General features: G+C 59.7%; 52 protein-coding genes, 1 tRNA gene and 2 pseudogenes. 25 read left to right on the forward strand and 30 right to left on the reverse strand.

All coding sequences use genetic code 11. The annotated features are described in order from the left end of the window. The 4 genes and pseudogenes from H6B31_RS17220 to H6B31_RS08565 form a co-directional block, all read right to left on the reverse strand. A pseudogene (locus H6B31_RS17220) lies at nt 1-324 on the reverse strand (tyrosine-type recombinase/integrase); the annotation flags it as partial. A gap of 271 nt (nt 325-595) precedes the next feature. Continuing rightward, a complete protein-coding gene (locus tag H6B31_RS17800; RefSeq protein ID WP_430691883.1) occupies nt 596-805 on the reverse strand; it encodes a DUF6809 family protein in 210 nt (69 codons plus the stop codon). Beyond that, nucleotides 717-899, reverse strand: a complete 183-nt coding sequence (locus tag H6B31_RS17230; protein ID WP_243418931.1) for a DUF6809 family protein — start codon at nt 897-899, stop codon at nt 717-719. Before H6B31_RS17230 ends, H6B31_RS17800 begins: the two co-directional genes overlap by 89 nt. Before the next feature lie 88 nt (nt 900-987). After that, nucleotides 988-1,335, reverse strand: a complete 348-nt coding sequence (locus H6B31_RS08565) for an alanine racemase (protein WP_204898139.1) — start codon at nt 1,333-1,335, stop codon at nt 988-990. Nucleotides 1,336-1,518: 183 nt separating this feature from the next. Between H6B31_RS08565 and H6B31_RS08570 the strand changes: the two genes are divergently transcribed. Beyond that, complete coding sequence (locus H6B31_RS08570; protein ID WP_204898140.1) at nt 1,519-1,713, forward strand: hypothetical protein; 195 nt, start codon at nt 1,519-1,521, stop codon at nt 1,711-1,713. A 178-nt stretch (nt 1,714-1,891) separates the two neighbouring features. Continuing rightward, nucleotides 1,892-2,116: a tyrosine-type recombinase/integrase gene (locus tag H6B31_RS08575; protein WP_346014055.1), complete on the forward strand. Its 225-nt coding sequence runs from the start codon at nt 1,892-1,894 to the stop codon at nt 2,114-2,116. A gap of 200 nt (nt 2,117-2,316) precedes the next feature. On the opposite strand, the gene H6B31_RS08580 is transcribed toward H6B31_RS08575, so the two are convergent. The 3 genes from H6B31_RS08580 to H6B31_RS08590 all read right to left on the reverse strand — a co-directional run bounded on the left by H6B31_RS08580 (nt 2,317) and on the right by H6B31_RS08590 (nt 7,280). Further along, a complete protein-coding gene (locus tag H6B31_RS08580) occupies nt 2,317-3,960 on the reverse strand; it encodes an ABC transporter ATP-binding protein (protein ID WP_204898142.1) in 1,644 nt (547 codons plus the stop codon). A 3-nt stretch (nt 3,961-3,963) separates the two neighbouring features. Continuing rightward, a complete protein-coding gene (locus H6B31_RS08585) occupies nt 3,964-5,790 on the reverse strand; it encodes an ABC transporter permease (RefSeq protein WP_191346113.1) in 1,827 nt (608 codons plus the stop codon). Between the two features lie 107 nt (nt 5,791-5,897). Then, nucleotides 5,898-7,280 carry a hypothetical protein gene (locus H6B31_RS08590; RefSeq protein WP_087289466.1) on the reverse strand — a complete coding sequence of 461 codons (1,383 nt, stop codon included), beginning with the start codon at nt 7,278-7,280 and terminating at the stop codon, nt 5,898-5,900. Nucleotides 7,281-7,499: 219 nt separating this feature from the next. On the opposite strand from H6B31_RS08590, the gene H6B31_RS08595 reads away from it, so the two are divergent. Genes H6B31_RS08595 through H6B31_RS08615 form a run of 5 tightly spaced genes read left to right on the forward strand, consistent with a single transcriptional unit; the run spans nt 7,500 to nt 12,421 of the window. After that, entirely contained in the window at nt 7,500-8,528 is a 1,029-nt protein-coding gene (locus tag H6B31_RS08595; protein WP_204898143.1) for an ABC transporter substrate-binding protein, read from the forward strand. Beyond that, on the forward strand, nt 8,525-10,237 hold the full coding sequence (locus H6B31_RS17525; protein ID WP_204898144.1) for a sensor histidine kinase: 1,713 nt from the start codon (nt 8,525-8,527) through the stop codon (nt 10,235-10,237). Before H6B31_RS08595 ends, H6B31_RS17525 begins: the two co-directional genes overlap by 4 nt. Continuing rightward, the gene (locus tag H6B31_RS08605; protein ID WP_204898145.1) at nt 10,231-10,971 is read left to right on the forward strand and encodes a response regulator transcription factor; all 741 of its coding nucleotides are present in this window, start codon (nt 10,231-10,233) and stop codon (nt 10,969-10,971) included. Before H6B31_RS17525 ends, H6B31_RS08605 begins: the two co-directional genes overlap by 7 nt. 20 nt (nt 10,972-10,991) lie before the next feature. Then, the gene (pgmB, locus tag H6B31_RS08610; RefSeq protein ID WP_204898146.1) at nt 10,992-11,651 is read left to right on the forward strand and encodes a beta-phosphoglucomutase; all 660 of its coding nucleotides are present in this window, start codon (nt 10,992-10,994) and stop codon (nt 11,649-11,651) included. After that, complete coding sequence (locus H6B31_RS08615; RefSeq protein WP_204898147.1) at nt 11,648-12,421, forward strand: HAD hydrolase family protein; 774 nt, start codon at nt 11,648-11,650, stop codon at nt 12,419-12,421. The genes pgmB and H6B31_RS08615 overlap by 4 nt, the downstream gene beginning before the upstream one ends. A gap of 700 nt (nt 12,422-13,121) precedes the next feature. Here H6B31_RS08615 and H6B31_RS08620 read toward each other — a convergent pair. The 4 genes and pseudogenes from H6B31_RS08620 to H6B31_RS08635 all read right to left on the reverse strand — a co-directional run bounded on the left by H6B31_RS08620 (nt 13,122) and on the right by H6B31_RS08635 (nt 16,358). Further along, complete coding sequence (locus H6B31_RS08620; protein WP_204898148.1) at nt 13,122-13,373, reverse strand: hypothetical protein; 252 nt, start codon at nt 13,371-13,373, stop codon at nt 13,122-13,124. Between the two features lie 88 nt (nt 13,374-13,461). Then, nucleotides 13,462-14,886: a tyrosine-type recombinase/integrase gene (locus tag H6B31_RS08625; RefSeq protein WP_204898149.1), complete on the reverse strand. Its 1,425-nt coding sequence runs from the start codon at nt 14,884-14,886 to the stop codon at nt 13,462-13,464. Further along, a pseudogene (locus H6B31_RS08630) lies at nt 14,844-16,052 on the reverse strand (tyrosine-type recombinase/integrase). Before H6B31_RS08630 ends, H6B31_RS08625 begins: the two are co-directional and overlap by 43 nt. 3 nt (nt 16,053-16,055) lie before the next feature. Further along, entirely contained in the window at nt 16,056-16,358 is a 303-nt protein-coding gene (locus tag H6B31_RS08635; RefSeq protein ID WP_204898150.1) for a DUF6809 family protein, read from the reverse strand. Nucleotides 16,359-16,650: 292 nt separating this feature from the next. Here H6B31_RS08635 and H6B31_RS08640 point away from each other — a divergent pair, with 292 nt between their 5' ends. After that, complete coding sequence (locus H6B31_RS08640; RefSeq protein WP_162612543.1) at nt 16,651-16,818, forward strand: antitoxin VbhA family protein; 168 nt, start codon at nt 16,651-16,653, stop codon at nt 16,816-16,818. Between the two features lies 1 nt (nt 16,819). Further along, nucleotides 16,820-17,437, forward strand: coding sequence for a Fic/DOC family protein (locus H6B31_RS08645; RefSeq protein ID WP_204898151.1), 618 nt, complete (start codon nt 16,820-16,822; stop codon nt 17,435-17,437). Between the two features lie 42 nt (nt 17,438-17,479). Here the strand turns inward: H6B31_RS08645 and H6B31_RS17240 are convergent, their stop codons facing one another. The 3 genes from H6B31_RS17240 to H6B31_RS08655 are packed head-to-tail and all read right to left on the reverse strand — an operon-like array spanning nt 17,480 to nt 19,571. Further along, nucleotides 17,480-17,824 (reverse strand): SEL1-like repeat protein, encoded by a 345-nt coding sequence (locus H6B31_RS17240; protein ID WP_243418933.1) that lies wholly within the window; start codon nt 17,822-17,824, stop codon nt 17,480-17,482. Continuing rightward, nucleotides 17,803-19,437 carry a MobP3 family relaxase gene (gene mobP3, locus H6B31_RS08650; RefSeq protein WP_346014057.1) on the reverse strand — a complete coding sequence of 545 codons (1,635 nt, stop codon included), beginning with the start codon at nt 19,435-19,437 and terminating at the stop codon, nt 17,803-17,805. Before mobP3 ends, H6B31_RS17240 begins: the two co-directional genes overlap by 22 nt. Then, nucleotides 19,425-19,571: a hypothetical protein gene (locus H6B31_RS08655; RefSeq protein WP_243418935.1), complete on the reverse strand. Its 147-nt coding sequence runs from the start codon at nt 19,569-19,571 to the stop codon at nt 19,425-19,427. The genes mobP3 and H6B31_RS08655 overlap by 13 nt, the downstream gene beginning before the upstream one ends. 164 nt (nt 19,572-19,735) lie before the next feature. Here H6B31_RS08655 and H6B31_RS08660 point away from each other — a divergent pair, with 164 nt between their 5' ends. Next, complete coding sequence (locus H6B31_RS08660) at nt 19,736-20,026, forward strand: hypothetical protein (protein WP_243418937.1); 291 nt, start codon at nt 19,736-19,738, stop codon at nt 20,024-20,026. 135 nt (nt 20,027-20,161) lie between these two features. Further along, nucleotides 20,162-21,811, forward strand: a complete 1,650-nt coding sequence (locus tag H6B31_RS08665) for an RNA-binding domain-containing protein (protein WP_346014058.1) — start codon at nt 20,162-20,164, stop codon at nt 21,809-21,811. A gap of 420 nt (nt 21,812-22,231) precedes the next feature. Here H6B31_RS08665 and H6B31_RS08670 read toward each other — a convergent pair whose 3' ends face one another. The 5 genes from H6B31_RS08670 to H6B31_RS08690 all read right to left on the reverse strand — a co-directional run bounded on the left by H6B31_RS08670 (nt 22,232) and on the right by H6B31_RS08690 (nt 26,219). Then, nucleotides 22,232-23,440, reverse strand: a complete 1,209-nt coding sequence (locus H6B31_RS08670) for a tyrosine-type recombinase/integrase (RefSeq protein ID WP_204898152.1) — start codon at nt 23,438-23,440, stop codon at nt 22,232-22,234. An 80-nt stretch (nt 23,441-23,520) separates the two neighbouring features. Then, nucleotides 23,521-23,706: a helix-turn-helix domain-containing protein gene (locus tag H6B31_RS08675; protein WP_204898153.1), complete on the reverse strand. Its 186-nt coding sequence runs from the start codon at nt 23,704-23,706 to the stop codon at nt 23,521-23,523. Next, nucleotides 23,687-24,907, reverse strand: coding sequence for an FtsK/SpoIIIE domain-containing protein (locus H6B31_RS08680; RefSeq protein ID WP_204898154.1), 1,221 nt, complete (start codon nt 24,905-24,907; stop codon nt 23,687-23,689). The genes H6B31_RS08675 and H6B31_RS08680 overlap by 20 nt, the downstream gene beginning before the upstream one ends. Nucleotides 24,908-25,068: 161 nt before the next feature. Further along, on the reverse strand, nt 25,069-25,869 hold the full coding sequence (locus H6B31_RS08685) for a rolling circle replication-associated protein (protein ID WP_204898155.1): 801 nt from the start codon (nt 25,867-25,869) through the stop codon (nt 25,069-25,071). 101 nt (nt 25,870-25,970) lie between these two features. After that, nucleotides 25,971-26,219, reverse strand: coding sequence for a hypothetical protein (locus H6B31_RS08690; RefSeq protein WP_204898156.1), 249 nt, complete (start codon nt 26,217-26,219; stop codon nt 25,971-25,973). Nucleotides 26,220-26,899: 680 nt separating this feature from the next. Here H6B31_RS08690 and H6B31_RS08695 point away from each other — a divergent pair. The 10 genes from H6B31_RS08695 (at nt 26,900) to H6B31_RS08740 (ending at nt 38,105) form a co-directional block, all read left to right on the forward strand. Then, entirely contained in the window at nt 26,900-27,547 is a 648-nt protein-coding gene (locus tag H6B31_RS08695) for a SprT-like domain-containing protein (RefSeq protein ID WP_204898157.1), read from the forward strand. Nucleotides 27,548-27,983: 436 nt separating this feature from the next. Beyond that, nucleotides 27,984-29,414: an S-layer homology domain-containing protein gene (locus H6B31_RS08700; protein WP_204898158.1), complete on the forward strand. Its 1,431-nt coding sequence runs from the start codon at nt 27,984-27,986 to the stop codon at nt 29,412-29,414. Between the two features lie 825 nt (nt 29,415-30,239). Further along, a complete protein-coding gene (locus H6B31_RS08705) occupies nt 30,240-30,926 on the forward strand; it encodes a D-lyxose/D-mannose family sugar isomerase (protein WP_204898159.1) in 687 nt (228 codons plus the stop codon). A 95-nt stretch (nt 30,927-31,021) separates the two neighbouring features. Continuing rightward, nucleotides 31,022-32,101, forward strand: coding sequence for an ABC transporter substrate-binding protein (locus tag H6B31_RS08710; RefSeq protein ID WP_243418939.1), 1,080 nt, complete (start codon nt 31,022-31,024; stop codon nt 32,099-32,101). A 31-nt stretch (nt 32,102-32,132) separates the two neighbouring features. Further along, complete coding sequence (locus H6B31_RS08715; RefSeq protein WP_204898160.1) at nt 32,133-33,137, forward strand: FecCD family ABC transporter permease; 1,005 nt, start codon at nt 32,133-32,135, stop codon at nt 33,135-33,137. Further along, the gene (locus H6B31_RS08720) at nt 33,121-33,900 is read left to right on the forward strand and encodes an ABC transporter ATP-binding protein (RefSeq protein ID WP_204898161.1); all 780 of its coding nucleotides are present in this window, start codon (nt 33,121-33,123) and stop codon (nt 33,898-33,900) included. The genes H6B31_RS08715 and H6B31_RS08720 overlap by 17 nt, the downstream gene beginning before the upstream one ends. A gap of 53 nt (nt 33,901-33,953) precedes the next feature. After that, a complete protein-coding gene (locus H6B31_RS08725) occupies nt 33,954-34,742 on the forward strand; it encodes an FAD binding domain-containing protein (RefSeq protein WP_204898162.1) in 789 nt (262 codons plus the stop codon). Nucleotides 34,743-34,745: 3 nt separating this feature from the next. Continuing rightward, on the forward strand, nt 34,746-35,204 hold the full coding sequence (locus H6B31_RS08730) for a (2Fe-2S)-binding protein (protein WP_204898163.1): 459 nt from the start codon (nt 34,746-34,748) through the stop codon (nt 35,202-35,204). Between the two features lie 11 nt (nt 35,205-35,215). Beyond that, on the forward strand, nt 35,216-37,513 hold the full coding sequence (locus tag H6B31_RS08735) for a xanthine dehydrogenase family protein molybdopterin-binding subunit (RefSeq protein ID WP_204898164.1): 2,298 nt from the start codon (nt 35,216-35,218) through the stop codon (nt 37,511-37,513). After that, on the forward strand, nt 37,506-38,105 hold the full coding sequence (locus H6B31_RS08740; RefSeq protein WP_204898165.1) for an NTP transferase domain-containing protein: 600 nt from the start codon (nt 37,506-37,508) through the stop codon (nt 38,103-38,105). The genes H6B31_RS08735 and H6B31_RS08740 overlap by 8 nt, the downstream gene beginning before the upstream one ends. 440 nt (nt 38,106-38,545) lie before the next feature. Here the strand turns inward: H6B31_RS08740 and tsaA are convergent, their stop codons facing one another. Both tsaA and H6B31_RS08750 read right to left on the reverse strand, forming a co-directional pair. Then, entirely contained in the window at nt 38,546-39,244 is a 699-nt protein-coding gene (gene tsaA / locus H6B31_RS08745) for a tRNA (N6-threonylcarbamoyladenosine(37)-N6)-methyltransferase TrmO (RefSeq protein ID WP_204898166.1), read from the reverse strand. Nucleotides 39,245-39,322: 78 nt separating this feature from the next. Further along, nucleotides 39,323-39,664 carry a winged helix-turn-helix transcriptional regulator gene (locus H6B31_RS08750; protein WP_204898167.1) on the reverse strand — a complete coding sequence of 114 codons (342 nt, stop codon included), beginning with the start codon at nt 39,662-39,664 and terminating at the stop codon, nt 39,323-39,325. A 302-nt stretch (nt 39,665-39,966) separates the two neighbouring features. Here H6B31_RS08750 and H6B31_RS08760 point away from each other — a divergent pair, with 302 nt between their 5' ends. Continuing rightward, on the forward strand, nt 39,967-41,031 hold the full coding sequence (locus H6B31_RS08760) for a nuclear transport factor 2 family protein (protein WP_243418940.1): 1,065 nt from the start codon (nt 39,967-39,969) through the stop codon (nt 41,029-41,031). Nucleotides 41,032-41,161: 130 nt separating this feature from the next. Next, nucleotides 41,162-41,512 carry a pyridoxamine 5'-phosphate oxidase family protein gene (locus H6B31_RS08765; protein WP_204898168.1) on the forward strand — a complete coding sequence of 117 codons (351 nt, stop codon included), beginning with the start codon at nt 41,162-41,164 and terminating at the stop codon, nt 41,510-41,512. Here the strand turns inward: H6B31_RS08765 and H6B31_RS08770 are convergent. From H6B31_RS08770 to H6B31_RS08810, 9 genes are all read right to left on the reverse strand, one after another. Continuing rightward, a tRNA-Arg gene (locus H6B31_RS08770) sits at nt 41,490-41,566 on the reverse strand. The two genes, H6B31_RS08765 and H6B31_RS08770, sit on opposite strands and share 23 nt — an antisense overlap. A gap of 173 nt (nt 41,567-41,739) precedes the next feature. After that, nucleotides 41,740-42,051 (reverse strand): YbjQ family protein, encoded by a 312-nt coding sequence (locus H6B31_RS08775; RefSeq protein ID WP_204898169.1) that lies wholly within the window; start codon nt 42,049-42,051, stop codon nt 41,740-41,742. Then, nucleotides 42,032-42,295 (reverse strand): hypothetical protein, encoded by a 264-nt coding sequence (locus H6B31_RS08780; RefSeq protein WP_204898170.1) that lies wholly within the window; start codon nt 42,293-42,295, stop codon nt 42,032-42,034. The genes H6B31_RS08775 and H6B31_RS08780 overlap by 20 nt, the downstream gene beginning before the upstream one ends. After that, on the reverse strand, nt 42,279-42,542 hold the full coding sequence (locus H6B31_RS08785; RefSeq protein WP_204898171.1) for a hypothetical protein: 264 nt from the start codon (nt 42,540-42,542) through the stop codon (nt 42,279-42,281). The genes H6B31_RS08780 and H6B31_RS08785 overlap by 17 nt, the downstream gene beginning before the upstream one ends. Beyond that, the gene (locus H6B31_RS08790) at nt 42,526-43,176 is read right to left on the reverse strand and encodes a MerR family transcriptional regulator (protein WP_204898172.1); all 651 of its coding nucleotides are present in this window, start codon (nt 43,174-43,176) and stop codon (nt 42,526-42,528) included. Before H6B31_RS08790 ends, H6B31_RS08785 begins: the two co-directional genes overlap by 17 nt. Nucleotides 43,177-43,226: 50 nt before the next feature. Further along, nucleotides 43,227-44,048, reverse strand: coding sequence for a YhfC family intramembrane metalloprotease (locus tag H6B31_RS08795; protein ID WP_204898173.1), 822 nt, complete (start codon nt 44,046-44,048; stop codon nt 43,227-43,229). A 148-nt stretch (nt 44,049-44,196) separates the two neighbouring features. Beyond that, on the reverse strand, nt 44,197-45,225 hold the full coding sequence (locus H6B31_RS08800; protein ID WP_204898174.1) for a glycosyltransferase: 1,029 nt from the start codon (nt 45,223-45,225) through the stop codon (nt 44,197-44,199). Nucleotides 45,226-45,353: 128 nt separating this feature from the next. Next, nucleotides 45,354-46,526: a UDP-galactopyranose mutase gene (gene glf, locus H6B31_RS08805; protein ID WP_204898175.1), complete on the reverse strand. Its 1,173-nt coding sequence runs from the start codon at nt 46,524-46,526 to the stop codon at nt 45,354-45,356. A gap of 181 nt (nt 46,527-46,707) precedes the next feature. Next, nucleotides 46,708-48,486, reverse strand: coding sequence for a CvpA family protein (locus tag H6B31_RS08810; protein WP_243418942.1), 1,779 nt, complete (start codon nt 48,484-48,486; stop codon nt 46,708-46,710). A gap of 201 nt (nt 48,487-48,687) precedes the next feature. Here H6B31_RS08810 and H6B31_RS08815 point away from each other — a divergent pair, with 201 nt between their 5' ends. Then, entirely contained in the window at nt 48,688-49,116 is a 429-nt protein-coding gene (locus H6B31_RS08815; RefSeq protein ID WP_204898176.1) for a CBS domain-containing protein, read from the forward strand. Nucleotides 49,117-49,325: 209 nt separating this feature from the next. Further along, on the forward strand, nt 49,326-49,784 hold the full coding sequence (locus H6B31_RS08820) for a LytTR family transcriptional regulator DNA-binding domain-containing protein (RefSeq protein ID WP_204898177.1): 459 nt from the start codon (nt 49,326-49,328) through the stop codon (nt 49,782-49,784). The last annotated feature ends 83 nt before the right edge of the window (nt 49,785-49,867 follow it).

The following is a 49,867-nucleotide window of genomic DNA, read 5'->3' on the forward strand; positions in this document are numbered from 1 at the left end:
CTCCTCTCCCGTCAGCACCTGCATCTCTTTGGGGCGTGTGACCGGCGCTTTGCAGGAGAGGGCGGGATTTTTCAAAATCAGTCCCTGGGCCACCGCCTGATCCAGCGCCACCCGGCAGGTCACATGACAGCTCTTTACCATGCGGTCGGACAGCCCCGGACCGTACTGCTCCACCCGCAGGAGCCGGCCTCCCTCCTTCAGCCGGTTATAGAACTGCTGAAGGTCCGCCGCGGTCAATCTGGCCAGGGGGATGGCCCCCAGCTCCGGGATGATGTGCTGGTAGATGCGGTTTTCATAGTCCGCCTGGGTCTTGGGACGAATGTGCGGCTTGCACTCCCTCTAATACCAGCGGTCCAGCCAGGCCCCAAAGGTCATGTCTGCGTTCGGCTTTCTCTGTTTAGGTTCACTAGGCCCCTGAAGGCTGGCCTTCAATGCATTCAGCTTTGCGCTGCACTCTGATTTGGTCTTTGCCAGTACGTTTTTTGTTTTGGGGAGCCCTTTTTCATCGTGACCTACTACGATTCGGCCCTCCCAGCGGCCGTCTTCCCGTTTCCGCACCATGCCGTCATCGGATGGACGCCTCTTTCCCATGAGCTCATCTCTCCTCCCGATACATCGTCAGGCTACCGTCGTCCTCGTCCAGGGACTCCATAGCGGTTCTCATCCCCAGCCGGAAACCCAGGATGAAGTTCTCCAGAGCCATGGTGCTGCTGATTTCATTTTCCGCATTGAGGAGCCGGAGCAGCAGGGTTTTCTCCTCCCCCCTCCAGCCGGGCGGTGAGCTTCTCCTCGCACTGTTCCGCACGGTCCATAGCGTCTGCCAGAACCGAGCCAGGTGTGACGTCTTGTTCGTTGGGGGTGATCTTTCCAAGGTACAGATTTTCCGGAGTGTCTCGCATGTGTGTCGCCTCCTTTCTAACGACACAACATACCACAGAAAACAGAAATAGCCAGTAGTACGGCGCACAATTATCCAACTGTTATCATTTAGGCGGCCTGATCTGCTGCCATATTTATTGTTAACAGCATCGCATTTTCGGACGCGGGGGGCTTAATTTCAACACTAGCCTTGGGAAAGGCCAGCCCCACGATCAGGATGGGGCAGGTGATCCCAGCCACCCGCAGGGCGGCGGCCTCGTCCACACAGGCCACACCCAGCTGCTCTGCCCCGGCCTCCAGGACCGCCCGGGCCACGGCGGGGGCCCCGTGGCCATAGGCGTCCACTTTGACCACCAGCATCAGGGTGACCTCCGGCACGATGCGGCGGCGGATCTCCTTCACGTTATGCCGGACCTGGTTCAGATCCACTTCTATGTAGGCAGGCCAGTGGTTCATGGCTGATCCTTCCCGCTTACGCCTGCATATCAGCCCAGAGCTGATCTACCTCCTGGACGCATGTCCGGATGCGTGTCTCGTCCTCGGGAGTGGTGACGTCCTGGGGGGGCAATGACCCGCTTGACCGTGAAGCCCCGCAGGGGAATAGGCAGAGGCGAAAACGGCAGACAGATTTGCCGTACCATGACCTGGAAAGTTCCCGAAAACCTCTCTAAGGTACGTCCGGGAAAAGCGGTTCAGCGTGCGGCAGCGGACTGGGAGGAGGCCAGAGCGGCGTACGAGAAAAACCTATACGACCCGGAGCGCACTAAGGACCAGGAGGTTGACCGCACAAAAACAGACTTCGTCCGCTTCGTGCTGGGGAGTGTACCGGCCTAAAATGGGGACACCCAAGACCGCTGCATGCGTCCTGGTCATTTCCATTATGTAAAGTACCTTGTTATGCGCCTGATGTTAAAGGCCCGGCGAAAACGGGAAAATCCCGGCGCTGTCCTCGCAGACAGCTTCATTTTTTCCGGCGAGGCGGGGTATTTTCAAGGCCAGGGACCCCAACGCTGTGACCCGCCGTGTCAAGCAGTTTATGAAAACCCGTGATCTGCCCGACCTCTCTCCCCACGACCTGCGGCACAGCTGCGCCACCCTGCTTTTAGGCAACGGGGCCGATATTCAGAGTGTTCAACAGATTTTAGGCCACGTCAACACAAGTACGACTCTCAATTTCTACATCAAGACTGATTTGCGGCAAATGCAGGAGGCCGCCAGGAAACTGACAGAGCTATAAAATATACCGGCGGGGCAGTGCCCCGCCGGGTATTCTTTGTCAATACAATTGCAGAAACAAAGTGTACATAGAATATCCTAAAACTCGAAATTTGTGATATAGGTCTTTCCTCATGATTTCATCCTGTTTCGAAGAGAATAGGCGGACTGTGCCATTCGCCCGGAGGGTCAGGCTTTATCTGAGTGGTTCCCATCCGGTCCTCACACTTGGAGGAATTCCAGGCTGCCCTGGGTGATGCACCGGCCGCTCTGCCGGTCAAAGAGCATGATATTGTCGCTGGAGATGTTCAGGCGCACCTTGGCCCCCAGGGAAAACAGGGTGCTCCCGAACACCACGCCGGTGAGGAGGAAGTCATCCACCCGCACCTTGATGGTGGACTCCATGCCGGTAGGCATGGCGCCGTAGATCTCCCCGTCCAGGCTGCCGGAGTCCTCGATGTCCAAAAACTCCGGCCGCACCCCCAGCACCAGGTCCTGATTGGTGAGCACGGGCTCCTCCTGAAGAGAGTCGTCCTCCTCCACCACCTTGGCGATGTGGTAGCGGAACACCTCGTCCTTGTTGCCCTTCTCCACGTAGTTTTTGTCGGCGGCCTGCTTCCGGCGAAGCTCCGCCCGCTCCTGGGCCTCCCGGTCCCGCGCCTGGAACCAGCTCTTCAGGTCCAGCGGCCGGGCCGGGCGGAATCTGGCCCGGCGGTTCCGGAAGAGGGTGAGGGCCACAGACCCGTCCTCCTGCTGCTCCCCACTGGCCTCCACGAAGTTGATGGAGGGGTTGCCAACAAAGTCGGCCACAAACAAGTTGCTGGGCTGGTGGTATATGGTGAGGGGGGCGTCGTACTGTTGGAGCACCCCGTTGTCAATGAGGCAGATCTGGGTGGCCAGGGTCATGGCCTCCATCTGGTCGTGGGTGACGTAGACGAAGGTGGAACCGGTCTCCAGGTGGAGGCGCTGCAGCTCATAGCGCATCTCCAGGCGCAGCTTGGCGTCCAGGTTGCTTAAGGGTTCGTCCATAAAGAGCACCGAGGGCTCGGGGGCTAGGGTGCGGGCAATGGCCACCCGCTGCTGCTGGCCGCCGGACAGTTCTGCGGGGTAGCGGTCCATAAACATGCCAATCTTTACGATGCGGGATACCCGGCGCACCGTCAGGTCGATCTCCTCCTTGGTCATCTTCCGGACCTCGGTGACCACCTGGCCGTTTTTCACCAGCTCAAAGTTCTCGTTCAGCTCCCCGCCGCCGGCCTGGGCGCTCTTTCGGGCCCCCTCCGCTTTGGCCTGAAGGGCGGTAATTTCGCCGGACAGATCCTTGCCGCTCTCCACATGGTAGGCAAAGAGTTTTTTTGCGGTAAACAGGGAGATGGTGAAGGCGTCAATGAGCTTCAGATGGGCCTTCTTCTCATCCAGCTTGCCGTTTTTGTCCCGGCACTCCTCCAGGACCTTCACCACGTCGTCGGGCTTTTTCAAAATTTCCGCCAGGCGGGCGGCATTCTTTGCCTCAAAGTCCACCTTGGGCATGGGCTCCTTGAGATTGCTCAGACCAAAGGCGATGTTGTCATAGACCGTCATGTTGGGCCAGAGGGCATAGTTCTGAAACAAAAAGCCCACTTTTCGCTTGCTGGCTGGAATGTTAATCCCCAGGGCGCTGTCAAAAACAACCTTGTCGCCGATGGTAATGCGGCCGCTGGTTGGAGTCTCCAGTCCGGCGATCATCCGCAGGGTAGTGGTCTTGCCGCAGCCGGAGGGACCCAGCAGGGTGACAAAGGCGTTGTCCTGGATGACCATGCTCAGGTCGTCCACCGCGTAAAATTTTCCCCACCGCTTGGTCACATGTTCTAATCGAATCTCTGGCATAGTTTAACCTCCTATTCCCTTGTCCAGGCTGGCCCCGGTGATCTTGTTCACCAGGGTGTTGCACACCAGGATGGTGACAATCAAAATCAGGTTGATGCCGCTGGAGAAGGCGTACAGACCCATCTCGTCGAAGTAGTCCAGGGTGGTGGCCAGGATAAAACCCTGAGTGCAAAGCAGCATGAACAGGGACAGCTCCCGCAGGCAGGTCATAAAGGGGAGCAGATAGCCGCTGATAATGGAGGACTTCTGAATGGGAATGATGATGCGGGTCATGCGCTTGACCCAGGGGATGTTCAGGATCATGGCAGACTCCTCGATCTCCCCGGACAGCTGGAGCATGGAATTCAGAGAGCTTCGGCTGGCAAAGGGGATGTACTTGATGGTGCCCACAATGATCAGCAGGGTGTAGGTGTTGAACAGATTGATGTATTGGTTGGAGAACAGGATAAAAAAGGCCACGCCCACGGCAATGGAGGGCATCAGGTAGGGCAGAAAAGCCACTGAGTTTACATAGTTGGCCAGCTTGCTTCGTCGGTTTTTGGACACGGCGTAGCCGATCATGGTGCCGATGGTGCCCGCCAGCAGGGAACAGCACACGGACACCCAGATGGTCCCTTTGAAGGCGCGCCAGATGGTGTCGTTGTGGAGGATGCCCTTCTGGCCGTACATGCCGTTCTCGGTGATGTTCTCGTCGGTGACCCACCATTTGGTGGTCAGGTTGTCTGTGTCCCCGGTGTACAGGAAGGAGTAGTCGCCGGGGTTGGGGAGAAAGGTCTCAAAGGCGAAGGAGACGATGGGGAAGATGCTGGTGAAAAAGGTCACCACGACCAGCACCAGGGCAATGACATATTTGCCCACCCGGCCCAGGTTGATCTTGGAGATCTGCCCGGATTTTCCGGTGACGGTGGTGTAGTTTTTTCGGCTCTGGAGGCTCAGCTGGTTGAGCAGCATGATGGCCACGCCGAAGATCATCATGATGATGGCCAGGATGCTGGCCTCGCCGGTGTATTTGGAGTTCATGGACACGTATTTTGTGGCCAGGGTGGTCAGATTCAAATAATGGGGCACCGGGTAGCTGCCCATGGAGCTGCCGAACACCAGCAGAATGGTGGACAAAATGGCGGGCTTCACCATGGGGAGGGTCACCCGGAACATAATCTTCCACTTTGGAGTGTCCAGGATGGTGGCTGCCTCCTCCAGATTCGCGTCCATATTCCGGAAAATGCCGCCGATCAGGATATAGGCGAAGGGGGCGTAGTGGAGACCCAGCACCACCACGCTGGGGAACAGCCCCAGGCACCACCAGGCGGGCATCTCAATGCCGAGCGTGGCAGCCAGAAGACCGTTGGAAGTTCCCGTCACAGCATTGGAATTGAACATGTGCTGCCACACCACGGCCAGGGTCCACTGGGGCATGATGTAGGGGAAAATGAAAATGGAGCTCAAATACTTCCGCCAGGCCAGATTGGTCCGGGTGATCAGGAAGGCGAACAGACCGCCGAACAGAATGGACACCACACAGGTGCCCACCGCCAGCAGGACGGTGTTCCACAGGGGCTCCCACAGGTTGGTCCGGGCCAAGCTGCTGGTAAACAAGTCGATGTAGTTCACCAGGGTATAGCCGGAAACCTGTCCGGTGAGGTGGGCATCGATGGTGCCCGGGTGGATTTTGAAGGTATCCTCCACGATAGCCACAATGGGGGCCACTGTGGTGACCGTAAGGACAAGGCCCATCAGAACCAGGATCACGTTGTAGGGCTTGGAGAAAAAGGTCTTGATCTTATTGCGCCGCACAACAGATGTGCTTACCTGGAGGGGGGTTGAAGCCATAAAATCTCTCCTTTCTGCCAGAGGTCAGGGCAGAGGGGCTGAAATGGAGGGGCGCCCTTGGACACCGGGGGCTCCAAGGGCGCCGAGAATGCAGCGTGCGCGGCAACTCAGCCGGCCGTGTAGCGGTCCAGCATCTCAATCCAGCTGCCCACTGTGAAGGCCACGGAGGCGCAGTACTCCGGATCTTCCAGCACCAGCTGGCCGTCGGTGGTCCACCAGTCATAGCCGTGGTCGTTGAGGGCCGCGAACTCCACGGTGGTGCCATCCTCAGCCATGCCGCCGGTCTGATGGTGATAGATCTCCTCATTTTCCTCGGCCACCAGGGGGTTGGAGGAGTAGCCGCCGATGTCCTTGCCCCAGGCGGAGAAGCCGTCGGCGGTGCAGGTCATGTAGGCGATGAAGGCGCAGGCGGTCCAGGGCAGGGGGCTGTTGTCGGTGACGAACAGATAGTGGCAGTAGCCGAAGCCGCCGATGCCGGTGTAGCCGTCGTTATAGGCAGCCACAGTAATGTTGTTCTTGGAGACGGTGGCGGACTCCTCCACCGAGCGCAGCTTGGAGTACACCAGCAGGCCGAACTGGTCGGTGGCAGACTGGTCTACCAGAGTGTTGCAGATAGGTCCGTCGTCGGTCTGGGCGTTATAGCTGCCCACCCACAGCTTGATCCAAGCCAGGGCGTACTTGCCGTTCTCACCCAGGCCCAGGCTCTCGGCTTCGGAGGCCATCTCATCAATGGTGGGCTGGAAGTAAGCCTGCTCATCGGCGGACAGGGCCTCAAAGGCGTCCTTCAGCCAGCCGGCGTAGGTGTCCTCCGTGAGCATGTACAGGAAGTTTTTGCCCACCAGCTCGGAGTCGATGTCCATAAACAGACCGTGGGCGTCCTCTCCCACAAAGTCCCAGCAGTTGTCAAAGGTTTTGGAACCGGTGTTGTTGTACATAAACACCTTGTTCAAGGTCTGCAGAGGCAGATAGCCGTTGTACTCCTCCGCTGTGGTGCCGTTGGCGTCCGCCCAGTCCTTGGGGATGAAGGTGTCCAGAATACCGGTCTGGACCATCTTGGATTCGATCTGGTTGCCGTCCTGGATGAGGGTCATGGCAAAGGTGCCGGTGTCCTTCAGAGAATCGGAGGTCAGCTGATCGAAGATTTTGTTGTTCTTGGGCTGCTGCCATTCAAACTCCAGGGTGTAGCTGGGATCAATGGACTGCAGGTACTCCACGAACAGGGGGAGGGCGGTGGCGCCCCGGCTGGAGTTGCCCACGCCGTAGAACTTCTGGCCGTTGGACTCCTCAATGGCCTTTTGGGCCAGCTCCTCCAGAGTCATGCCCTGGGCTTCCTGGATGATCTGCTGTGTGGCGGTCAATTCTCCGGTGCCGCCAGAAGAAGCGGGGCCGGAGCTGCCTCCCGCCTGAGAGGTTCCACCGCCTCCGCCGCCGCAGGCGGCCAGAGAGAGGGTAAGGGACGCGGAGAGCAGCAGTGCAAGTGCGCGTTTCATAATGGTTCCTCCTTCGGTATTCTGCATAAAATAGAGTCTGCGGACAGGAGGTCCGCTGGTAAATTTATTGTATCTGGCTTTCCGGCAAAAGAGTAGGGGACAAATCTGCGCTTTTTTGTTGTTCTCTGCTTTTTTCGTCAAACACAATGAAAAGAGAAAAGAAAATGTGCTATAATTGGGCAAAACGGAAGAGGAGCTGCCGGCGGAGGAGTGGAATATATGAAAAAGATACGCGGGCTGGCGCTGGGGCTGGCTGCGGGGGTGCTGCTCTCCGGCTGCGGAGCGGGGGGCGGGGACTCAGGCCCATCCCCCTTCGCGCCGGAGGAGCGGGACCGCCTGGTGGTCTATACCTCCCACAAGGAGGAGGTGTGGTGGCCCATCGTCCGGGAATTCGAGGAGCGCACGGGAATCTGGGTGGATGTGGTCACCGGCGGCACCAACGAGCTGCTCAGCCGCATCGCCCAGGAGGCAGAGGCTCCCGCCGCCGACGTGATGTTCGGGGGCGGTGTGGACAGTCTGGAGGTCTATGGAGACTGCTTCGAGCCCTATGTGTGCGTCCAGCAGGAGGCCATCGCGGAGCGCTATCGCTCCGAGGACGGGCTGTGGACCCCCTTCTCCGCCCTGCCGGTGGTGCTCATCTACAACACCAAGCTCCTCTCCCCCGGAGAGGTAGCCGACTGGGCGGACCTGCTCCAGCCGGAATTTCAGGGCAAGATCGCTTTCACCGACCCCGGTGTGTCCGGCTCCTGCTTCACCGGCCTGGTCACTCTGCTCCAAGCGGTGGGTGGGGACCGGGACGAGACTCTGCGGCAGTTTGCCCGCCAGTTGGAGGGCCGGGAGCTGGACAGCTCGGGGGACATCCTCGCCGCCGTGTCCAGCGGCAGCTGCTGGGTGGGGGTCACGCTGGAGGAGAGCGCCTGGAAACGGGTGCAGGCGGGGGACAGCATCGCGGTGGTCTACCCCCGGGACGGGACCAGCTCGGTACCCGACGGCAGCGCCCTCATCCGGGGCGCCGTCCACCCAGACAACGCCAAGCGGTTTTTGGATTTTACCGTCAGCCAGGAGGTGCAGCAGCTGCTCTCCGACCAGTACCGCCGCCCGGTGCGGGAGGATGTGGGGACCAATCCCGCCCTGCCCGGCCTCTCCGAGGTGGTTCTGGTGGATTACGACCTGGCCTGGGCCAGTGAAAACCACGACGCCATCTTAATGTCCTGGGCCTTCTACCAGGGCGGGGAGGAGGAGCCATGAGACGACTGCTGTCCGCCTCCTTCCGCAACCGGCTGTTCGCCGCCTTGCTGGCCGCCTCCCTGATCCCCCTGCTGCTGTGCTCCGCCCTGCTGCTGCAGATCTTCCGCCTGCGGATGGAGGACCGGGCCCAGGGGGAGGCGGACGGCTATCTGGACAGCGTGGGCCAGACCCTGGACCAGGCCTGCTGGTCCTTTTCCTCCGCCGCGGCCGCCCTGGAGCGGGACGGGGTGCTCTCCCAGGCCCTCCTCCAGGGCAGCCCCTCCCAGGGAGAGGTCTACCGCCTGTTCCTGGAGGACGTCCAGTCCGCCCAGACCCTGGCCCGCCTGGATCTGTACGACAGCCAGGGGAACTGGTACTGCTCCACCCGCAGCGCCGCCGGACGGAGCCTGTCCCCCCAGTGGGGGGTGCTGTACCAGGCCCGGGAACGGGCGGCCCTGACCTTTGTGGCCCCCGAGGACCCCGGGACCTCCAACTCGCCGGTGCTGGTGGGGGCCGCCCCCCTGGCCGGCCCGGACGGCGCGGCCCTGGGATTTCTGCTGGTCAGCTTCTACCAGTCTGACCTGCACCGGCTGCTGGACGGGGCGGTGGGGGACAGCTGCGACCTGCTGCTGTTGAGTCCCTACTGGCGGGCGGTCTACTGCTCCCAGCCCGCCCTGGCCGATTCCCTGGCGGACGACCTGCGCCGGCGGCTGCTGGACGGGGAGCCCCTCAGCGGCGCGGGGGAGGAATTCTCCTATCCCGTGGTCCAGGACGAGGCCACCGGCCTGTACGTGATTCTCCGCCAGCCCCAGGTCTTTGACCGGGGGACCATGAACATCCTGTACACCATCAGCCTGTCCAGCGCCCTGGTCTGTCTGGCCCTGGCGGTGGTGCTGAGCCTGGCCCTGAGCCGCCAGCTGTTTCAGCCCATCCAGCGCCTCCACAAGGCCATCCGCGAAGTGGCCCACAACAATCTGGACGTGTACGTCCCCCACGAGCACAACGACGAGCTGGGTCAGCTGGCCGACCGCTTCAACGACATGCTGGTGGCCCTGAAGCGCAACCAAGAGCAGCTGCTGGAGAACCAGCGGGAGCGGAACGAGGCTCAGATCCGCATGCTTCAGGCCCAGCTCAACCCCCACTTCCTCTGCAACACCCTGGACACCATGAAGTGGATCAGCAAGATCCACCATGTGCCCCAGGTGGCGGACATGTCCACCAATTTGGCAGATATCCTGCGCTTCTGCATCTCGCCGGAGGAGTTTGTCCCCCTCCGCCGGGAGACGGAGATTGTGGCGCGCTATGTGGAGATCCAGCGCATCCGCCTGTCCGGCTCCTTCGCCTTTGTGCTGGACATCCCGCCGGAACTGGAGGAGGCCCTGGTCCCCAAGATGATGCTCCAGCCTATCGTGGAGAACGCCCTGCTCCACGGGCTGTCCGGCCAGCCGGACGGTGCCGTTGAGGTGCGGGCCCGGCGGGAGGGGGCGGTGCTACGGCTCACCGTCTTGGACAACGGCGTGGGCCTGCCCCCGGAGCTGGAGGGCCCCTACGCCTGCCGGGACCAGGAGGAGACCCGGGGCCATCTGGGCCTATACAATGTGGACACAATTCTGCGCAAACACTACGGGGAGCAGTTCGGGCTCTGCCTGGAAAACCGGCCGGACGGCACGGGCACCATGGTCACCGCCACCCTGCCCCTGCGCTATAAGGAGGATGCATCGTCATGCTGAAGGTTCTGGTTGTGGAGGACGAGGAGCTCATCCGCAAGGGCATTGTCCTGGCGGTGGACTGGGCCGCCCTGGACTGCGTCGTGGTGGGGGAGGCCTCCAACGGCGAGGAGGCCCTGGACGCCGTGGAGCGCCTCTCCCCCTCCCTCATCATCACCGATCTGAAGATGCCCCGGATGGACGGCATTGAGATGCTCCGCCGCCTGCGGGAGGCGGGCAACCCGGTGTACGTCATCATCCTCACCGCCTATGACAGCTTCACTTACGCCCAGAGCGCCCTGCGGCTGGGGGCGGTGGACTTCCTCCTGAAGCCCTTCCACGACGGGGAGCTGGAACAGGCGGTGCGGAATCTCCAGAGCCGCATGCAGACCAGCGAGCCGGTCCACGGCATTCCCGGCCTGAAAAAGGGGGACAAGAGCAAGTACGTCCTGGAGGCCATGGACTACATCGGTGCCCACTACAACGACCCGGGCATCACCGTGGGGAGCATCGCCCAGAACCTGGGCATCAGCGAGGGGCACCTGAGCCACATGTTCAAGAAGGAGACTGACTACACCCTCCTGAACTACCTGACCCGGTACCGCATCCATAAGTCCATGGAGCTGCTGCGGGACTGCCGCCGGAAGGTCTACGAGGTGGCCGAGCTGGTGGGCTATAAGGATGTGACCTACTTCTCCGCCACCTTCAAAAAAGTGGTGGGGATCTCCCCCTCCGAATACCAGGACACCTGTCCGTGAACAAAAGGAGTACATACGCCATGATACAGGGAATTTGTTTTGATTTGGACGGCGTGCTGATCCACACCGACGAGCTGCACTATCTGGCCTGGAAGGGGCTGGCCGACCGGCTGGGTGTCCCCTTCAGCCGGGAACAGGGGGACCGCTGCCGGGGAGTCTCCCGGATGCAAAGCCTGGAGATCGTGCTGGAGCACGCCGGCCGCGCCTACTCCCAGGAGGAGAAGGAGCGCTTTGCCCAGGAGAAAAATGAAGCCTACCGAGCCATGCTAGAGGCCCTCTCCCCCGCCGACGTGCCGGAGGACGTGCCCCCCACCCTGGAGGAGCTGCGTCGGCGGGGCTGCCGCCTGGCCCTAGCCTCGGGCAGCAAAAACGCCGGGCTGATTTTGGCCCGCACCGGCCTGAGGACCTATCTGGACGCGGCGGCGGACGGGAACCACATCACCCGCTCCAAGCCCGACCCAGAAATCTTCCTGACCGCCGCCCAGATGCTGGGTCTCCCCCCGGAGCGCTGCGCCGCCGTGGACGACGCGGTGGCCGGCATCCAGGCGGGCCGGGCCGCCGGAATGGTCACCGTCGCCATCGGGGATTCGGCGGCACACCGGGCTGGGGATTACGACCTGGAGCGGTTTGGCCAGCTTTTAGACTTGTTTCCCGGTCCCGGGAAGGAGGAAGGTCTGTGACCCGCCTGGTCGCCTGTGACATTGACGGAACCCTGCTGGACGGGAGCACCGCCATTGCCCCCGCCGTCTTCACCCAGATCCGCCGCCTGTCCCGGCTTGGGGTGTATTTCTGTCCCGCCAGCGGCCGGCAGTACAGCGGCCTGCGCCGCCTGTTCGCTCCGGTGGCCGGCCAGTTGAGTTGCCTCTGTGAAAACGGCGCGGTGGTCTTTGGCCCGGGTGATCCCGGCCCGATCCTAAGCAAAACGGAGATGGCGCGGGAGCAGGCCCTCGCCCTGTGCCGGGACATCCTGGCGCTGCCCCGGTGCGAGGTGCTGATCTCTGGTGCCAATACCAGCTATCTGTGTCCCAAGCAAAGCGACGTCGTTTCCCTGATGCGGGACTTTGTGGGCAACAATGTCGCCCTCTTGTCTGCCCCCGAGGAGACGCCTGAGGCCATCGTCAAGGTCTCCGCCTATTGCCGGGACGGCGCGGCGGCGGTGGAGCCTCTGCTGGCCCCAAGGTGGCGGACGCAGTTCCGAGTGGCCGTCGCGGGGCAGGCCCGGCTGGATTTTACCCTGGCAGACAAGGGGACGGGCATCCGGCAGCTGTGCGCCGCCCTGGACGTCCCGCAGTCGGATGTGATGGCCTTCGGGGACAACTACAACGATTTGCCCATGCTGGAGGCGGTGGGGCACCCCATTCTGATGGAAGGTGCGCTAGCGGAACTGCTCAGCCGGTTTTCTAATCGCTGCTCCCGGGCGGAGCATATCCTGGCCAGCTTGCCGTTCTGAGCCTTGTCATTTCCTGGAAAGGATCGAGGCCCCTGGTTTCCTTTGATGGCAGCCAGTGACATGAAGCCTATCAAATATCACGATAACAGCTCCCCAATTTGTTGATTTTGTTTATGTGCTTTGGCCGGGAGGAAATGGTTCAGGAGTACAAAGATTAGAATCATACGGATGTTTCTGTGACAGCAGCCTCTTGGAAGATCGCTGAAAAGTCTTGTAGCTACCTAAGGCGAACGCTGCGAATAAGAGAACGGCTGACTGAAAATCTTACAGACGCGAAGTTCTTTTTCTGTTGCCATATTATTGTGAACACCATCGCAAAAGCGTTTTCACGGTAACTTGCGAAAAAACGAGCTGACTAAGTACCGCTACGGCTAAGAAAACCGTAATCTCACCACATTTGTGCAAACGGTCAAATCGTGGAAGTCAACTCTCCCAACGGTGTGACAACATAACCTGCCACAGAGAGCGGCGGAGCAGGCGGAAACCTTGCGCATAAAGAGTGACAGAAAGCAAACAGATTGGAGCAGATCAGGCCATAAAGTGCTGAAAAATAGCTGAAAAAAACTCCAAGCTCCCTTTAATGTGCGGGAGAGGTCACAGGTCCGAGCCCTGTATCGTCCACCAAAACGAAAGGACATCCGAGAGGATATCCTTTCGTTTTGGGTTTCGCCGCCCAAAGGCGGCTACACCCTTCGGTATTTTAATGCTCAGGGCGGCAAAGCTGCCCCTCCGCCGAGGATTTGCCTGCGGCAAAACGCTCGAACGCCGCAAAAGCGGCGCGGCCCAGATGGGCCGTTGGGCGAGATGTCAAGATGGCTAATCGAAAATTTGAAATATCTAGATTGTAGTGCTCTGCCAGAAAAACCGCTATTTTCGAAAGAAGACAGCGGTTTTTCACAACTTTTTGCTTGCTTTTCCAAATCAAGTGGCCATGCGCTTTCCGCATGACCACAGTTTCAACCACAGACAGAGAAAACATGGGCCTCCGGAGATGCGTTGCCTCCGGAGGCCCATTTGTGTATTATGCTGGATTGCCTTGGTCAACCTGCCAGTGCCGTCCGTTTTTCCCGTTCTTTCCCGGCGGCGATCTCCGCCTTCATCTCCCGGATCAACTCGGCCAGCTTCATCTCGCACTCGGCCTCTGTTTTCGCATACACGTTCTGGGACATGCGCTTGCCGTTGACCTTGGGGGAGTAGCGACCCTCCCACAGGTGGTCATTGATTTGGGAGATACACCCGGTGCCCGGCTTACGGTATTTGCCCTTGACTGGCTGGAAGGAAGTTCTGCCGGACGGTTTCGGTGTTTCCTCGTGCGACGTCTCTGTCCCGGTGATGGCCCGGTCGATCTTGTCCGCCGCCTTCTGCCGCATTTCGTCGGTGATATGGGCGTACACGTTCAGCGTGGTGGTACTGGACACATGGCCGATGACCGTGGATAGAGTTTTTACATCCATCCCATGCTCCAGGGCGCTGGTGGCAAAGGTGTGCCGCAGATCGTGGAAGCGGGCGGCGGGGCAGCCCGCCCGCTTCAGCACGGCGGACAGCTTCTTCCGCACCGCGGTGGGGTCCCGCGGGGAGTCCCCTTTTCTGGGGGATGGGAACATCCACCGGGAGGTGACGCTCTGCCGGTATTGTTCCAATATCTTCAAGACAGGTGTGGGCAGGAGAATGCTCCGGCTGGAGGCCCGGGTCTTGGGTTGGGAGACCACCAGTTTTCCCCGGATACGCTGGACTTGTCGCTCTACTCGCAGCACCCCAGTCCGGAAATCCAGATCGTCCCACTGGAGGGCCAGGATCTCGCCCCGGCGCAGGCCGGTGGATAGTTCCAGCAGAAGGAGTTCAAAGCAGCCGTCCTCCTTGGCCTGGATTAGCAGGCGTTGGATCTCCTCTCCCGTCAGCACCTGCATCTCTTTGGGGCGTGTGACCGGCGCTTTGCAGGAGAGGGCGGGATTTTTCAAAATCAACCCCTGGGCCACCGCCTGATCCAGCGCCACCCGGCAGGTCACATGACAGCTCTTTACCATGCGGTCGGACAGCCCCGGACCGTACTGCTCCACCCGCAGGAGCCGGCCTCCCTCCTTCAGCCGGTTATAGAACTGCTGGAGGTCCGCCGCGGTCAGTTTGGCCAGAGGGATGGAACCCAGCTCTGGGATGATGTGCTGGTAGATGCGGTTTTCATAGTCCGCCTGGGTCTTGGGACGAATTTGGGGTTTGCACTCCCTCTGATACCAGTGATCCAGCCAGGTACCGAAGGTCATGTCCCCTTTGGGCTTCTCCGGCTTTTGTTCCTGGAGGCTGGCCTTCAATGCTTTCAGCTTTGCACTGCACTCCGATTTGGTTTTTGCCAGTACATTTTTCGTTTTGGGGCGCCCTTTTTCATCGTAGCCCACCACGACCCGGCCTTCCCAGCGGCCGTCTTTTCTCAGGTGGAGGCTGCCGTCGCCCCGTTTCCTTCGTTTTGCCATAAGGTCAGCTCATCTCCTAACCATTCCGTTACCACATTTCCCACGATCTCAGCGGCGTTTCGGTGCATATCCCCGGTGACATGGGTGTAGGTGTCCAGGGTAAAGCTGGCCTTGGTGTGGCCCAGAATGCGGGAGAGGGTCTTGGCATCCACCCCGGAGTCCAGGGCGTGGGTAGCGAAGGTGTGCCTTAGATCATGGAACCGAAGGCTGGGCAGTTCAGCCTGGTTCAGCAGTTCTTTGAGCCTGCGGTATGCGCTGTTGGGATTTACTGGCCGCTCCGGGCGGAGGGGATCTGAAAAGATCCACTGAGTCAGAGCTGCTGTCTTCCGTTCCTTCAGAAGTTGGGTGGTGCTGTAAGGAAGCAGAATTGTCCGCTGTCCCGCATAGGTCTTGGTCTCTCCTGCCTCCAGAGTTCCACCCTTTCGGGCGTGGATGGTGCGGCGCACCTTTAAGGTCCCAACGTCGCTGTCAAAATCCTCCCATTTTAGGCCGCACAGCTCTCCCCGGCGCAGGCCGGTGGTCAGCTCGGTATAGAAGAAGTCGTGCCAGATGGGGTCGAATCGAATTGCGCACAGGAATTTTTCCAGCTGGTCGTGGGTAAGTACCCGCTTGGGTGTGTTTGGCACGCTGGGAGGAGTTACTTTTTCTGCGGGATTGAAGGGGATCAGGCCCTCGTCCGCTGCCGTTTTCAATGCGTGGTGGAGGGTGGTGTGGATTCCCCGGACGGTGGCCGGAGCCAGCCCAGGCCCACAGTTCTGGCGGGGGAGTTTGCGCCCTCGTTCCAGGAGAAGCTGATACAGTTCCCGCAGGTCATCAGATGTCAGTTTTATCAATAGCTTTTCCCCCAGGTATGGCTTCACATGGTTGTCCATGTCCTTCCGGTATCCCTCCAGGGTGCCGGGGCGGACCGTTCCTGTCATGTGCTTCTCCAGCCATTCATCGAGCTACTGTGCCAGTGTCATTTTGCTCTGTTCTGTGAGCTCCACACCTTGGAACGCATCAATATTTTGCCGGAGCTTAGTTGTCAGTTCTTTCTGGGTATCTGCGTAGATATATCGGAAGATGGAATCCCCGTTGCCCTTGTGGCCTACCACGATGCGGCCCTCCCAACGGCCGTCCTCCCGTTTCCGAACCATGCCGTCGCCGGATGGACGTCTCTTTCCCATAAGCTATCCCTCCTCCCGATACATCGTCAGGCTTCCGTCGTCCTCATCCAGGGCCTCCATAGCCATTCTCATCCCCAGCCGGAACCCCAGGATGAAGTGCTCCAGAGCCGTGGTGCTGTTGATTTCATTCTCGGCGTTGAGGAGCCGGAGCAGCAGAGTTTTCTTCTCTCCCTCCAACTGGGCAGTGAGCTTCTCCTCACACTGCTCTGCCCGGTCCATTGCGTCTGCTAGAACGGAGCCAGGTGTGATGTCTTGCTCATTGGGTGTGATCTTTCCAAAGTACAGATTCTCCAGGGTGTCTCGCATGTGTGCCGCCTCCTTTCTAACGACACAACATACCACAGAAAACAGAAATAGCCAGTGGTACGGCGCACAATTATCAAACTGTTATCATTTGGGCGCTCTGCCGCCGCATTCATTGTTAACAGCGTCGCAATCTCAAAGCTGGGGCAGATCGGAAGAAAGATATTCTTCTCATCTTTAGCCCCACGTGTCTTTATGCAGATACATGGTTACTTCGTACCTGCGCCCCTTGCAACGGCGATGGTCTTATGCTACAATGCAGGCACAAAGAACCTGATTCGCGGGAGGGATAAACATGTCTGACTCCATTGAACGCTCCATTCGGACAGCGGAGCTTTCCCTGAGAATGGAGGGGTTTTCTGTCACGGACGCCTGTAAGGAACTTTGCCGCAAGCTGCTGGCCGGGGAGATCACGCTGCAGGAATATCTGACGCAAGTGATTTCAGGCGAAGGGAAGGCCTGATATGGCGTACAGCATAGACGCGCTTACAGAGGACTGCTATCCAGGGACGACCTGCCTAATCAATAAACTGGGGATTCAGGATGAGGAGAAACTGGCGGAGACCGAAGCGGCTATTGTTTTGGGCAAGGCCAGTTTGCTGGATCAGCAGCCGATGGCAGGTGCATTTGATTTTGCACATTACAAATCCATCCATCATTTTTTGTTTTGCGATCTCTACAATTGGGCAGGGCAGATACGTACGATCAACGTTTCAAAAAAGGGAACGGTTTTTGTTCCTGCTGCTGAGATTCCGTCGTGTGCAGATGCGTGTTTTTCTCGGTTAGCTACCTTTACCGATGAAGGTCTTTCTCATCAGAAATTCATCGAGGCAATTGCGGATTTTTACAATACGATCAATATGCTGCACCCATTCCGGGAGGGAAACGGAAGAACCCAGCGGCTCTTTTTCACCCAGTGGATTCGTCACTTAGGCTATGAGTTTGATTTGTCAGATGTCGACCCGGATGAGTTCATGATCGCAACAATATACGCAGCGCAAGGAGTGATGGATCCATTGATCGAGTTTTTTGCGCAAAAGCTCCAAGGGCCAACCATGGGATTAGATATGATATTTCAATAGGAATTTGAGCATCGAACAGCCCTGTTACTGTTCGGTACTTTATTATTTCATGGTCATACCACCCCAGGTCTGAATTAGTTCCTCCTCATGGTCGTCCGGCTTATGGCCCAGAGCAACTTTCTTTTCCCGGAGCTGCTGACGGCGCTTCCGGTCGATGTGCAGGCTGGCACCGGACTGGGGCAGAGAGTAATCCTCTAAGATCCGGCTCATGTGGTAGAGCAGGCGGGTGACCGCCAGCATGACGGAGGGCGGATGGAGGTCACTCTGGCGTTCCAGGAAGAACTGAGCGTACTGGTTTCCCTGGGCGGCGGAGCGGCTGAACCAGTTCATCGCCTGGGTCTGGTCGTGAGTCATGCCCTGTCCTGTCAGGTACAACTTGCCCAGCATATACTGGCATACTGGTTGTCCGCTTCTGCAGATTGTGTGAACCAATCTACCGCTTTGGCGGTATCTTTAGTCAGCACCTCGCCGGTCAGATACTCCTTTCCCAGCCAGTAGGCGGCCCAGGAATTTCCCTGGGCCGCCGCTTCTTTCAGCCAGCGGATGCCCTCGTCCGGGTCTCGGACTTCGGGATCGTCAGAGAGAAGCAGTTTCCCCAGAGCATACTGTGCCTCCGGAAGGTTTTGCTTGGCCGCTTGAACGAGCCAGTGCTTCGTCCTCCGGCGGTCCGGAATCAGCAGAGGACCATCCCGATAGAGTAGGCCCATCAGGTACTGGGCGTGGGTATCTCCTCGTTCCGCCAGCCGCTCCAATTCCTCCGCCACGCCGTCCCGGTCGGCCAGGGGGAGGGTGTCGTCTTGAATAATCTGCCGCAGTTCCCAGCAGGTATAGGACTCGCCTCGCACTTGCTCCGGTTCGTCATGGCCGGTCAGGTCAGCGTCCTCGAAGGTGATATCCCCCAACCGTATCCGCTCCGCCTCCTGGATGACAGCGTTCTTGATTTGCCGGAACTCTTTCTCCTGAGACAGCTTTTTCTTTTCTCTGGGCTTGTCGTGGTAGTAGCTGTCAACTTCATTTTGGAGAGCGCACCACTGGTCGTAGCACTCACGGACCACCGGCAGCTCCTCCAGCTTATCCACGATTTCGTCTACGGTTTTCTTCACCGGCTTGGGGAGGTAGCCGTAGGACTTCTTGCCCTTGACTGTCTCCAGCTGTGTGGCCAACTGTTCCATCTTCTGCTCGATCTCCGGAACCGAGCAGATGCTCCGGGCCATCTCTTGTGTGAGTTTTCGGATGGTCCGCCGCGCCTCCCGCACCAACTCATCCCGCGACTGAGATTTCTGCTCGTAGGTGTGGAGCATCTCCTGCCGGAAAATTTGATTCATCAGCTTTGACTTGATCTGCCGGATTCCTTCTTTTGTGAGATAGGCTTCTTCCGGAACCGTTGACCATGCCATCATGTGAACGTGGGGATGGTCCCCCTCGTCGTGGTAGGCGGCATACCAGCGGAAGTGATTCGGCGGGATGTTCATGGCGGCGGCGATGTCATTGCGGTTTGCCCGGAGCAGATTCCGCCACGCCTTGGCGTTGTCGTAGCCAAGACTGGCGGCATCCTCCCGCTTCAGGGAGATGATGTGTGTCCACACATTTCCGGTGTAGTGGTCCAGCTCGTCCATGGCTTTTGCTAAGTTCACACCGTTCTCGTCTCCAAAGAGGCCGTGATCCCCCAGGCGCTCTGCCCTGGGCCGGGTGGCGATGTACTTCATATAGCCCTCTGACTGCTGCACCGCTGACCAGTTTTCCTCCAGTGCCCTGGTGATGAACACGGAGGCGTTGGCCTTAGTGGGCCTGGATTCGTAGTCAGAATACTCGTCCAGTCCTTTGGCCTCTGGGAAATCTTTTGTCAGTTTTCTGACCAACTGCTCTTGTTTCCTTGTGGGCGGCCGGTCATCAGGGATCAGTTCCACGCGCTCCCTTGTGCCGATGTACCGCAGGTAGCCGCTGACGGAATGGTTTCCATCGCACTTCAGGTAGGGACTTTTCAGGATCAGTCTTGCCACTCATCGTCCTCCTCCCAGGCTCCCCGTACCCGCTGTTCCAGGGAGATGCGGCCGTTGGTTTTCTTCACATTTTGCACGCTCTCCGCCCGCCGACGGCGGAGGTCCTCGTCGCTGAACTGATAGGTATCCGCCAAGATGCCGGCCACCATGTCCTGTTCCACCGCCTGCCGGAAGGCCAGAGAGGACAGCCGATGTAATCTTCTTTGATAAGCGCCCCGCCAGCCCGGAGCGGCAGACCAAGGAAGTCTGGTTCTACGATCTGCGGACCAATCTGCACTTTACCCTGAAACAGCACCCAATGACCTATGAGGATTTGAAAGACTTCATCCAGTGCTACCACCCGGAAAACCGCTATGAGCGCCACGAGACCTGGAGCCAGGACAACCCGGATGGCCGCTGGCGGCGGTTTACCGCCGAGGAGATCCTCAATCGGGATAAAACCAGCCTGGATATTTTCTGGATCAAGGACAAGGCTCTGGCCGATTTGGACAACCTCCCCGCCCCGGAGGAACTGGCGGAGGACATCCTGGAAAACCTCCAGTCGGCCATGGATGAATTCAGCGAGCTGCTGGATGCGCTGAAACAATGACAATTACAGGCCTATCTGCCAAGTTCATATCATCGTATCACGATTAACACCATCGCAAAAACGCTCGAATAACACACGCGTGTGTTTTCTTTGTTGACAAAAACACACGCGTGTGTTATTGTGCGTTTAAAGGATGTGATTGCATTGAACATTGGTTTTCGGGAAGATATGACGCATGAGTTCAAAAGTGATCGAAAGAAGTTGGCAGATCAAGAAATCATCGATGCAGTGGTTGCATTTGCCAATACCGATGGAGGAGATCTTTACCTTGGGGTAGAGGATGATGGCGAGATCACGGGATTGCATAAAGAACATTCGGATATTACTCGTTTGGCCGCTTTTATTGCCAATAAAACTGTCCCACCGGTCCCGGTCCGATGCGAAATTTTAGATCTGGAAAAGCCAATTCTAAAAATCTCTGTCCCCCGCCGTACCAGTATTACCGCATCGTCTTCCGGGAAAATGCAGCGAAGGCGCCTCAAAGCGGATGGAACTCCAGAGAATGTTCCGATGTATCCCTATGAAATTGCCGGCCGGCTATCAGATTTGAGCCTTTTTGACTATTCCGCGCAGCCGGTTCCGGATGGTGATTATCAGGATTTAGACCCTGTTGAGCGGGAGCGGCTTCGGCAAATCATCCGAAAATATCGGGGGGAACCGGCTCTCCTGGAATTGGACAACGAAGAACTTGACAAAGCGCTGCAAATGGTCGTCCAGGTGGACAAAAAGCTTGTGCCTACCTATACAGGATTGCTGCTGATTGGAAAGGCGGAGCGTCTGAAGACGCTGATGCCGACGGCAGAAACTGCAATTCAGGTGCTTGAGGGAACCGATATTCGAGTCAATGAGTCGTTTTTTCTTCCGATTCTTTCAGCCTTTGAAAAGATTACAGAGTATGTTGCTGCATGGAACCATGAAGCGGAAATGGAAGAGGGACTGTTTCGCGTTTCCATCCCAGACTTTGATAAACGGGCATTTCGAGAGGCTTTAGTAAATGCGTTTTGCCACCGTGACTATTCTATGCTGGGCAGAGTACGAGTAGAGATCAACAGTGAGGGAATGCTGATCAGCAATCCTGGCGGCTTTATCGAGGGAATCAATGCGGATAATTTGTTGGATGCGGAGCCGCATGGCCGCAATCCAGTCCTGGCTGATGCGCTGAAGCGAATTGGATTAGCAGAGCGAACGGGCAGAGGCATCGACAGAATTTATGAGGGCTCTCTATTATATGGACGCCTGCTCCCTGACTATTCCCAATCCACCAGCACCAGCGTTCGCCTTTTTATTCCTCGAGGACTGCCAGATAAAGCTTTTGTACGAATGATCTCAGAGGAGCAGCAGCGCTTGGGCCACCCGCTTCCAATCTATGCGCTTCTTGTTTTGAATACCTTGAAACAAATGCACCAGGCAGCGCTCCGTGAGATTGCTGAGGCTCTCAAGCGAGATGAAAGCCGTATCAAAGCTGTCGTGGAAGCGCTTGTAGAGTCCGGCTTAGTAGAAGCGATTGGGAATGGCCGTGGCAGAAACTATATGTTAAGCCCGAAAGCCTACGGGAGAGAAAATACAGCTGCGTATATCCGGCAAAAAGGAATTGACGAACTTCGATATGAAGAATTGGTTTTGGAGCTCGCCAGGAAACAGAAGTCAATTAAACGGGCGGATGTAATCGCATTACTGCATGTTTCTCCGGCAAAGGCATTTCGCATTCTGCAACGGCTGGTGAAGAATCAAAAGTTGACTTTGCAGGGAAAGGGAGCGGGCGCATACTACACATTGGAGGCATGATCTCTTTGTTAACACCATCGCAAAAGTAGTTCCATGGTGACTTGCCAAAAGCAAGTAGGCCGATTACTGTCGCGGCGCAGAAAACCGCACTCTGACCACATTTGTGCAAACGGTCAGATCGCAAAAGTATACTCTCCCAACGATTTGACCACACAACCAGCCACAGACAGCGTTGGAACAGGCGGAAACCTTGTGGTTAAAGAGTGACGGAAAGCAAGTGAAATAAAGCGGATAAGGTTAAAAATTACAAAAATAGTTAGAAAAAATCTCTATTTGGGGTTGACGTGCGGGAGGTCACAGGTTCAAGTCCTGTATCGTCCACCATCACAATCCCTTAGAGCCGCAAGGCTTTGAGGGATTTTTTCTTGTCTGAAAATTGCGTTTAGCCTTATTTTTAGCCTTATTGCGCGGCAAAAAAATTTAACCGCCTGAAACCTTGCGGATCACCTGCTCCATCCGCTCCGCACTGTCCTTCCGCATTTGCGCGGTGACATGGCCGTACACGTCCAGCGTGAAAGCCGCCGTAGCGTGGCCCAGGTTCTCTTGTACGGTTTTAATGTCGTCCCCGCTCTTGATGGCAAGGGTGGCGTATGTATGCCGGAGATCGTGAAACCTCGTGGCAGGAGAGCCGATCTTCACCATGATCCGCTTGAAGCAGTCGTACACGGTCCGATAAGATAGATAGCCCCCGGTCTCGTTCGTGAAAACCAGATTGTTTTCCGTCCACAAATCCCCCGCCTTGATCCGCATAGTGTTTTGCTTCAGCTTCTGCAAGCGGAACAGACGCACCACAGACGTGGGAAGGTTCAGAACTCGCCATTTGCTGTTCTTGGTTGTGTCCATATAATACGTTCCGCCCTTCTGCTGTTGGCGTCGAAGCTGCTGCTTAACCAGTAGCGTTCCCCGGTCAAGATCAACGCAGTCCCACATGAGGCCCAGAAGTTCTCCTTCCCGCACGCCGGTATACATATCAATGAGATATAGATACTCGTGGGGGTGTCCTTTGATGGCCGCGACAAACGCGATTACATGAGCCTCGTCCAGCGGGAACATCTCTTTCTTCCCAGCCTTTGGCAGTTTGCAGGCATCCGAGGGATTGACGCGGAGGTACCCCACTAGGACGGCTTGCTGCAACGCCTTATGAAACACGCCGTGGACATTACGGATCGACTTGGGGGACAGCACCGGGTCTCCCTCTTTCTCCGGCACCTGGAGGCGGTTATATAGGGACTGGATCATGGGAGCCGTGAGGGCTTCCAGCTTGACCGCTCCCAGAAACGGAGTGACATACATATCCAGATTTTTCTTGTATATGTAGGCGGTGGACTCTTTGACGTCTCTCGTGTACTCCGCTTTCCAGGTTTCCAGCCAATCCCGGACCGTCATCCGGCACGGGGCCTGATAAGTCCCCTGATCCAGCTGATAGGTGGCCTCTTTCAGCTTTTGGGCGACTTCCTTCTGGGTCTTGCCGGTAATTGACCGCTGTATCTGTTTCCCGGTTCCCGGATCATATCCGGCGGTATAGCGAGCCTGCCAATAGGTATATTCCTTCCCGTTGCGGGTGCTTGTAATCTTGCGGATCGAGCCGACACCGTTTGCGGCCCGGCCCATTTCCTTTTTGCGTGGCATTTATTCCAAACCTCCTAACCGCCACGCAGACATACTATAGCTTATGATACTCTCTGCGTGGCGGCGGGTCAATTTCTTTTTTACTGTACTTCCAAAAAGTCCAGCAGAGCGGACTTTGATACTCTGATCTGGTGCCCTACCCGGAGGCTCTTAATGCGGCCCGATCGAACAAGATCATAGGCGCTATTGAGTCCAATCCCCAGAACTTCTGCGAGATCGGAAACGGAAAGCACGAGCGGTATATCGTCAATCTTCCGGTATTTCATAGTCAACCTCTTGGATTACATCTACCGACGGAATATCGTCGGTTTTATCAGGCGGTGTCTTGTATCCATCATAATAATAGCATTGGAACAAAGTCCCGTCATTTGACACAAAGCGCCCTGGGGTGTCAGGCCAAACCGCAGTCTCGTCCAGTGTGTCACCAAGGACAATATCGCGTAAAATACGATCTGCCATTCCGCAATACCTCGCCGGGCAATTTGATCTGATCTGTCCGCTGATACTGCTGTCGGGCCGCTGGATTGCCAGGATCAGGTTAATGCCGCTGGACCGCCCCCGGCGGGCAATCTTTTCACAGAGAGCTTCAATCTCCCCTGCCATAGCTTTTTCCGATTTCGCGACATTTTGTCCAAGTACATCGGCAGCTTCATCGATACAAATTACAATTCGATGTAGCGGCTCTAAGCCCGCTTTCTTTGCTTTTTGCGTATATTCCGGGAGGTTTCTTGCATGAGCGGATCGAAAGATCTTTTGCCGCCGCTCCATCTCTGCCACGCAGGACTGCAAAAGGGGGAGCATTTCTTCTGGACAAGCCACCTTTTGGCAGGCATCAAACATGGGAATATCCCAGTCAGCACAGCCCTTATAATCAGCTATAATGATCTGTGCTCCCTGTTGCAGTAATTGATGTGCTACCAGTACCGCCATCTGGGATTTGCCGCTGCCAGTGGTCCCGCCGATAATTGCCATGGGGGTTGTATTGAGGTCCAGTTTGACCGGCCCGATCAATGACTCGCCAAGGACCACCAGTCCTTCCTGCCGAACGGTGCACGTTTCACGCCAAGGGATCATGCCCGCCAGACGACTGGTCCCGGGGATCGCATACACGAGCACATGACTGTTATCGTGTCCCTGCCGCGTGTCCGCCGTAGTGATGTTCAGCGCCGAGTCGATCCTGGTTGTGTGCTGCTTCCATATTTCCAGTGGTACGCCACGGCAAAAAAACTCGTACACCGTGATCTTAGGATTATCCGGGCTAATCCATTTTGCCTCCAACGTGGGCGCTTCGCCCACTGCATTGACGAGTCCAGCCCGGATTAGGTTATCTTGGACTGCTTTGCTCTCGATTGGTCCTCCCCAGGCCCAAAGGAGGGCCGTGGGGAGGACCAGGGCAAGCAGCACGATCGCCAGTCCAGCCAGATCGTCATACATCGCGGCTACTATCGAGTCAGGTGTATAGCGCATAATCCAGTGTCTCGTGTGCCAGGCGGCCCATGGGATTAGAAGAGACGCCACAAACCATCTCTCCTTGTGCTTGTCACGGCCGAGCGTCCTCGCTCCACGCACGATCCGCCGGAGGTCCTGCGCGACGGCGGACCGCGTCACTAGGTCCTGATGTTTGCTGCTCATTCTGCCGTCACCCCCTGTTCTAAAGCGGGATATTCTTCCGATACGATAGACAGCCCCGGATAGATTTCAGCCTCATTTTGTTCGTGCACTTTCAATTTAACAGGGTCCCGAAAATCTGTATAATCAACAGGGGCCAGGGGTATAATCTCTGGTGATTTAATTAAATCGCGCGATGACAAGAACCATTTCCCAAAGATTTTTTCATTGGACTTATTTATGTACTTGACAACATAGTTGGCAGCTCGTTCATACTGTTCGTCGATCGGAACACAGGAAGTAAATCCCCATTTCCAAGCCACCATATTGTACACAGGACGGCCAGCGTCGTCGTAGATCAGTTTGCCAGCCGGGGAAATTGCCCGGGCGATTGGCACATTCCCAAGTATACAGAGGCCGTGCATATGTATAGCCGGTGTTGGTTCGTTTGCTTTGCGTCTATGGTATTCTGGGACTAAAATATATTGAAATCCCTTGCGTTGGACAGCGTTGCTTAGAAAATAACGGGTTTTCTTATAAACTGTGGCAGGATCGTAACGGTCAATCAGTGTGCCGTCCAGCGTCCAGGTAAGCATGAAACCGAAATGATTGCATAGAGCAATGTCCCGGACATGAGCGACTGCCAGTCGCTTGCTTTCCGCTAGAGACCGTTCTGGATTTTTGGCCTTGCCTGGTGGCGACACTTCATAGGGCCTAGTCACACGAGTGTCGGAGGAGAGCGGAAATATATCCTTCGAGGCAACTTGCATGACAGTTTTGGCCGGATATGCCTTTAGCCGTGCATTTGTATATCTGTTCATAGCCTAGTCCCTCACATATTCTAATGGGTTACGACGTCAATCCGTTGTTCTATCAAGTAGCCCCTCCCCCCGTAGGGGGGAGGGCCGCTCTGCCTGGAAGGTCAGACTTTGGTGATTGTCTCAGGTTTTCCAAAACGATTATACATAATGTTCACCTCGTCCCCGACCCGGGGTTTATAGCCGCTTTTGGCGAGTTTGGCATCAGATACATACACGCGCTCTGCCACCACACCTTCTGCGTCGGTCCCGGTAGCAGGATAGGTTAGATAGATGTTCAGACCAGTAACAGACACACCATCCTTTGTAACGAAATCACTCCGTTTATAACCGATAACCTTCATTTTTAACATCCTTTCCGTAAAAATAAAAAAGTGCCCCGTAACCACGCAACAGGCATACTACACCTATTGCGCGGTTACGGGACACTTGCTGACCAAGTGGAGTTGCCCGCTTTGCGGCTCACCCATGAGGCCGCTTCTCCATGCTTATAATCAGCTGTAACCCGGTGATGGAAAACCGTTTGGTCACGCTTTGACATACTAGGGGCAGGGTGATCGCAACAGACCCATCTGTAACCTGATAACCAGTCAGGTACAGCGAGATCAGAGATCATGTGCGTGGTCATGCTCCTGGTGACCCTCGCGATCTATTGCTGAAAATATGATACCATATCCGTCGTGCACTGTCAATATATTTTTCGAACTTTTTTCGCCTATTTTTTCCAGTGTTATACCACATGTTATTAAATTATTCAACTTTTTAGAGGACTTACTCTCCTTGTCAAAAGGCTCTTTCTGTGCTCCGGTCCTCTTATAATAAGGTGTCCCTGCGGGACGGTGGCCCGGACAACGAGTTGTGTCAAGGCCGAAAAAATTCTTCGGTTCACGTAAGGGCCGAAGAATTTTTTTGCGCAAGTGGCCCCCTCCAGGGGGCCAGCCTGGACAAAACTAGTTGCCGGGCGGGTAGGGGAATCAAGCAAAGCGAGCGAGCCGCTTTGCTCCGCTGATTTTTCACTTTGGGAGGCTATACCATGAAAGACACAACTTCTACTGCCAGGGTTGCCGGGTACCTGACAAAGATTTTCCGTGCGATCAACACCCGTTATTTTGACGGCCAGATCGAGGAACCGATCATCACGATCCAGAGCACGCCCAGGGCATACGGCCATGTCACCGTCGGCAAGGTTTGGCACCTAGCAGACGGACGACAGCTGCACGAACTTAACATCGGTGCGGGAACGTTAGATCGGCCGATTGAAAATGTCGTTTGCACGCTCTGTCACGAAGCCACCCACCTGTGGCACCTGCAAGCCGGAATCCGCGATTGCAGCCGGGGAGGAACATACCATAATAAAATTTTTCGTGATCGGGCAGAAGAATGCGACCTGAAAATCAGCTATGATCCCCGGATCGGTTGGAGTATCACAGAGCCGACGGAGGCGTTGATTGATTTCATCATCTCTCAGGGTTGGACGGACATTCACATGGGCCGCACGGACGGATATATCCGCACCGGGGCCGGAGGCACGGCCCAGCCTGGAACCGGCGCAGGGCCGGACAGAAAGCGCCCCAGCAGCACCCGGAAGCTGATCTGCCCCTGCTGCGGGCAGTCGGTGAGAGCCACAAAGGCCGTCAACATCCTGTGCGGGGTCTGTATGCTCCGCATGGTAGAGGCATAAAAAGTGAAGTACACTTTTCAAAAACCTTGACAGGCATTCTGAAAAGTGTACTTCAAAAAATTCCAGATGTTTTTTTAGCTTTTCTATCCGCGCGGCCCTTGCTTTTCAACTGCGGACAGGCTACAATAAGGGCGGAAACATAATTGCGGGCAGGGTATGGCGGGTTGCCGCCCACCATACCCCTGTACGAGTGATCGGACCACTCAGCACAGCAGTCTTTGACTGCACCACGGGGCTATTATATCCGTTTTGCCCTCGCTTTTCAAGGGCGGAGCGGTGAATCGCCTTGTGCTGCGCATGATGATTTGTCAGGCGGTGTTGAGTACATAACTCGACACCGCTTTTATGTTTCCGGCGGCAATCCCCGGGGCGGGGAGCGATCCCCGCCCCCTGGGGCCGTCCGCTGGAATACATTAAAATAAGGAGAGCAGGAGCGATGAAAAAGCGGATACTCAGCGTGATCTTGACCTTGACCCTGTGCATGGGCCTGTCCGCCCCGGCCCTAGCCGCCCGGACCTTCAGCGACGTGCCCGCCACTTACTGGGCGCACGACGCGATCCAGTACGTGGTGGATGAAGGCTTGTTCCAGGGCACTAGCGCCACTACCTTCGAGCCGGGGATCAGCATGACCCGGGCTATGTTGATCCAGGTACTATACCGTTATGCCGGGTCCCCCCAGCTGCCAGACACGTGGGTATTCCCCTATCAGGACGTGGCGGATGACGCTTACTACTGGGACGCTGCATTCTGGGGGCGGCACCGCAATATTTTTGCAAGTCAATTTGTAGAGAATTGTGATACGCTCCGTCCCAATGAGGCAGTGACCCGGGGAGAGTTTGCGATCATGCTCTGGAAATTTGCACGGGAGCAGATGGGGTATGAAGCAGTCAACTCGCACGAGGTGGAGACCGGCCCCTTTACGGATATGGATGATGGAGACCCCGGCGTTACTATGGAAGTGCAGCGAAGTATGCTGGGATGGGCCTATCCAAATGGAATTTTGTCCGGCACCACTGCTACCACCATGTCCCCAAACGCGCCCGTGACCCGCGCCCAAGTTGCCACCATGCTGATGCGTTACGACAAGGCGTTCAATGACAATTCCCAGACTGGCAATCCCGGCGGCGAGACTACACAGCCTGAGAAGCCGGAGACTCCTGATGTTGACTATAAGCTGACGATTGCTCTCATGAACAGCAGTCTGTCAGTGGGAGATAAGGTTTTTGCAGATGTAAATACCATCCCTGCCACTGCCGCAGATGACCTGACATTCACTTTCAAGTCTTCCGATACGTCTGTCGTGACTGTCGAGGCTTCTTCTCGCAATCATTTTTCCTGTGATATTGCCGCTGTTGGTCCGGGTACTGCTATTATCACTGCCACCGATTCCAATGGGGTTACTGCAACGCGGACTATTACGGTAACGGGTTCTTCTTCCAATCCTGGTACTTCTACGTCTGATGATTATGTGGATGTGAAAGATGAGATCATTGCTCTGACGAATGAGGTGCGGGCAGAGAATAACGCCGGTTCACTGTCCAAGAGTAATCTGCTCATGCAGATTGCTCAGCAGAGAGCCAATGAAAGCGCGGAAATGCAGACAATCGACCATGGCAGACCTAATGGAGATTTCTACGATACCATCTTTGCGGAATATGGGCTTGACATTTATTCCATGAACTATCAGGAAATTCTTTGCTGGGGGCCGACAGATAGCGTCGACGCAGTGATGGAAGCGTGGGTCAATTCTCAAGGGCACTTCAAATCCATGACGAATCCCAATATGATCTTTGTCGGTGTTGGCGTGGCAAAAGGGGACAACGGTTATTACTTCTGCCAGATTTTCACTAATAAAGACAGGACTTGAAAGTGTAGTTTCAAGAAAACAGATCGGCCGGGGTGCCCACTCACGGGTGCCCTGGTCGATCTTCTTCTATATGATATTATGAAAAATCCTGTATCGATGGTATGTCTGCGGGGCGATTTTTTAGCCTTATTTTTAGCCTTAATAGCTTAATGTTAGATGGTAGAACATGATACAGGATAATAAGGCTAAACCGCTAGGCCCCTTGAAATCAGGACATTTTGGTATTAGATAACAGCACTTAAAACACAGACTTCGGATTTCGAGTCCTGTATCGTCCACCAAAACGAAAGGACATCCGAAAGGATGTCCTTTCGTTTTGGGTTCCGCCGCCCAAAGGCGGCTACACCCTTCGGTGTTTTAATGCTCAGGGCGGCGAAGCCGCCCATCTCCGCGCCAAGTGCCGCCGCTTCGCGGCGGTTGCGCTCCGAAACGCGCCTGCGGGCGCAGTCCGCCGAGGATTTGCCTGCGGCAAAACGCTCGAACGCCGCAAAAGCGGTGCGGCCCAGAAGGGCTGTTGGGCAAGATGTCAAGATGGCGAATCGAAATTTGAAATATCTAGATTGTAGTGCTTATCCCAAACGAAAGGACATCCGAAAGGATATCCTTCCATTTTAGATTCCGCCGTAAATGGCGGTTGGGGGCAGGACTGTCCGCTTATCCAGATTTGGGAACTTGAAAATATGCAGCGACCCGCCGTAAAAAGGACACGACCATGAGTTGTGTCCTTTTTTGATTTTGCGGACCGATACAGTTCTGAATTGTGGAAGACGGTCCTTTATGGTAAAATCAAGGGGAAAGCCGGAACTCTGCAAGGAGGTTATTTTTATGAAGCGCAGTGAGATCAACGCCGCTCTGAGAGAGATGGAGCAGATGGTGCGGGAGTACCGCTTTGCCCTGCCCCCCTTCTGCGGGTTCACGCCGGAGGAGTGGGCAGAGAAGGGGCACGACTACGACGAGATCCGGGACAACATGCTGGGGTGGGACATTACCGACTATGGCATGGGGGATTTTGACAAGATGGGGTTCTCCCTTATCACCCTCCGCAACGGGAATCTGAAGCTGGACCAGTACACCAAGACTTATGCGGAAAAGCTCCTCTATATCAAGGAGGGGCAGTACTCCCCCATGCACTTCCACTGGTCCAAGATGGAGGACATCATCAACCGGGGCGGCGGGAACGTGCTCATCCGGGTATATCACGCCACTTCCGACGAGGATTTGGACCGGGAGCGGGAGGTCCATGTCCATGTGGACGGCCGGGAGATGGTGGTCCCTGCTGGGACCCAGGTGCGGCTGACCCCGGGGGAGAGCATCACCATCTCTCCCTACCTCTACCACGACTTTACCGTGGAGCCAGGTTTCGGTCCGGTGCTGCTGGGCGAGGTGAGCCAGTGCAACGACGACAACACGGACAACCGCTTTTATGAGCAGCTGGGCCGCTTTCCAACCATCGAGGAGGACGAGCCCCCCTACCGCCTGCTGTGCAGCGAGTACCCGGCGGCCAGGGAGTAAACACAGGCCTGTGGAAAATCTTTGACAAATGATGCGGGGCAGGATAGAATGTCCTGTACTCTGCGTATCAGAACCAACCAGAAGGAGTGAAACGCTTGAAACACAGAACATGGAAACGAATTGCCGCTCTGGCGCTGGCCCTGTCCCTGGCGCTGGGCTGCGCCGCCTGTTCTAACGGGGCGGGCAGCTCTGCGTCCGGCAGCGTGTCTGCCTCGGGCGGCGCCCCCGCGGAGAGCGCCAGCCAGGCGGAGGGCCAGATCGTCCTCACCGACCAGGCGGGCCGGGAGGTGGTCCTGGAGGGACCGGCCCAGTCCGTTGTCAGCTGCTACTATATCTCTACCTACGCTGCCATCGCCCTGGGGGCGGAGGACCGGGTGGTGGGCCTGGAGAAGAAGGCGGACACCCGCCCCATCTACCAGATGGCCGCCCCTGAGCTGCTGGAGAAGCCCCAGGTGGGCACCATGAAGGAGCTGGACGTGGAGGCCACCGCCGCTCTGGAGCCCGAGCTGGTCATCATGCCCCAGGCCCTGGCGGACTACGCCGACACCCTCACCCAGCTGGGCATCCCCGTGCTGGTGGTCAACCCCGAGAGCCATGAGGCTCTGGTGGAGATGCTCCAGCTCATGGGGACCGCCCTTGGGCTGGAGGACCGGGCTGAGGCCCTCACCAGCTATTATCAGGAGCAGCTGGACCGGATGGCGGAGCTGACCCAGGACACCGAGGCCCCCGTGGTCTACATGGGCAGCAACTCCTCCTTCCTGGCCACCGCCCCCGCCTCCATGTACCAGAGCACCCTCATCCGGCAGGCCGGCGGCGTCAACGCCGGGGACAGCCTGGAGGGGGACTACTGGACGGAGGTCTCCTATGAGGACGTGCTGGCCATGGCGCCCCAGGTCATCGTGCTCCCCGCCGGGGCGGAGTACACCGTCCAGGACGTGGTGGAGGACCCCCAGCTCTCCGCCCTGCCCGCGGTGCAGGACGGCGCGGTCTACCAGATGCCCGGCGGCATCGAGGAGTGGGACTCCCCCGTGCCCTCTGGGATTCTGGGCACCATGTGGATGACCAGCGTCCTCCACCCCGACGTATATCCCTTTGAGGAGTTCACGGCCGACGCCCAGAACTTTTATCAGACCTTCTACGGCTTTTCCGTAGACGCCTCGCTGATCACCAAGTGAGTTTCGGTTTTATGGGAAAGGGGAAAGCGCCATGAAGAAGCATGGGCGGGACTGGGCCGCCGCCGCGGCCTGCCTCCTCCTGGTGGGGGGGCTGGGGACCGTCTCCCTCTTTGTGGGCAGCTTTCCCCTCTCTCTGCCCCAGATTGGCTCTATCCTCACCGGGGGAATGGAGGGGACCCTGGAGGCTCAGGTGTTCTGGCAGCTGCGGTTCCCCAGGATGTGCATGGGGCTGCTGGCGGGCTGGGCCCTGGGGCTGGCGGGGGGCGTGTACCAGACGGTGTTCCGCAACCCGCTGGCCTCCCCCGACCTGACCGGGGTGGCCTCGGGGGCCTCCCTGGGGGCGGCCTGCGCCATCGTGCTGGGGGCCGGTACCCGGCTGGAGATCATGGGGGGCTCCTTCCTCATGGGGATGGCCGCCCTGGCCCTGGTGCTCCTTCTGGTGGGGGCGGCCCGGCTGGAGCGCACCGGCAGCTATATTCTGGCGGGGGTCATCGTCTCCTCCCTGGCGGAGGCGGGGCTCATGACCCTGAAGGTGATGGCCGACCCGGAGCGGGAGCTGGCCGCCATTGAGGTGTGGACCATGGGTAGTCTCTCCGCCATGACGGCGGACAAGCTGCCCCTCCCGGCGGCGGCGGTGGTCCTGTGCACCGTCGCCCTGCTTCTGCTGCGCCGCCCCATTCTGATGCTCTCCCTGGGGGACGAGCAGGCCCGGAGCCTGGGGCTGGACCCGGTGTTCTGGCGGGGGGTGCTGCTGACCCTCACCACCCTGATGGTGGCGGCGGTGGTGTCCGTTCTGGGGGCGGTGGCCTTTGTGGGGCTGATCGCCCCCCACATTGCCCGGCTGCTGCTGGGCCGGCGGGGCGGGCCCTACCTGCCCCTGTGCGGGCTGGTGGGGGGCGCGGTGCTGCTGTGCGCCGACCTGCCCGCCCGGGTCTACACCCTCCCCCTGAGTATTTTTACCGTGCTGCTGGCGGTGCCGGTGCTGGCCGCCCTGCTGTGGCGGCGAAAGGAGGGGACCTATGGGGACGATGCTTGAGGTGCGGGGCCTGTGGGCCGGATATACCGATTTCGTGGTCCGGGACGTCTCCTTCACGGTGGCCGGCGGGGAGCTGGTGGGCATTCTGGGCCGGAACGGCAGCGGAAAGTCCACCCTGCTCCGGGGGCTGACTTACGGCCTCCGGCGGCGTCAGGGACAGGTCCTGGTCCGGGGGGAGGACTGCGCCGCCCTCTCCCCCCGGCAGCGGGCCCGGCGGATGGCCCTGCTGCCCCAGCACACCCCAACCTCCCCCGGCCTGCGGGTGGAGGAGGTGCTGGAGCTGGGCCGCTACCCCTGGGAGGGCCCGCTGCGCCCGCCGGGCAGTCAGACCCGGGAGCTGGTGCGCCGGGCGGCGGAGCAGTTCGGCATCGAGGGCCTTTTGTACCGGGACTGCGCCGCCCTCAGCCAGGGCCAGCGTCAGCTGGTCCAGCTGGCCCGGGTGGCGGTGCAGGGGGCCCCGGTGCTGCTGCTGGACGAGCCCAACAGCGCCCTGGACTTTCCCAATACCCACCAATTTTTCCGCACCCTGACCGGCCTCCTGGCGGGCGGGGAGCGGTGCGCCCTGGTGGTGCTCCACGACCCGGCGCTGGCCCTGCGCTGGTGCGGCCGCCTGCTGCTGCTGGAGGAGGGGCGGCTGGCCGGGGAGCTGCGCCCCGGGGAGACCGGGCTCCATGCGGTGCAGAGCGCCCTGGGCCGCCTCTATCCGGGGCTCCAGGTCCGGCAGGACCGGGAGAGTGGGCGGCTCTTCTGCGCCATGGAGTAGGCGGCGGAACACATAAAACGATTGAGACAAGCGACAAGCAGGGAGGAAATGCTGTGCTGACGATCCAAAATTATGTCAGAGCCGAAAGCCTGGAGGAGGCCTACGCGCTCTGTCAGAAGAAAAACAATGTGGTTCTGGGCGGCATGCTTTGGCTGAAAATGCAGCGAAACCGCGTGGACACCGCCATCGACCTGTCCGGCCTGGGGCTGGACCAGATTGAGGAGACCGACTCCGAGTACCGGCTGGGGGCCATGGTGACCCTGCGGCAGCTGGAGCTCCACCCCGGCCTGGACCGGCTGACCCAGGGGGCCATGGCCGAGAGCGTGCGCCACATCGTGGGGGTGCAGTTCCGGAACCTGGCCACGGTGGGGGGGAGCGTCTTCGGCCGCTTCGGCTTCTCCGACGTGCTCACCCTGCTGCTGGCCCTGGAGGCCCGGGTGGTTCTCTACCACGGGGGGGAGCAGTCCCTGGCGGACTTCGCTGCCGCCCCCCGGCAGCGGGACATCCTCACCCACGTGATCATCCCCAAGGGGGAGCGGCGGGTGGTCTATCTGTCCCAGCGGAACACCGCCACCGACTTTCCCGTCCTCACCTGCGCCCTGTCCCGGCGGGAGGGGCGGACGCTGTGCGCCGTGGGGGCCCGGCCCGGGCGGGCGGAGCCCTTTGAGGACAGGCAGGGGCTTCTGGCCGGGGGGATCACCCCGGAGGGGGCCCAGGCCTTTGCCCGGGAGGCGGCGGGGCGCTTCCGGTTCGGGAGCAACCTCCGGGGCAGCGCCCAATACCGCCAGGAGATCTGCCAGGTGCTGGTCCGCCGGGGCCTGCTGGCCATGGAGGGGGAGTAAACAATGGAGATCAAACTGACCTTGAACGGCCGGGCGGTGACCGCCTCGGTCCAGGCGGACACCCTGCTGCTGGATTTTCTCCGGAGCCAGGGCTGCCTGAGCGTAAAGCGGGGGTGTGAGACGGCCAACTGCGGGCTGTGCACCGTGCTGATGGACGGAAAGCCCGTCCTATCCTGCTCGGTGCTGGCCGCCCGGGCGGACGGCCATGCCGTTCACACCCTGGAGGGCCTTCAGGAGGAGGCGGCCGACTTCGCCGCCTTCATCGCCGACCAGGGGGCGGAGCAGTGCGGCTTCTGCAACCCGGGCTTTGTGATGAATACGGTGGCCCTGCTGCGGGAGAACCCCGACCCCACCGACGACGAGATCCGGGCCTACCTGGCGGGCAACCTGTGCCGCTGCTCCGGGTACGAGGGGCAGCTGCGGGGCATCCGGGCCTACCTGGATTACAAGAGACAGGGATGAGGAGGGACGACATGGAAGGGAAGACATACCAAAGCGTGGGCCAGCCGGTGCGCAAGAAGGACGCCATGGCCCTTCTGCTGGGCAAGCCGGCCTATGTGGACGACGTGACCCCCAGGGACTGCCTGGTGGTCAAGGTGCTGCGCAGTCCCCACGCCCACGCCCTCATTGAGGAGATCGACACCAGCGCCGCCATGAAGGTCCCCGGCATCGCGGCCATCTTCACCTACCGGGACGTACCCCAGAAGCGGTTCACCATGGCGGGGCAGACCTACCCGGAGCCCTCCCCCTACGACCGGCTGATTCTGGACCAGCGGGTGCGCTTTGTGGGGGATGCAGTAGCCATCGTGGCCGGAGAGACCGAGCAGGCGGTGGACCGGGCCATGAAGCTGATCCGGGTGCGCTACCAGGTGCTGGAGGCCGTCCTGGACCCCCATGAGGCCCTGGACAGCCCCATCCTCGTCCACCCCGAGGACAGCTGGCGCTCCCTGTGCCCGGTGGGGGCGGACAACCGCCGCAACCTGTGCGCCAGCGAGACCTGCTCTGACGGCGACGTGGACCAGGTTCTGGCCGACTGCCCCTGTGTGGTGGACCGGGTGTACCACACCAAGGCCTGCAACCAGGCCATGATGGAGACCTTCCGCACCTACACGGAGATGGACCCCTACGGCCGCCTCCACGTGGTATCCTCCACCCAGATCGTCTTCCACGTGCGGCGCATCCTGGCCAACGCCCTGGACATCCCCAAGTCCAAGATCCACGTGGAGAAGCCCCGCATCGGCGGCGGCTTCGGGGCCAAGCAGACGGTGGTGGCCGAGGTATACCCCGCCCTGGTCACCTGGAAGACCGGCCGCCCCGCCAAGATGATCTACTCCCGGGAGGAGAGCCAGATCGCCGCCTCCCCCCGCCACGAGATGGAGGTCCATGTGCGCCTGGGGGCCACCAGGGATGGCGTCATCCGGGCCCTGGACGTGTACACCCTGTCCAACACGGGGGCCTATGGGGAGCACGGCCCCACCACCGTGGGCCTGTCCGGCCACAAGTCCATCCCCCTGTACACCGGGAACCTGGAGGCCTTCCGCTTCGCCTACGACGTGGTGTACACCAACCGGCAGTCCGCCGGGGCCTACCGGGGCTATGGGGCCACCCAGGGCATCTTTGCCGTGGAGTCGGCGGTGAACGAGCTGGCCGACCGGCTGGGCATGGACCCGGTGGCCCTCCGGGAGAAGAACATGGTCCGGGAGGGGCAGATCATGCCCGCCTACTACAACGAGCCCGCCAGCGCCTGCGCCCTGGACAAGTGCATGGAGCGGTGCAAGGAGCTCTTCGGCTGGGAGGAGAAGTTCCCCGTCCGGGACATGGGCAACGGGAAGGTGCGGGCCGCCGGCGTGGCCATGGCCATGCAGGGCTCCGGCATCTCCGGGGTGGACGTGGGCTCGGCCACCATCAAGCTCAGCGACGAGGGGTTCTATAACCTGTCCATCGGCGCGGCGGACATGGGGACCGGGTGCGACACCATCCTGGCCCAGATCGCCGCCGAGTGCCTGGAGTGCAGCGTGGACAACATCGCGGTCTTCGGGGCGGACTCGGATGCCTCCCCCTACGACTCGGGCTCCTACGCCTCCTCCACCACCTACGTCACCGGAAAGGCGGTGGAGCAGGCCTGCACCCAGCTGAAGGAGCAGATCTGCGCCATTGCCGCCCAGATGCTGGACTGCTCCGCTGGGGAGCTGGAGTTCGCCGGGGACCGGGTGCGCCGGCTGGACGGCATGGGAGAGGTCGCCCTGGCTGAGATCGCCACCAAATCCATGTGCGGCAACCCCATCGCCGTCCAGGCCACCAGCTCCCACACCTCCCCGGTCTCGCCCCCGCCCTTTATGGTGGGCATGGCCCAGGTGGAGGTGGACAAGGAGACCGGCTCGGTGGAGGTGCTGGACTACGCGGCGGTGGTGGACTGCGGCACCCCCATCAACCCCAACCTGGCCCGGGTCCAGACCGAGGGCGGCATCGTCCAGGGTATCGGCATGGCCCTGTTTGAGGACGTCACCTACAATGAAAAGGGCCGCCTGCTGGAGAACTCCTTCCTCCAGTACAAGATCCCCACCCGGCTGGATATGGGCCACCTGAAGGTGGAGTTCGCCCCCAGCTATGAGCCCTCCGGCCCCTTTGGAGCCAAGTCCATCGGGGAGATCGTCATCAACACCCCATCCCCCGCCATCGCCCAGGCGGTCTTCCGGGCCACCGGCGTGTGGCACCGGGAGCTGCCCATCACCCCGGAGAAGGTACTGATGGGCATGAAGAACCGTGGCTAAGCACCTCATCTACCTGGCGGCGGGGAGCGGCCGCCGGTTCGGCGGCAACAAGCTGCTCTACCCCCTGGAGGGGCGGCCCCTGTTTTCCTACGGCCTGGAGACCCTGTGTCGGGCCGTGGAGCTGCGGCCCCAGTGCGAGCTCACGGTGGTCTCCCGCTATCCCCAGATCCTGGAGGCCGCCCAAGCGGCCGGGGTGCGGGCGGTGGACAGCCCCCAAAGCGTGGGGGGCATCTCCTACACCATCCGGGCCGCCCTGGACGCCCTGCCGCACGTAAGCGGGGAGGACTTCCTCTTTTTCGCCGTGGCCGACCAGCCCTGGCTGGAGGCGGACACCCTCCTGCGGCTGGTGGACGCGGCCCGGCCCGGTGTGCCGGGGGGCACTGTTGCCTTTGGGGAGCGGGTGGGCAGTCCCACCTTTTTCTCCGGGGCGCTGCTCCCAGAGCTGTGCGCCCTCACCGGCGACCAGGGGGGACGGCCCATCCTGCGGGAGCTGGGGCCGGCCTGCGTCAAGGTTCAGGCGGGCTCCCTCCGGGAGCTGGAGGACCTGGACACCCCGCCGGAGCGGGGAAAAACTTTTTGGGGCACAGAGTGATCTGACCATGCCCGCCCAAGGACAGGGCGGGGCAGAGAGAAGCAAAAAGAGGCCGTCCGCGCTGCGGACGGCCTCTCAGACTGTCAAAAAAGTGGCAAAGTCACTTTTTTGAATGGGGCTGCACGAAATTTCAACCTCGATTTCTTGCGAAATTGTCGGTCAAAATTTCGTGAGAGGTGTCATTTCCGAGGCACATGTCCTCGAAAATGACGAGATTAGATCTTATTCCGTCGTCTGCGGACGACGGAACTCCTTGCAGGAGGGCTTTTTTGACAAGCTGAGAGGCCGTCCGCGCTGCGGACGGCCTCTTCATATGTGAAAAGAGTCTGTGAAAATACCTCTGAGGAACAGCCCCCGCCTGAGTCTGGGCGGGGAAGTAGGAGAGAGCGGCGCCCGCCGCGGCGGGAGGGATGGCGCGCGGCTTCCCTCTCCTCCGGCGGCTATCCGCGCCGCCTGTTCTGGACCTGGCGCACCGTCAGAAGCTCCCCCTCCACGGTGAACTTCACCTCCAGGGGGCCGAACTCCAGGCCGTAGACCCGATCCGGCCGGTGTTGGTACTGGGGGCGGGGGTCCTGGGCCAGCACCCCCAGCAGGGCCTCCCGCAGTTCCTCGGGCACCTGGGCCAGGAGCTCCGGGGCAATCTCCACCTGGAGGGTGGGCTCCTTGGGCTGGCTGGCAAAGCCCCCCGCCGCCTCCGGGTGGCAGTCGGCGTAGGGGAGATAGGGCTTGATGTCATAGATGGGGGTGCCGTCCATCAGGTCGGCCCCCCGCACCAGCAGCACCGGGCCGCACTCCGGGTGGCGCTGAATCCCCTCCAGGGCCACGCAGGACAGGCCGATGGGGTTGGGCCGGAAGGGGGAGCGGGTGGCGAACACCCCCATGCGGGTATTGCCCCCCAGGCGAGGGGGCCGCACCGTGGGGGACCAGCCGTCCCGCACCGCCTGGGAGAACTGCCAGATCAGCCAGATGTGGCTGAACCCCTCCAGCCCCCGCAGGGCGTCGGGATTGCGGTACTCCGGCTCAAAGACCACGGTGGCCCGCAGGGCGTCCACCAGGCCGCTCTGCCGGGGAATGCCGAACTTGGTGTGGAAGTCGCTGCGGATATGGGCGATCACCTGAATGGTATGCTGCTGGGCCATGGGGTTACCTCCCTTGTGCGGAATGGGATGTGTCTCTTGGATGCGGGCAGAATGGGGCGCCCTGCCTCTGGGACGGGCTCAGGCGTGGTCCTGCCCGCTGCGGGCCTTGTAGGCCTCCCCCCAGTTCCACATGGCGTCCAGAATGGGTTTCAGGCTATAACCCAGCTCGGTGAGGGTGTACTCCACCCGGGGCGGGACCTCAGGGTACACTTTCCGGGTGAGCAGGCCGCTCTCCTCCATCTGCCGCAGCTGGGCGGTGAGCACCTTCTGACTCACGGTCCCGATGGACTTCTTCAATTCGCCGAACCGCTTGGTCCCCGGCATCAGATCCCGGAGGATCAGCACCTTCCACTTGTCACTGATGAGGGTGAGGGTGGTCTCCACCGGGCAGGCGGGGAGTTCTTTGGCCGCAGTTGACATTTGAGTCCCTCCTTGGTCCATAGGTTCTGATTGGGATGTATAGCTTAATTATATCCTAAGCCTCCTTACCGCGTCAAGGCGCTGTGCCGTCTCTATCATCTCAAAAAATTTTTTCTGCGCCGCCCGGGCCCGCAAAGCCTTGGGCGGCGTAAAAGTTTCCAGCTGGTAACCGTCCAAAAGTTACGTCTGGGTGCCTATACCACAAGATTGTGCGTACTTTTCAAAGACGTTTGGGTGCGCTATGATGCAGTCACAAGGACGGGAGATCCCCGCCGGGATATCACGAAAAGGAGCATCACAGCATGAAACACGCAAAGAGAGCAGGGGTGCTCACCCTGGCCGCCGCCCTGTCTCTGTCCATGGCCCTTCCGGCCGGGGCGGCTTCGTACACCGTGCAGAAAGGCGACTCCCTGTGGAAGATCGCCAAGGAGCAGCTGGGCAGCGGCACCCAGTGGAACCGGATCTATGAGGCCAACCAAAATGCTATCCGGGACCCCAACCTGATTTATGTGGGGCAGCAGCTGACCATTCCGGAGACGGAGCAGACCCAATCCAATCCCAACACCAACACCGACAAGGAGGAACCTGCCATGACCAACATTGAAAAAGCCACCGCCCTCATCCGCACCTTCGCCACCAGCGACACCGAGACCGCCGCCCGCCTGCTGGACGAGAACTACATCCAGCACAACCTGGCCTACGGCACCGGGGAGGCCGCCTTCCTGGGCTCGGTGGAGTACCTGGCCTCCGCTCCGGTCAAGACCACGGTGAACAACATCCGGGCCTTTGAGGACGGGGACTATGTGTTCCTCCAGACCGTCTACAACTTCGCCGGAGCGGGGGAGCAGGTGGCCTTTGACATCTTCCGCTTTGACGAGGACGGGGAGATTGCCGAGCACTGGGACAACCTGGCCGCGCTGGCGGACCAGCCCAACCCCTCCGGCCGCACTCAGATCGACGGTGCCATGGAGATCACCGACCTGGACAAGACTGAGGAGAACCGGCAGCTGGTGAAGAACTTCCTCTACGACGTGATGCAGGGACACAACCCGGACAAGACGGCCGATTACTTTGACGGCGACACCTATCTCCAGCACAACACCGCCATCGCCGACGGCGTATCCGGCCTGAACGCCGCCCTGTCCGCCCTGGCCCAGCAGGGCATCCAGATGATTTACGACGAGACCCACATGGTGCTGGCCCAGGGGAACTACGTCCTGGCGGTGAGCGAGGGCACCTACGGCGGCGCGCCCACCAGCTACTACGACCTGTGGCGGGTGGAGAACGGCAAGATCGCCGAGCACTGGGACGTGATGGAGACCATCGCCGACCCCTCCACCTGGCAGAACCGGAACGGCAAGTTTTAAGGGATATCGTTACCAAATGGTAACTATGCCACAAGATTGTGCGTACTGTTCAAAAGGGAAAAACCGCGCTACAATTTGGGCAACAAGAGGCAATCCACCTTTTTGCAAAAACCTTGGGAGGCAGTTTATCATGAACGAAGTCGTGAAATTTTTGAATGAGAATCCGGTCCAGTACCTGGCCACCGTGGGCCGGGACGGCAAGGCCAAGTGCCGCCCCTTCATGTTCGCCGGGGAGAAAGACGGCAAGCTGTGGTTCTGCACCAACAGCACCAAGGAGGTCTACAAGGACATGCAGGCCAACCCCGACGTTGAGATCTCCGTGTCCAGCCCCACCTACGCCTGGATTCGGCTCAGCGGCAAGGCCGTGTTTGAGAACAATATTCTTCATGGCGGCCATCCGGCACGCCGCTGCCGCAGAATAGAGAGGGAGGGCATCTGCTATGCAGATGCCCTCCTTTTGGCACCCCCGACCAGACTCTAACTGGTGGCCTACCGCTTAGGAGGCGGTCGCTCTATACAACTGAGCTACGGGGGTATATGGGTATCCGGCCTATGGTACAGGCGGATGGGTACCGTATTATTTTATCCGGTTCCGGGCTGTCTGTCAACGGCGGAAATGACAGAAGCGGGCCGGGCGGCGTGATTGCCGCCCGGCCCGAGGTGCGGTTCCCACCCGCTTCAGAGAGCAGGGAGCGGGTGGGAACCGAGTCACTTGTAGCGCACTGCGGTTCCGTAGGCGATGACCTCGGCGGCCCCCTGCATCACCGAGGCCGAGCCGTAGCGGACATTGATGACCGCGTCCGCCCCCAGGGCCTCCGCCTCATCCACCATGCGCTTGGTGGCGATCTGGCGGGCCTCAATGAGCATCTCAGTGTAGCCGGTGATCTCACCGCCTACCAGGGTCTTCATCCCGGCCATAAAATCCTTGCCGAAATTCTTGGACTGGACCACGGTGCCCTTCACCAGACCCAGGGCCTCGATCTCTTTTCCGGGGACGTACTCAATATTTAGCAGCAGCATCAAATTCTCCTCCTTCGATTTCTTGGAAGCGCTGTTTCAAGATAGGCCACACAAAGAGGACCGGAACGCCCACAATCAGCGTCAGGATTCCCAAAATGACCTGGAGCCACGGAAGTTCTGGGATCAGGGAGATGCTCCACAGTAGGACGATCACCGAGGCCAGGCGCAGGGCGGCAAACAGCAGCACCCCCTGGACGGCCTCCCGCTTTTGGCTGCGGCGTCTTTGTTCAATATCGTTTGGCATCCTCTTCCTCCCCTCCGCTGATCTCGTGCAGGCGCTGGATGGTGGCGGCAATCACGCCGCCGATCACCGCCGCTCCCGCCAGGACATAGAGGGCCACGAAGCCCAGAGCAAAGGCGTTGGCGCCTCCCATGGTCAGGAAGGCCAGCAGTATGCTGCCCACGATCAGGAATACCACCGCGATCACGCAGACGGCCACGAACACCGGCGTGATCCGGCTGGGGCGCTTGGGATCAGTATTGTTTGGCATCGTCCGCCTCTCCTTTCTCAATCTCCCGGAACCGCTGGGCCACGGCCAGCAGCACCCCGAAGATGACTACGCCGGGGATGGCCACCAGGACCACCACCAGAGGCATGGGGACCGGGTCCTCCTCTAAGGCGAAGCCATAGAGCATCAGGGCGATGAGCCCGGCCATGAGCAGCACCGTCAGCACGGTGACCACAGCCGGAGCCACATACCGCACCCGCTTGGTGTCCTCCCGCTGGCGGTTGAGGAAGGTGGTGCCCTCCCGCTCCATGACCTCCATCTGGGAGAGCAGTTCATCGGTCTCCAGGTCGTCCAGCTGCTGTTCCCGGTCCTTCAGGGTGCGGCACAGCTCCATGGAGTGCTCCAGGTTCCGCCGCTCCCGCTCCAGGCTGATGAGGTGGCGGCGCATGCCGTCCCCCACCGTGTGGGCCCCGGACTGCATCTGCCGGATCTCCTCGATAGGGACCCCCAGCTTTCGCAGGAGCTTGATCTGCTTGAGCTGCTCCACCTCCCGGGGGCCGTACTCCCGATAGCCGTTTTGACTGTTCCGGTGGGGCTTTAAGAGCCCCTGATCCTCGTAAAACCGAATGTTCTTCTTGGTGATGCCCACCTGGGCCTCTACCTCGTTGATCTTCACCGAAGCATCCTCCTCTTGTGGATAGGATAGACCTTCCACCTGGGGGAAAGTCAAGTGATTTCCGGGATTTTTTGTCCTGAAAGCCGCAGAGAGGCATAGGCCCGGCGGGCCAGCAGGACCAGGCCCACGGCCCAGATCAGGGCCGCCAGCTCCACCCCCGCGATGGGCAGCCAGGCGGAGGTCAAAATGGCACAGGCGTCCACCCCTGCATGGAGCAGGATGGCCAGCACAAGCCCCTTCCACGACCGGTTCCGCACCGCCGCGTATACCAGCACCGACAGGGACAGGTGGATGGCGATGGCCACCACCCGCTCAAAGCCGCTCCACAGATACATCCCCGCCGGGGCGGTGACCAGGGGGACCAGGGTCGCGATCTGAGCGTCGGACAGGGGGCCCGTGCCCATCAGGGCCTCCACCCCCGCCAGTCCGTCCCGGTTCAGGGCCACGGAGACCAGCAGGTTGTTGAGCATCATGCTCCCCGCCAGCAGGGCGGCCTCAATGCCCCCGTGGCCCGCTCCGTACATGAGGGCGTCCTCCGGCCCACGGCTCCAGCGCCTGGTCAGGCGGAAGGCGGCCCAGCGGCCGCACTCCTCAAAGATGCCGGCCATGGCCCCGCCGAACAGGGCATACAGCCACAGGTTTCCCGTGATAGTGTCCCCTATGGGGCCGTACAGGACCGCCCGGTTGACGCCCCCCTCCAGGGTCAGGGCAAACAGGGGGAAGATCACGCAGCCCAGCAGAAAGAACCGCCAGCGGCCCCCGCATCTCCTCCAAAACACCAGCCCCAGCTCCAGGGGAAACACCACCGTAAACAGGCCCACCAGGGCCATGACAGCCATTGCGGCATAGGACACATTCCAGCTCTCCGGCATTTCGCCTCACTCCTTTCGGAGAGGAGCATACTCCGTCCAGAAGGCGGAAGGTCAAGAAAAAGTTTTGAATCTTCAACCTTCCCCCAGGGGAAAGGTTATGATTTTGTAAAAAAGCACCCGCAGCGGCTGCCGCAGGCGCTTTGATCCACTAATTGAATTTGTAGATTTTCCGCACCAGCCGGTAGAGGCGCACCGACAGCTTCCGCCCCTGGTAGCCGGGGAAGTTGGTGAAAGCGGACACCGCCCGGTACTTCATCTTGTGATAGATCCCCGCGTCCACTGTGCGCAGATACTCCCACAGCTGGGTCTTTTTGCCCAGGGCCTCGGGGGTGTTGGCGATGGTGAGGAAGATGGAGGAGATGGCCATCATCATGGCCAGGTAGTTGAACATGTACCGGGCCAGCTTTTTGTGCTCCGCAGCCACCTTCCGCAGGTCGTGGGAGTCGATCATCTGGTAGGTGACCCGCAGCTGCTGGTCCACCCGGGTGACCATCACCTTCTCGTTGACGCTCTGGTCCGCCCGGCCGATGAAGTAGCGGTACAGGTCCACATCCAGGTAGTACATATTCTTCACCCAGGGCAGGGGCTGGTAGACGAAGATGTTGTCCACATAGAAGGTGTGCTTGGGCAGCTCCAGGCCGCAGTCCCTTAAAAGCTGGGTGCGGTAGATCACCGAGTGCATGAGCAGGTACTGGGAGGGGCGGAACCGCCCGATCTGCTCCCAGCCGAACACCCGGTTCCGGGGGAATACGTTCCGGTAGTGCATCACCCGCTGGGTGTTGTCCTCCACATGCTCATACACGTAGTTGCAGATGAGCATGTCCACCGCCTTGCTGTCCCGGACAAACTGGCGCAGCTTGTCCAGAGCCTTGCGGAGGGAGGGCACATCCACCCAGTCGTCGGAGTCCACCACCTTGTAGTAGATCCCCCGGGCGTTGCGGAGTCCCTGGTTGACCCCCTCCCCGTGGCCGCCGTTGGGCTGGTGGATGGCCCGGACGATGTCCGGGTACTGCTCCGCATACCGGTCGCAGATGGCGGGGGTGTCGTCCTTGGTGGAGCCGTCGTCCACCAGGATGATCTCAATGTCGTCGCCCCCCTGGAGCAGGGTGTCCACACAGTGCTCCATGTAGGCCGCCGAGTTGTAGCAGGGAACGGCGAAGGTAATCAATTTGTCCATAGTTTCTTTCTCCATGTTTGTAGGGGCGTCCTCGCCGCCGCAAAGTCCGCGCTGCTCCCTTGCGGCTCCTCTCCAAACCAAACCCGCTTCGCTGGGCTCTGGTTTGGGGCGGGGCTCCGCCCCGCAAATTAAATCAGCTGATCGGAAAGCTCCAGTGCCCGGGCCACGATGGCGTCCATATTATAATACTTATATTCGGCCAGGCGGCCCAGCAGGCGGAGGTTGGGGAAGCGGCCCACCGCCTCCTGATACCGGGCATACAGGGCGTTGTTCTCCGGGTTGATGATGGCGTAGTAGGGGGTCTCCTCCGGGGCGCCGGTGTAGGAGCGGGAGTACTCCTTCACGATGGTGGTCACCCCCGGCTTCACCTGGCCGGTCATGTGCTTGAACTCGGTGATGCGGGTGTAGTCCTCGTCCACCGTGTAGTTTACCGTGCCATAGCCCTGGAAGTCGTCCTGGGGCAGGGTCTCAAACCGGAAGTCCAGGGTGCGGTAGGGGAGGGGGCCGAACTGGAAGCCAAACAGCTCGTCCGCCTGGCCGGTGTAGATCACCGGACCGTCAAACGTCTCCCCGTCCACCCGGAGCTGCTCCCCGGACAGGTCCAGCCGCTTCAGCGCGTCTGCGCCCAGCTCCACAGTGATATTGGGGTGGTCCAAGAGCTTCTCAAACAGGGGGGTGTAGCCCTCCAGGGGCATGCCCTGATAGGCGTCCTGGAAGTACCGGTCGTCCCGGGACAGGAACACGGGCACCCGGGCGGTGGTGTTGGGGTCGATCTCCTCGGGGGTCTGGCCCCATTGCTTCATGGTGTAGTGGACGAACACGTGCTCATACACATAGTCCGCCAGGGCGGCGATCTCTGGGTCGGCGTTCTGGCGCAGCTCCAGAATGGTGACCTTCCGCTCCGGGCCATAGGCCTCCAGCAGCTTGTCCCCCAGCCGCCGCCCCTCCGACTGGCCGAAGGCCGTCTCCAGGGAGGTGAGGTTGAAGGGGACCGGATAGGTCATCCGCCCGCCGCTCTTCTCGTCGGGGATGTTGGCGATGACCCGGTGCTGGTAATCCCGCCATTGGGTGAAGCGGGAGAGGTAGTCGAACACCCGCTTGTTGTTGGTGTGGAAGATGTGGGGGCCGTACTGGTGGATAAGCACCCCCGCCTGGTCCAGGCAGTCATAGGCGTTGCCGCCGATGTGGTCCCGGCGCTCCAGCACCAGCACCCGCAGGTTTCCCCGCTCCGCCAGCTCCCGGGCGGTGACCGCCCCGGCGAAGCCCGCGCCCACAACCAGGGCGTCAAATGTTTGATTCAAAAAAATCCCGCCTTTTTCTCTGGTGAGCCGGAAATTCTCCAGCCATACATAACAAGTATACCATACTTCCTCCGGAAAGGAAATGAAATTGCCCTCTGGAAAAGATTAAAAATTCTTTTAGACGGCGGCTCCAGGGGCGGGGGACAAGGGAGCATGTCCGTCTCGCCCTTCCGGCGGCGCATCACGCCGCAGGGACCTCGCCGGCTTCCACGGTTAGATCCCCGGCGGCCGCATCCGGCTCCGGCAGAGTGACTTGGGCCTGGGCCCGTCCCTCCACCGTGAGGGTATAGCCGTCCAGAATGGAGGCCTCCTCCTGGCTGGCGGCGTGGGTGATGGTCACCCGATCCCCCACGTTGAGGATCACGGCCGTGGTGTTGTCCGCGGCGGACAGGGCATAGAAGACCTCCTCCCCCTCCAGGCGGACGAAGTAGTAGGTGTTCCCCTCCAGCACCGCCGAGCGGATCTCCGCCACCGTGCCGGACGCCTCGGTCTGGGGCAGATCTTCCGTCTCGGTGACTCCGCTCTCCGACAGGAGCTGGATATACTCCTGCTCACACTGGGAGACGGTGGCCCCGGTGGCCACAATCTGGTACTGGGCCACGTTGACCATGGCGTACATCTTCACCAGGTTGGCCTGGTCCTTCAGGGGGATGAAGTAGGTGGGCTGGTCCGCGATGTTCAGCAGCAGGGGGAAGGTGGCAATATAGCCCAAGTCCTGGACCACACCCTGGGCGGAGTCCATGGCGGCATACTCGGTGGCGCCGGGGGCATCGTAATACTTGGTCTCCTTGGTGCGCTGGTTGGACAGCAGGAAGCCCAGGTTGGATTGGTCCGCGTTGGCGGAGGTGATGCCGGTGTACACATACACATCGTCATTCAGGGCGATGTAATTGTAGCCCTGAGTGGTGATGGTCACGTCCCGCTGGCCCAGAACGGAGTTGATGAAGCCGTTGATCAGGGTGCCGTGGTAGTCGTACTGCTGCATGATGAGCTCAGGGGTGTACACATTGTCCACCCAGGTGGGAATCTCATCCTTGGCGTAGTACTGGCTCTCCCCGGTGATGGCGTTGCACAGCACAGCCCCGTCGATGTCGGTGCCCCCGAACAATCCGATGGTTTTGACCACCTTGGGGGCGATCCACCAGGGATTGCCTTCCTCGTCGATCTCAAACCGGGGGGTGGAGAACATGAACGTGGGGTACTGGAACCGCAGGTGGCGCAGAATGTTCCGGTTCAGGGGCTCGGAGAAGGAGTACTTCATCCCCTGTCCCTCAGGGAGGCGGACCACCTGGGCCTCCTGGGTGACCATGTCCACCACCACATAGGCGGGCAGACCCTCGCCCCGGTTGGTGAACCACTTGATCAGGTCGGCATAGGCGATGGGGGCCACCCGCACGGGCCGGCCCTGGTAGTTGATCTGGGTGGAGCTGTTGGAGTAGTCAAACTGACTGACCATGTCGCTGAGGGTGCCCATCTGCCGGTCCCCCAGGTAGTTGGCGGAGTCCCGGTCCAGAGTGGGGATCTCATTGAAGGAGATCTGACTGATGTCCTGGGTGAACTCCCCGTTCTCCACGGTGAGCAGGTCCCGGTAGGCCCCCGCCCGGAAGATGGGCAGGGAGACGATCTGGCCCACTACGATCACAACGACCATGGCGATGAGCAGAATGCCCACCGGCAGGCACTGCTGCTTGATAAAGGTGAGATACTCCTTCAGCTGTCCCCGCTGGAAGGGCTTCTCGCCCTTTTTCCCCCGGAACCCGGAGGTCACCAGAGCGCACAGCAGGTAGATCATGCACAGCATGAACACAAAGCTGTAAAACTCCCCGGACTGGAGGTTGATGGCCGGGATGGCCACATAGAAGTAGACCGCCCCCGCAATCAGGGTAATCAGGAGGTTCAGCAGGACATTGCCCAGCCTGCCCCTGGGGGCCCGGGCCGCTGCGTCAGAATTTCGTTTCAAGTGACATTCTCCTTTGCCGCGCGTGAGCGCGCATTGTAAACGGGACAAGTATACCTGTTTTCCCGTCAAAAAGCAACTGAATTCCAGGGGTGAAACATTAAAAATTAGTTAAGATGCCGTGGGCGGCCCTGTTGGTATGTTTTTCCGCCCACTGGGTATAATGAGCGTACCGACACAACATTGGGAAAGGATGCGCTTTTTATGGAAATCAAAGACCTGATGAATCCCAGCGTGGTCACCATTGAGCCCACCGCCTCCGCCGCTCTGGCCGCCCGGCTGCTCAGCCGCCACAATGTGGGCTCCCTGCCCGTGTGCGGGGAGGACCGCCGGCTGCGGGGGATGGTCACCGACCGGGACATCGTCCTGCGGTGCGTGGCGGCGGAGGAGGACCCGGCCCAGACCCTGGTGCGGGACATTATGACCCGGGGGTGCGCCTCCGTCTCCCCCCACGAGGACTGCCGGGCCGCCACCCGCCTGATGGCTCAGCAGCAGGTCCGCCGCCTGCCGGTGGTGGAGGAGGGGAAGCTGGTGGGCATCATCTCCCTGGCCGACCTGGCCCGGAGCCAGCGGTTTGACATGGAGGCCGCCCAGGCCCTGGGGGAGATCTCGGAAAATATCGTGCGGAGGTAAAGGAAGCAGGCGGCTGGGCCGCCTGCTTGTTATATTGTATCAAGAAAACCACTTTGGATGGAGCGGTTTCCGGCCGGCGGGTGTGTCCTTTGTTCGGACGGGGGCCCGCCGAGTAGGCGGGGAAAACGACCGGCTGTCCCCAAAGTGTGGACGGGGGCGGGAAAGGCGGGTATACTGAGGTCAAGAAGATCGGGAGGGGAGGGAGCGCCGTGGAGGTGGAGATCCGACTGGAGCCCGGGCGGAAGGAGCCCCGGGCGGTGATTTACGCCGAGGCGGACACCCCGGAACTGCAGGAGCTGGTTCAGCGCCTGTCCGGGGTGTTTCTGGGGCCGGTGCCCGCCTTCCAGGGGGAGCGGGCGGTGCTGCTGGAGCCGGGGGAGGTCTACCGCTTCTACACCGACGGCAAGGGGGTGTCCGCCCAGACGGAGGCCGGGGTCTATGCCGTCCGCCTGCGGCTGTATGAGCTGGAGGAGCGGCTGGGCCGCCGGGGGTTTCTGCGGGTGTCCCACTCGGAGCTGGTGAACAGCCGGAAGATCACGGCCCTGGACCTGTCCCTCACGGGGACCATCCGCATGACCCTGGGGGACGGGGCGGCGGTGTGCTATGTGTCCCGGCGGTATGTGAAGCGCATCAAGCAGGCGCTGTTGGGAGAGGAGGGGTCCCTGTGAACGAGAAGAGAACGGGGGTGCTGCTGGCCGCCCTGGGGGGGCTGGCCGGCCTGCTGCTGGGGGCCTGTCTCTTATACACATCT

Source organism: Pseudoflavonifractor capillosus (genome assembly GCF_016899775.1).
Classification (GTDB): Bacteria; Bacillota; Clostridia; order Oscillospirales; family Oscillospiraceae; genus Lawsonibacter.

What these genes read in the sequence shown, in the direction of transcription:
- H6B31_RS17230 (WP_243418931.1), bottom strand. Translation starts at nt 899, where the DNA reads ATGCGAGACACTCCGGAAAATCTGTACCTTGGAAAGATCACCCCCAAC.
- H6B31_RS08565 (WP_204898139.1), bottom strand. Translation starts at nt 1,335, where the DNA reads ATGAACCACTGGCCTGCCTACATAGAAGTGGATCTGAACCAGGTCCGG.
- H6B31_RS08570 (WP_204898140.1), top strand. Translation starts at nt 1,519, where the DNA reads ATGACCTGGAAAGTTCCCGAAAACCTCTCTAAGGTACGTCCGGGAAAA.
- H6B31_RS08580 (WP_204898142.1), bottom strand. Translation starts at nt 3,960, where the DNA reads ATGCCAGAGATTCGATTAGAACATGTGACCAAGCGGTGGGGAAAATTT.
- H6B31_RS08585 (WP_191346113.1), bottom strand. Translation starts at nt 5,790, where the DNA reads ATGGCTTCAACCCCCCTCCAGGTAAGCACATCTGTTGTGCGGCGCAAT.
- H6B31_RS08590 (WP_087289466.1), bottom strand. Translation starts at nt 7,280, where the DNA reads ATGAAACGCGCACTTGCACTGCTGCTCTCCGCGTCCCTTACCCTCTCT.
- H6B31_RS08595 (WP_204898143.1), top strand. Translation starts at nt 7,500, where the DNA reads ATGAAAAAGATACGCGGGCTGGCGCTGGGGCTGGCTGCGGGGGTGCTG.
- H6B31_RS17525 (WP_204898144.1), top strand. Translation starts at nt 8,525, where the DNA reads ATGAGACGACTGCTGTCCGCCTCCTTCCGCAACCGGCTGTTCGCCGCC.
- H6B31_RS08605 (WP_204898145.1), top strand. Translation starts at nt 10,231, where the DNA reads ATGCTGAAGGTTCTGGTTGTGGAGGACGAGGAGCTCATCCGCAAGGGC.
- pgmB (WP_204898146.1), top strand. Translation starts at nt 10,992, where the DNA reads ATGATACAGGGAATTTGTTTTGATTTGGACGGCGTGCTGATCCACACC.
- H6B31_RS08625 (WP_204898149.1), bottom strand. Translation starts at nt 14,886, where the DNA reads ATGGCAAAACGAAGGAAACGGGGCGACGGCAGCCTCCACCTGAGAAAA.
- H6B31_RS08635 (WP_204898150.1), bottom strand. Translation starts at nt 16,358, where the DNA reads ATGCGAGACACCCTGGAGAATCTGTACTTTGGAAAGATCACACCCAAT.
- H6B31_RS08640 (WP_162612543.1), top strand. Translation starts at nt 16,651, where the DNA reads ATGTCTGACTCCATTGAACGCTCCATTCGGACAGCGGAGCTTTCCCTG.
- H6B31_RS08645 (WP_204898151.1), top strand. Translation starts at nt 16,820, where the DNA reads ATGGCGTACAGCATAGACGCGCTTACAGAGGACTGCTATCCAGGGACG.
- H6B31_RS17240 (WP_243418933.1), bottom strand. Translation starts at nt 17,824, where the DNA reads ATGCTGGGCAAGTTGTACCTGACAGGACAGGGCATGACTCACGACCAG.
- H6B31_RS08660 (WP_243418937.1), top strand. Translation starts at nt 19,736, where the DNA reads ATGACCTATGAGGATTTGAAAGACTTCATCCAGTGCTACCACCCGGAA.
- H6B31_RS08670 (WP_204898152.1), bottom strand. Translation starts at nt 23,440, where the DNA reads ATGCCACGCAAAAAGGAAATGGGCCGGGCCGCAAACGGTGTCGGCTCG.
- H6B31_RS08675 (WP_204898153.1), bottom strand. Translation starts at nt 23,706, where the DNA reads ATGAAATACCGGAAGATTGACGATATACCGCTCGTGCTTTCCGTTTCC.
- H6B31_RS08680 (WP_204898154.1), bottom strand. Translation starts at nt 24,907, where the DNA reads ATGCGCTATACACCTGACTCGATAGTAGCCGCGATGTATGACGATCTG.
- H6B31_RS08685 (WP_204898155.1), bottom strand. Translation starts at nt 25,869, where the DNA reads ATGAACAGATATACAAATGCACGGCTAAAGGCATATCCGGCCAAAACT.
- H6B31_RS08690 (WP_204898156.1), bottom strand. Translation starts at nt 26,219, where the DNA reads ATGTTAAAAATGAAGGTTATCGGTTATAAACGGAGTGATTTCGTTACA.
- H6B31_RS08695 (WP_204898157.1), top strand. Translation starts at nt 26,900, where the DNA reads ATGAAAGACACAACTTCTACTGCCAGGGTTGCCGGGTACCTGACAAAG.
- H6B31_RS08700 (WP_204898158.1), top strand. Translation starts at nt 27,984, where the DNA reads ATGAAAAAGCGGATACTCAGCGTGATCTTGACCTTGACCCTGTGCATG.
- H6B31_RS08705 (WP_204898159.1), top strand. Translation starts at nt 30,240, where the DNA reads ATGAAGCGCAGTGAGATCAACGCCGCTCTGAGAGAGATGGAGCAGATG.
- H6B31_RS08715 (WP_204898160.1), top strand. Translation starts at nt 32,133, where the DNA reads ATGAAGAAGCATGGGCGGGACTGGGCCGCCGCCGCGGCCTGCCTCCTC.
- H6B31_RS08720 (WP_204898161.1), top strand. Translation starts at nt 33,121, where the DNA reads ATGGGGACGATGCTTGAGGTGCGGGGCCTGTGGGCCGGATATACCGAT.
- H6B31_RS08730 (WP_204898163.1), top strand. Translation starts at nt 34,746, where the DNA reads ATGGAGATCAAACTGACCTTGAACGGCCGGGCGGTGACCGCCTCGGTC.
- H6B31_RS08735 (WP_204898164.1), top strand. Translation starts at nt 35,216, where the DNA reads ATGGAAGGGAAGACATACCAAAGCGTGGGCCAGCCGGTGCGCAAGAAG.
- tsaA (WP_204898166.1), bottom strand. Translation starts at nt 39,244, where the DNA reads ATGGCCCAGCAGCATACCATTCAGGTGATCGCCCATATCCGCAGCGAC.
- H6B31_RS08750 (WP_204898167.1), bottom strand. Translation starts at nt 39,664, where the DNA reads ATGTCAACTGCGGCCAAAGAACTCCCCGCCTGCCCGGTGGAGACCACC.
- H6B31_RS08760 (WP_243418940.1), top strand. Translation starts at nt 39,967, where the DNA reads ATGAAACACGCAAAGAGAGCAGGGGTGCTCACCCTGGCCGCCGCCCTG.
- H6B31_RS08765 (WP_204898168.1), top strand. Translation starts at nt 41,162, where the DNA reads ATGAACGAAGTCGTGAAATTTTTGAATGAGAATCCGGTCCAGTACCTG.
- H6B31_RS08775 (WP_204898169.1), bottom strand. Translation starts at nt 42,051, where the DNA reads ATGCTGCTGCTAAATATTGAGTACGTCCCCGGAAAAGAGATCGAGGCC.
- H6B31_RS08780 (WP_204898170.1), bottom strand. Translation starts at nt 42,295, where the DNA reads ATGCCAAACGATATTGAACAAAGACGCCGCAGCCAAAAGCGGGAGGCC.
- H6B31_RS08785 (WP_204898171.1), bottom strand. Translation starts at nt 42,542, where the DNA reads ATGCCAAACAATACTGATCCCAAGCGCCCCAGCCGGATCACGCCGGTG.
- H6B31_RS08795 (WP_204898173.1), bottom strand. Translation starts at nt 44,048, where the DNA reads ATGCCGGAGAGCTGGAATGTGTCCTATGCCGCAATGGCTGTCATGGCC.
- H6B31_RS08800 (WP_204898174.1), bottom strand. Translation starts at nt 45,225, where the DNA reads ATGGACAAATTGATTACCTTCGCCGTTCCCTGCTACAACTCGGCGGCC.
- H6B31_RS08815 (WP_204898176.1), top strand. Translation starts at nt 48,688, where the DNA reads ATGGAAATCAAAGACCTGATGAATCCCAGCGTGGTCACCATTGAGCCC.